The organism is Bradyrhizobium sp. DN3 (assembly GCF_041357655.1).
Lineage (GTDB): Bacteria > Pseudomonadota > Alphaproteobacteria > Rhizobiales > Xanthobacteraceae > Bradyrhizobium.
In genome coordinates this window covers 344,682-401,861 of the sequence record NZ_JAULLN010000001.1, presented here as the reverse complement: position 1 = coordinate 401,861, position 57,180 = coordinate 344,682, and the positions used below count along the sequence as shown (strand labels likewise).

General features: G+C 63.7%; 50 protein-coding genes. 35 read left to right on the top strand and 15 right to left on the bottom strand.

The features are described from left to right. Positions 1-29: 29 nt before the first annotated feature. Together AAE027_RS01750 and AAE027_RS01745 are read right to left on the bottom strand one after the other, a co-directional pair. Positions 30-1,226, bottom strand: coding sequence for a 3-hydroxybenzoate 6-monooxygenase (locus AAE027_RS01750; protein WP_370985054.1), 1,197 nt, complete (start codon positions 1,224-1,226; stop codon positions 30-32). A gap of 20 nt (positions 1,227-1,246) precedes the next feature. Further along, positions 1,247-1,804: a MarR family winged helix-turn-helix transcriptional regulator gene (locus tag AAE027_RS01745; RefSeq protein ID WP_370985055.1), complete on the bottom strand. Its 558-nt coding sequence runs from the start codon at positions 1,802-1,804 to the stop codon at positions 1,247-1,249. Between the two features lie 159 nt (positions 1,805-1,963). Between AAE027_RS01745 and AAE027_RS01740 the strand changes: the two genes are divergently transcribed. The 3 genes from AAE027_RS01740 (at position 1,964) to AAE027_RS01730 (ending at position 4,890) form a co-directional block, all read left to right on the top strand. After that, entirely contained in the window at positions 1,964-3,031 is a 1,068-nt protein-coding gene (locus AAE027_RS01740; RefSeq protein WP_370985056.1) for an amidohydrolase family protein, read from the top strand. After that, positions 3,000-4,358 carry an MFS transporter gene (locus tag AAE027_RS01735; protein WP_370985057.1) on the top strand — a complete coding sequence of 453 codons (1,359 nt, stop codon included), beginning with the start codon at positions 3,000-3,002 and terminating at the stop codon, positions 4,356-4,358. The genes AAE027_RS01740 and AAE027_RS01735 overlap by 32 nt, the downstream gene beginning before the upstream one ends. Positions 4,359-4,425: 67 nt before the next feature. Further along, on the top strand, positions 4,426-4,890 hold the full coding sequence (locus tag AAE027_RS01730) for a DoxX family protein (protein ID WP_370985058.1): 465 nt from the start codon (positions 4,426-4,428) through the stop codon (positions 4,888-4,890). Positions 4,891-5,329: 439 nt separating this feature from the next. On the opposite strand, the gene AAE027_RS01725 is transcribed toward AAE027_RS01730, so the two are convergent. Continuing rightward, a complete protein-coding gene (locus AAE027_RS01725) occupies positions 5,330-5,674 on the bottom strand; it encodes a DUF1236 domain-containing protein (protein WP_370985059.1) in 345 nt (114 codons plus the stop codon). Between the two features lie 168 nt (positions 5,675-5,842). On the opposite strand from AAE027_RS01725, the gene AAE027_RS01720 reads away from it, so the two are divergent. From AAE027_RS01720 to AAE027_RS01705, 4 genes are all read left to right on the top strand, one after another. Next, positions 5,843-6,046 (top strand): hypothetical protein, encoded by a 204-nt coding sequence (locus AAE027_RS01720; RefSeq protein WP_370985466.1) that lies wholly within the window; start codon positions 5,843-5,845, stop codon positions 6,044-6,046. 403 nt (positions 6,047-6,449) lie between these two features. After that, positions 6,450-7,448: a TRAP transporter substrate-binding protein gene (locus AAE027_RS01715; RefSeq protein WP_370985060.1), complete on the top strand. Its 999-nt coding sequence runs from the start codon at positions 6,450-6,452 to the stop codon at positions 7,446-7,448. Positions 7,449-7,529: 81 nt separating this feature from the next. Beyond that, positions 7,530-8,045 (top strand): TRAP transporter small permease, encoded by a 516-nt coding sequence (locus AAE027_RS01710; RefSeq protein ID WP_370985061.1) that lies wholly within the window; start codon positions 7,530-7,532, stop codon positions 8,043-8,045. Beyond that, positions 8,042-9,361, top strand: a complete 1,320-nt coding sequence (locus tag AAE027_RS01705) for a TRAP transporter large permease (protein ID WP_370985062.1) — start codon at positions 8,042-8,044, stop codon at positions 9,359-9,361. Before AAE027_RS01710 ends, AAE027_RS01705 begins: the two co-directional genes overlap by 4 nt. A gap of 64 nt (positions 9,362-9,425) precedes the next feature. Here AAE027_RS01705 and AAE027_RS01700 read toward each other — a convergent pair whose 3' ends face one another. Then, on the bottom strand, positions 9,426-10,700 hold the full coding sequence (locus AAE027_RS01700) for a serine hydrolase domain-containing protein (protein ID WP_370985063.1): 1,275 nt from the start codon (positions 10,698-10,700) through the stop codon (positions 9,426-9,428). Between the two features lie 177 nt (positions 10,701-10,877). Here AAE027_RS01700 and AAE027_RS01695 point away from each other — a divergent pair, with 177 nt between their 5' ends. Further along, positions 10,878-11,795, top strand: coding sequence for an intradiol ring-cleavage dioxygenase (locus tag AAE027_RS01695; protein ID WP_091892781.1), 918 nt, complete (start codon positions 10,878-10,880; stop codon positions 11,793-11,795). 126 nt (positions 11,796-11,921) lie between these two features. Here AAE027_RS01695 and AAE027_RS01690 read toward each other — a convergent pair whose 3' ends face one another. Together AAE027_RS01690 and AAE027_RS01685 are read right to left on the bottom strand one after the other, a co-directional pair. Next, entirely contained in the window at positions 11,922-13,658 is a 1,737-nt protein-coding gene (locus AAE027_RS01690) for a bifunctional protein-serine/threonine kinase/phosphatase (protein ID WP_370985467.1), read from the bottom strand. Positions 13,659-13,717: 59 nt separating this feature from the next. Further along, entirely contained in the window at positions 13,718-14,557 is an 840-nt protein-coding gene (locus tag AAE027_RS01685) for a formate/nitrite transporter family protein (RefSeq protein ID WP_370985064.1), read from the bottom strand. Between the two features lie 670 nt (positions 14,558-15,227). Between AAE027_RS01685 and AAE027_RS01680 the strand changes: the two genes are divergently transcribed. The 11 genes from AAE027_RS01680 to AAE027_RS01630 all read left to right on the top strand — a co-directional run bounded on the left by AAE027_RS01680 (position 15,228) and on the right by AAE027_RS01630 (position 28,924). Then, positions 15,228-16,547, top strand: coding sequence for a CmpA/NrtA family ABC transporter substrate-binding protein (locus AAE027_RS01680; RefSeq protein ID WP_370985065.1), 1,320 nt, complete (start codon positions 15,228-15,230; stop codon positions 16,545-16,547). Between the two features lie 60 nt (positions 16,548-16,607). Then, the gene (gene ntrB, locus AAE027_RS01675; protein WP_370985066.1) at positions 16,608-17,504 is read left to right on the top strand and encodes a nitrate ABC transporter permease; all 897 of its coding nucleotides are present in this window, start codon (positions 16,608-16,610) and stop codon (positions 17,502-17,504) included. Between the two features lie 12 nt (positions 17,505-17,516). After that, positions 17,517-18,311 (top strand): ABC transporter ATP-binding protein, encoded by a 795-nt coding sequence (locus AAE027_RS01670; RefSeq protein ID WP_091892791.1) that lies wholly within the window; start codon positions 17,517-17,519, stop codon positions 18,309-18,311. Positions 18,312-18,651: 340 nt separating this feature from the next. Next, positions 18,652-20,031: an MFS transporter gene (locus tag AAE027_RS01665; RefSeq protein WP_370985067.1), complete on the top strand. Its 1,380-nt coding sequence runs from the start codon at positions 18,652-18,654 to the stop codon at positions 20,029-20,031. 122 nt (positions 20,032-20,153) lie between these two features. Beyond that, a complete protein-coding gene (locus AAE027_RS01660) occupies positions 20,154-20,582 on the top strand; it encodes a globin family protein (protein ID WP_370985068.1) in 429 nt (142 codons plus the stop codon). Between the two features lie 10 nt (positions 20,583-20,592). Beyond that, on the top strand, positions 20,593-21,810 hold the full coding sequence (locus tag AAE027_RS01655) for an NAD(P)/FAD-dependent oxidoreductase (protein WP_370985069.1): 1,218 nt from the start codon (positions 20,593-20,595) through the stop codon (positions 21,808-21,810). 27 nt (positions 21,811-21,837) lie between these two features. Then, positions 21,838-24,543 (top strand): molybdopterin-dependent oxidoreductase, encoded by a 2,706-nt coding sequence (locus tag AAE027_RS01650; protein WP_370985070.1) that lies wholly within the window; start codon positions 21,838-21,840, stop codon positions 24,541-24,543. A 196-nt stretch (positions 24,544-24,739) separates the two neighbouring features. Then, complete coding sequence (locus AAE027_RS01645) at positions 24,740-25,636, top strand: SMP-30/gluconolactonase/LRE family protein (protein WP_370985469.1); 897 nt, start codon at positions 24,740-24,742, stop codon at positions 25,634-25,636. A gap of 178 nt (positions 25,637-25,814) precedes the next feature. Further along, positions 25,815-26,654, top strand: a complete 840-nt coding sequence (locus AAE027_RS01640; RefSeq protein WP_370985071.1) for an aldo/keto reductase — start codon at positions 25,815-25,817, stop codon at positions 26,652-26,654. A gap of 188 nt (positions 26,655-26,842) precedes the next feature. Next, positions 26,843-27,784, top strand: coding sequence for a DMT family transporter (locus AAE027_RS01635; RefSeq protein WP_370985470.1), 942 nt, complete (start codon positions 26,843-26,845; stop codon positions 27,782-27,784). 60 nt (positions 27,785-27,844) lie between these two features. Then, positions 27,845-28,924, top strand: coding sequence for a zinc-binding dehydrogenase (locus AAE027_RS01630; RefSeq protein ID WP_370985072.1), 1,080 nt, complete (start codon positions 27,845-27,847; stop codon positions 28,922-28,924). Between the two features lie 238 nt (positions 28,925-29,162). Here AAE027_RS01630 and AAE027_RS01625 read toward each other — a convergent pair whose 3' ends face one another. Next, entirely contained in the window at positions 29,163-29,624 is a 462-nt protein-coding gene (locus tag AAE027_RS01625) for an Lrp/AsnC family transcriptional regulator (protein WP_091891703.1), read from the bottom strand. Between the two features lie 133 nt (positions 29,625-29,757). Between AAE027_RS01625 and AAE027_RS01620 the strand changes: the two genes are divergently transcribed. Next, positions 29,758-32,121, top strand: coding sequence for a transketolase (locus AAE027_RS01620; RefSeq protein WP_370985073.1), 2,364 nt, complete (start codon positions 29,758-29,760; stop codon positions 32,119-32,121). Between the two features lie 280 nt (positions 32,122-32,401). Continuing rightward, positions 32,402-33,832 (top strand): aldehyde dehydrogenase family protein, encoded by a 1,431-nt coding sequence (locus AAE027_RS01615; protein ID WP_370985074.1) that lies wholly within the window; start codon positions 32,402-32,404, stop codon positions 33,830-33,832. A 237-nt stretch (positions 33,833-34,069) separates the two neighbouring features. Here AAE027_RS01615 and AAE027_RS01610 read toward each other — a convergent pair whose 3' ends face one another. Next, positions 34,070-35,050, bottom strand: a complete 981-nt coding sequence (locus tag AAE027_RS01610; protein WP_370985075.1) for an SMP-30/gluconolactonase/LRE family protein — start codon at positions 35,048-35,050, stop codon at positions 34,070-34,072. 90 nt (positions 35,051-35,140) lie between these two features. On the opposite strand from AAE027_RS01610, the gene AAE027_RS01605 reads away from it, so the two are divergent. Next, a complete protein-coding gene (locus AAE027_RS01605; RefSeq protein WP_370985076.1) occupies positions 35,141-35,965 on the top strand; it encodes an NAD-dependent epimerase/dehydratase family protein in 825 nt (274 codons plus the stop codon). Positions 35,966-36,008: 43 nt separating this feature from the next. Here AAE027_RS01605 and AAE027_RS01600 read toward each other — a convergent pair whose 3' ends face one another. Continuing rightward, positions 36,009-36,959 carry a LysR family transcriptional regulator gene (locus AAE027_RS01600; protein WP_370985077.1) on the bottom strand — a complete coding sequence of 317 codons (951 nt, stop codon included), beginning with the start codon at positions 36,957-36,959 and terminating at the stop codon, positions 36,009-36,011. Between the two features lie 242 nt (positions 36,960-37,201). Here AAE027_RS01600 and AAE027_RS01595 point away from each other — a divergent pair, with 242 nt between their 5' ends. The 3 genes from AAE027_RS01595 to AAE027_RS01585 are packed head-to-tail and all read left to right on the top strand — an operon-like array spanning position 37,202 to position 39,693. Then, complete coding sequence (locus tag AAE027_RS01595; protein WP_370985078.1) at positions 37,202-38,422, top strand: ABC transporter substrate-binding protein; 1,221 nt, start codon at positions 37,202-37,204, stop codon at positions 38,420-38,422. Continuing rightward, complete coding sequence (locus AAE027_RS01590) at positions 38,398-39,126, top strand: nitroreductase (RefSeq protein ID WP_370985079.1); 729 nt, start codon at positions 38,398-38,400, stop codon at positions 39,124-39,126. Before AAE027_RS01595 ends, AAE027_RS01590 begins: the two co-directional genes overlap by 25 nt. Before the next feature lie 24 nt (positions 39,127-39,150). After that, positions 39,151-39,693: a 4-hydroxylaminobenzoate lyase gene (locus tag AAE027_RS01585; RefSeq protein WP_128937504.1), complete on the top strand. Its 543-nt coding sequence runs from the start codon at positions 39,151-39,153 to the stop codon at positions 39,691-39,693. A gap of 175 nt (positions 39,694-39,868) precedes the next feature. Here AAE027_RS01585 and AAE027_RS01580 read toward each other — a convergent pair whose 3' ends face one another. From AAE027_RS01580 to AAE027_RS01570, 3 genes are all read right to left on the bottom strand, one after another. After that, positions 39,869-40,444: a hypothetical protein gene (locus AAE027_RS01580; protein ID WP_370985080.1), complete on the bottom strand. Its 576-nt coding sequence runs from the start codon at positions 40,442-40,444 to the stop codon at positions 39,869-39,871. A 35-nt stretch (positions 40,445-40,479) separates the two neighbouring features. Beyond that, entirely contained in the window at positions 40,480-41,652 is a 1,173-nt protein-coding gene (locus tag AAE027_RS01575) for a TAXI family TRAP transporter solute-binding subunit (RefSeq protein ID WP_370985081.1), read from the bottom strand. A 184-nt stretch (positions 41,653-41,836) separates the two neighbouring features. After that, entirely contained in the window at positions 41,837-42,523 is a 687-nt protein-coding gene (locus AAE027_RS01570) for a GntR family transcriptional regulator (protein WP_370985082.1), read from the bottom strand. A 176-nt stretch (positions 42,524-42,699) separates the two neighbouring features. Between AAE027_RS01570 and AAE027_RS01565 the strand changes: the two genes are divergently transcribed. The 4 genes from AAE027_RS01565 to AAE027_RS01550 all read left to right on the top strand — a co-directional run bounded on the left by AAE027_RS01565 (position 42,700) and on the right by AAE027_RS01550 (position 47,612). After that, positions 42,700-44,418 carry an IlvD/Edd family dehydratase gene (locus AAE027_RS01565; RefSeq protein WP_370985083.1) on the top strand — a complete coding sequence of 573 codons (1,719 nt, stop codon included), beginning with the start codon at positions 42,700-42,702 and terminating at the stop codon, positions 44,416-44,418. Positions 44,419-44,479: 61 nt separating this feature from the next. Then, entirely contained in the window at positions 44,480-45,487 is a 1,008-nt protein-coding gene (locus AAE027_RS01560) for a TRAP transporter substrate-binding protein (RefSeq protein ID WP_370985084.1), read from the top strand. A gap of 209 nt (positions 45,488-45,696) precedes the next feature. Then, positions 45,697-46,275, top strand: coding sequence for a TRAP transporter small permease (locus tag AAE027_RS01555; protein ID WP_370985085.1), 579 nt, complete (start codon positions 45,697-45,699; stop codon positions 46,273-46,275). Beyond that, entirely contained in the window at positions 46,272-47,612 is a 1,341-nt protein-coding gene (locus tag AAE027_RS01550) for a TRAP transporter large permease (RefSeq protein WP_370985086.1), read from the top strand. The genes AAE027_RS01555 and AAE027_RS01550 overlap by 4 nt, the downstream gene beginning before the upstream one ends. A gap of 17 nt (positions 47,613-47,629) precedes the next feature. Here the strand turns inward: AAE027_RS01550 and AAE027_RS01545 are convergent, their stop codons facing one another. Then, a complete protein-coding gene (locus AAE027_RS01545) occupies positions 47,630-48,424 on the bottom strand; it encodes an enoyl-CoA hydratase/isomerase family protein (protein WP_370985087.1) in 795 nt (264 codons plus the stop codon). Positions 48,425-48,652: 228 nt separating this feature from the next. Between AAE027_RS01545 and AAE027_RS01540 the strand changes: the two genes are divergently transcribed. Further along, positions 48,653-49,873 carry an NAD(P)/FAD-dependent oxidoreductase gene (locus AAE027_RS01540; protein ID WP_091891660.1) on the top strand — a complete coding sequence of 407 codons (1,221 nt, stop codon included), beginning with the start codon at positions 48,653-48,655 and terminating at the stop codon, positions 49,871-49,873. A gap of 166 nt (positions 49,874-50,039) precedes the next feature. On the opposite strand, the gene rbsK is transcribed toward AAE027_RS01540, so the two are convergent. Next, positions 50,040-50,948: a ribokinase gene (gene rbsK / locus AAE027_RS01535; protein ID WP_370985088.1), complete on the bottom strand. Its 909-nt coding sequence runs from the start codon at positions 50,946-50,948 to the stop codon at positions 50,040-50,042. Positions 50,949-50,962: 14 nt separating this feature from the next. After that, a complete protein-coding gene (locus AAE027_RS01530; RefSeq protein ID WP_091891655.1) occupies positions 50,963-51,856 on the bottom strand; it encodes a sugar kinase in 894 nt (297 codons plus the stop codon). A 220-nt stretch (positions 51,857-52,076) separates the two neighbouring features. Between AAE027_RS01530 and AAE027_RS01525 the strand changes: the two genes are divergently transcribed. The 5 genes from AAE027_RS01525 (at position 52,077) to AAE027_RS01505 (ending at position 57,046) form a co-directional block, all read left to right on the top strand. Further along, the gene (locus AAE027_RS01525) at positions 52,077-52,925 is read left to right on the top strand and encodes a VOC family protein (RefSeq protein ID WP_370985089.1); all 849 of its coding nucleotides are present in this window, start codon (positions 52,077-52,079) and stop codon (positions 52,923-52,925) included. A gap of 168 nt (positions 52,926-53,093) precedes the next feature. Continuing rightward, positions 53,094-53,801: a TetR family transcriptional regulator gene (locus AAE027_RS01520; protein ID WP_370985090.1), complete on the top strand. Its 708-nt coding sequence runs from the start codon at positions 53,094-53,096 to the stop codon at positions 53,799-53,801. 523 nt (positions 53,802-54,324) lie between these two features. Continuing rightward, entirely contained in the window at positions 54,325-55,134 is an 810-nt protein-coding gene (locus AAE027_RS01515; protein ID WP_370985091.1) for an ABC transporter permease, read from the top strand. A 74-nt stretch (positions 55,135-55,208) separates the two neighbouring features. Beyond that, positions 55,209-56,201, top strand: a complete 993-nt coding sequence (locus tag AAE027_RS01510) for an ABC transporter substrate-binding protein (RefSeq protein WP_370985092.1) — start codon at positions 55,209-55,211, stop codon at positions 56,199-56,201. A 14-nt stretch (positions 56,202-56,215) separates the two neighbouring features. Beyond that, positions 56,216-57,046: an ABC transporter ATP-binding protein gene (locus AAE027_RS01505; protein WP_370985471.1), complete on the top strand. Its 831-nt coding sequence runs from the start codon at positions 56,216-56,218 to the stop codon at positions 57,044-57,046. The last annotated feature ends 134 nt before the right edge of the window (positions 57,047-57,180 follow it).

The window sequence follows — 57,180 nt, the reverse complement described above, 5'->3', positions numbered from 1 at the left end:
TGCAACGGCTCAGGACCGCCCGCGTCTTCTCACGCAGCCGGCGCCCGTTCCGGGAACGGGGATTGATAAAGCCAGGCGAGATTCTCGCAGAAGCGCTCCAGGCTTGTCTCGCGTATCAGCTGATTGCGCAGCAGCGCGTGGACCCCGGCCGGATGATAGACGTGATCGCCGAGTTCCCGGGCCTGAAGCTGGACCCGCGCGGTGCGCAGCATCCGGGCATTCCTGTATCGGTCCAGCGCGTGGGCGACATCGCCTTCCGTCTCGTCGAGTTCGTCCGCGAGGCAGACGGCATCTTCCAGCGCCATGCAGGCCCCTTGCGCGAAATATTGCAGCATCGGATGCGCGGCATCGCCCAGGAGAACGACGCGCCGGTCGATCCAGCGATCGGTCGGATCGCGATCGCAGGTCACCCACGCCTTCCAGTCCCTTCCATGATGGATGATCGCCTTGGCGCGAGGGTGCACGTCCTGAAAACCTTCGAGCACCTCCTCGTGGGTCACGGGCCTTGCCGCAAACGCCTCGACGGGATCGTTATGGCAGGTGATTGCGAGATTGAACACCTTCCAGCCCGAGAGCGGGTAATGAACGAGATGGCACTTGGCGCCGGCCCACAATGTCGCGGCGTTCCAGCGCAGATCCTCCGGCATCTGCTCGGTCGGGATCACTGAACGATAGGTGGTGTGGCCGGCGACCCGCGGCGCGCCATCGGCGACCATCTGCTGGCGAATGCGGGAGCGAAGTCCGTCCGCGCCAACCACGAGGCACCCGGTGACACGCTCGCCAGACTTGAGCAGTGCCGTTGCCGAAGCATCGTTCTGCTCGTAGCCGACGACATCGCAATCGGACCGCAGCGTGACGTGGGGGTGCGCCTCGCAGGCGCGCAGGAAGATGCCGTGAAGATCGCCACGATGGACCACGGCATAGGGATTGCCAAAGCGTTGCCGGAAATAGCTGGTCAGATCGATGCTGGTGATCTCTTCCGCCGAGATCGCGTCCATCAGCCGCAGCTGGTCGATGAAGACGGCGATGGATCGTGCGGCATCACCGAGTGCGAGTCGGTCGAAGGCGTGGAATGCGTTGGGACCAAGCTGGATGCCGGCGCCGATCTCCTGATAGCGCGGTGCGCGTTCCAGGACGGTGACGTGAAAACCCTTCCGCGCCAGCGCGATCGCGGCCGCAAGTCCGCCGATGCCGCCGCCGACAATGATGATGGGGTCCTGTCGCATGTCCTCTCCTCGGTGGTTTGCTATTTTCTCGATGTCCTGGCACGCGGCTGCCTCGCCTTGCTGCTGCGTGCCTCCGGCTGCTCGTCAAGAACGTCCTTCGGCCGCGCCGGCGGAGGCACCTTGATCAATCCGGCTTCGACTTCCTGCTCGAGCCGATCGATATTCTTGTAGAGCTCGACCAGCACGCGCTTGAGCTCCGCCGCTTCCTTGGCGGACATGCTGCCGGTGGCGACTTCTTCATAATAGGCGGCGAGCGGCATGAGCCGCCCTGCCAGCTCAGCACCTTTGGGCGTCAGGACGACCTGGAGGCTGCGCTGATCGTTCTCAGGCCGGTCGCGTGTCAGGAGGCCGGCGCGGCTCATCTCCGCGACGATGCGCGACAGGGTAGACACGTCGGCCGACGTCAGTTCGGCGATCTCTCCAAGGCGCAACGGATGGCCCTGCTCTGACAGTGCGGCCAGCACGCGGTACATCGGAAGCGTCAACTTCTCGTGACGGATCACGCGCGCGAAAAGGTCGCCCATGCGAACGCCGAGCCGGGCGAGCAGATAGGGCAGCGAATTCGAAAATCGATACATGGACTTGGATCCTGGCGGGAGAACTCCGCCCGGAATAAGGGTCAACCTTCGCACGTGCAATATTTGCGTTTCAATCATTTGCATTTGCAACTTTATCATTGACAACTATTTGCGCCCGGTGCTTTGCTTTGTCAACGCCAGAGTTGAAGGGACGACGCCATGCAGGAAAAGATCGCGCTCGAGGAGCACTTCGCGCTTCGGGAAACTGTTCAGGACAGCGCGGGCTTCGCGCCGGCCGACGACTGGCGCGAGCTGGAAGCGCGGCTGCTCGACATTCACGACCGCCGGCTCGCGGAGATGGACGGTCACGGAATCGAGATGATGCTGCTGTCGCTGAACGCGCCGGCCGTCCAGGCCATTCCCGACCGCAGCCGTGCGCTGGAGCTGTCGCGCCGTGCCAACGACTTCCTCGCCGAGCAGGTCGCGAAGCGGCCGGACCGCTTCCAGGGCCTTGCAGCACTGCCGATGCAGGATCCCGACGCGGCCGCGCGCGAGCTCGATCGCAGCGTCGGCACGCTTGGATTTCGCGGGGCGCTCGTCAACGGCTTCAGCGAGCTCGGCGGCACCGATCATGCGATCTACTATGACCGCAAGGAGTTCTGGCCGTTCTGGTCGGAAGTCGAACGCCTCGGCGTTCCCTTCTATCTGCACCCACGCAATCCGCTGCCGAAAGACTCGGCGATCTATGAAGGGCATCGCTGGCTGCTGGGACCGACCTGGGCGTTTGGGCAGGAGACTGCGGTCCATGCCCTGCGCCTGATGGGCTCCGGACTGTTCGACGCGCATCCGCGGCTCCAGATCATTCTCGGGCACATGGGGGAGGGTCTGCCGTACTCGATGTGGCGGGTCGACAACCACAACAAGTGGATGCGGACCCAGAATGCATATCCCGCGCGGCGCAAGATCGCCGACTATTTCCGAGAGAATTTCTACATCACCACGTCGGGCAACTTCCGCACCCAGACGCTGATCGACGCAATCCTGGAGATCGGTGCCGACCGCATTCTCTTCTCGGCCGACTGGCCGTTCGAGAACATCGATCATGCCGCCGACTGGTTCGACAGCGCGGCGATTTCCGAAGGCGACCGCATCAAGATCGGCCGCGACAATGCGCGTGCCCTGTTCGGGCTCGGCAAAGCAACGACCCAATCTGCCGCAGAGCAGAACGTGTCAGCAATCCCAATGGAGGAAACCCGTGAGCATCTCGTCCGAAATCGACGTGCATGAGGAATTGTCCGGCGCTCCGATCGGCCCGTTCCACAAGCTGCTCGGCATCCTGATCACGCTCATCACGCTGTTCGACGGCTATGACACCTTCAATCCCGCCTATGTCATCCACTACGTGGTCCAGCCCTGGGGACTCCAGCCAAGCCAAGCGGGGTTTCTGGTGAGCTCGGGTCTCGTCGGCTTTCTGTTCGGTGCGATCGGTCACGGCAGCGTGGCCGACTGTTTCGGCCGGCGTGGCACGCTGCTCGCAGGATTGTGGGTCGTCAACGTCTTCACATTGCTGACGGCCGTGCTGGCGAACGACTTCTGGAGCTACTGCGCTCTTCGCTTCGTCACCGGGCTGGGTCTCGGCGTGCTGCTGCCGCTCGGCACGACCTTCATCAACGAGCTCGCGCCCAAGCGTGTCAGCAATACGTTTTCGCTGTGGGGCGTGACGCTGGGCTGGTCGCTCGGCGGCGTCTGCGCCGGTCTCGTCGGCGTATTCCTGACGCCGCAGCACGGTTGGCAGATCCTCTACTACGTTGGCGCGCTGTCGATCCCGCTGACTTTCGCGGCACACGCCATCCTGCCGGAAAGTCCGCAATTCCTGGCGACCCGATCGCGGGTCCCGGAGTTGCGTGCGCTGCTGGCACGGCTGCGGCCCGAGCGGGCGGCCGCCTACCAGAATGCGTCATTCGCATCGCATAACGGTACGCGGCCGCAGAGCACGATTGGGGCGTTGCTGAGCCCGCGCTATCGCCGCGTTTCGCTGACCATCTGGATCACCGCGTTTCTCAGCCTGTTCGCGATCTTCGGTCTCACTGGGTGGATTCCGACGGTCATGCTCAAGCGCGGCGAGACCTTCGCGGCATCATTCGGCTTCGGTGCCTTGATGCAGGCGATGTCGTTCATCGGCGGCCTCACGCTCGCAATGCTGGCTGATCGCAATTTCTCGCTGACGCCACGTTATCTCGCGACCTGGTGGCTGACCGGCGGCATTGCCGTGCTCGCGCTCGTCTTCGTCAGCGGTCACGGCGTCAATCTCGCCATCGTCGCCGTTGCGGGCTTCTGCATCATCGGCGCCCAGCACGTGCTCAACAATTTCACCGCCGGGTCATACGAGACCTGTTTCCGCGCCAGCGGCGTCGGAATGGAATTGGGCATCGGCCGGGTGGGAGCGATCCTCGGCCCCTATGTCATCGGTCTGTTGCAGCAGGCGACCGGAGGCCCCGACGCCGTGTTCTGGGCGATCGGCGGCGCGTCCATGGTCGGGGCGCTGGCGATCGGATCGCTCAGTGCTGCCGCAGCAAATCGTCTGCCGCGCGCCGATATCGCACCCGCGGAGTGATGAGGCGGGCCGATCGACAATCACCGGCCGCGCCTTGACTGGCCAGCTTCACCAAAGGAGATCCGAAATGCCCACATCCACTCGTTCCGTCGCGACCGCAGGGCAGCTCGACGCCTGGGTACTTCTGTTCGCACGCGTCGCGATTGCGCCGCTGTTCCTCTACAGCGGCATCGGAAAGGTGATGGCATTTGCCACGACCGCGGGCCGGCTTCCCGGCGGCGCCGAGGGATTCGGCGCGGTGCTGGCCGCTGGCGCGATTGCAGTCGAACTCGGAGGCGGCACGGCCCTGCTGCTAGGCCTGTTTGCGCGCCCGGCGGCGGCGGTCCTGATCCCGTTCACCATCGTCGCCACGCTGATGTTTCACAATTTTTGGGCCGCGCCCGAAGCGCAGGTCGTGATGCAGACCATCAACTTCCTGAAGAATCTCGGCCTGCTGGGCGCCCTTGCGCTCATCGCCTTTTACGGGCCGGGCATCCATGCCGTGCAAGCGGCCATCAAGCCCGGCTCCAAAGGTGCTCCCGAGCTCTCGTAATTCTTAGTTGCGCCGACGAGCCGACCGCGAAGCGCGCCAGCGCCTTGCGGTCCACATGAGTAATCTTCATCGCCGATATCCTTTTCGTCCGTTCAACGCGTCTCGTCCAGCACGCATGTCACCGTGCAGACGACGCCGCGCGGCAGGAAGCGCGGGCGTCCCGATTCCGGCGCAGCGGCGCCGGATTATGGTTTTGGCAAGACCATAAGGGCAGCACTTGCCCGGCGCCACGATTTTCGCGTCTGCGAGCAGGGAGAAGATTTTGCGACGCAGTCGGGGGCCGGGTCAGATCATCGCGATCGCGGTCAATAGCAGACACGTGGCGTAGACAGCCGCCAGACTGAGCCCGACGATCCGGGCCTCTCGATGCGATTTCATACGCTCAACTCCAGGTCGGCGGCCGCCGTTGGGGAGCAGCCGCCCGGAGGTCGCGTCGCGATCAATCGATTTCCTGAATGACCACGCGCGAGCCCGGATCCACCAGCATCACGCGATCGCTGGAATAAACGTAGCGATACTTCGTCAGTGACGGGCCCCAATCCGCCGGAACGGCCTCAAGCTCGACGTCGGTCGGCACCGTCGCACCGACGATGATCTTTTCCTTCGTCACCACCGGACGAACGCGGTGCTCGGTGATGTAGGATTTGATCTTGGTGCGGTACTCCGGCTCGATCTGAACTGCCGCCGCATGACCGGTTCCAGTGGTGGTCACCACGGTGGACTGCGCGAACGCGCCGGTCGAAATCAGGACGGCTGCGGCGGACAGCAGGAACAGCTTTTTCATCTTGTCCTCCTCACAGGAATATGCGCCGCAACAACATCTCACCATGCGCCGCGTTCCTCCCGCGTAGGAACAAATTGCTATTTTTTCCCGTTTCTGAATCGACCGGGCCCGGAAGCTCGGGAAATTGAGGAGAAGAAAGTGACGCTGAGAATAGCGAGTGCAGCGCTGATGGTTGCTGCATTGTCCTTGCCGGCGTTCGCGGCCGACGAGTTCTACGTGGTCCAGGACGTCAAGACCAAGAAGTGCACCATCGTCGACAAGAAGCCGACAGACGCCTCCATGACCGTGGTCAGCCCGTCGGGCACGATCTACAAGACGCTCACCGAGGCTGAGAGCGGCATGAAGACCATCAAGGTCTGCACATCCAATTAGGAAGACATCCAATTAGGAAGAATGTGATGCCCGTGATCCCCGTATTTATTCTCTGGGCCGTGCCAGCGATCATTGTGATCGGCGGCGGCATCTATCTGATTGGTCACATGCACTAGGCCTGTCGAGGGAGGCGAGCGGGCCTCTGCGTGCAGCGCACAGGTCCGCAAGTCTGCCGTTTCTACGAGAGCGGGAGGTCGCCCATGCGGCCCCGCACGCCAGCAGGAGTGCGAGTTGCAGTGCAACAGGTCGTGGAGGTGTCGCTCTGCGACGAAGAGTGCCTCCAGGTTACGCGAAATGACTTCCGTCCCGCCGTCGTTTTTCATACGCTCCCCGAACGCTGGCCGTTAACCGGCTGCGCTCACGCCCCGGCGACAGGGGCGGGGCATCAATGGGAGGGGAGACGATGAAGCGAAGATCATTTCTCGCCGGTATCGGTGCGACCACTGCGGCAGCTGCGATTGGCATGCCGTCGATCCTCAGGGCGCAAGCGCCGATCACGCTGAACGGCGCGGTCCAGTTCAACGACGACCATGCCTTCAACCGCGCGCTGATCCGGTTCGAGGAGCTGGTGAAGAAGTACTACGGCAAGCCCGTCAATTTCACGCTGCACAAGAACTCCTCGCTCGGCCTCGAAAAGCAGTATTTCGAGTACATGTCGCAGGGCAAGGCGGTCGATTACGGCATCGTCTCGCCGGCCCATATGTCAACCTTCGCCAAGGCGGCCCCGTTCATCGATGCGCCCTTCGTGTTCAAGGGCATCGAGCACATGAACAAGGTCGTCGAGGCCAATATCCTGGCGCCGATCGCCGACGAGGTCGCGGCGAAGGCCGAGGTCGTTCTGATCGGTTATGCCGGCGGTGGCATCCGCAACATCTTCGCGAACAAGCCGCTCAAGAATCTCGCCGATCTCAGGGGTCTCAAGGTTCGCGTGCAGGGAGCGCCGATCTGGTCGAAGACCTTTGCGGCAGTCGGCATGAGCCCGACGGTGATCGCCTATAACGAAATCTACAACGCGATCCAGAACGGGGTGATCTCGGCCGGCGAAAACGAGGCGGCCGGCGTCGAGGCGATGAAGTTCTACGAAGTGGCCCCGCATCTCAGCCTGACCCAGCACGCCGTGTCGATCCGGCCGATCTGCTTCTCGGTGAAGACGCTGAAGACCTTGCCGAAGGATTTGCAGGACGCGATCATGAAGGCCGGCAAGGAGTCAGGCGACTACGGCCGTCAGCTCGAATCGAGCGAAGAGGTCGTGAAGCTCGACACGCTCGAGAAAGCCGGCAAGCTCAAGCGCGTTCCCTTCGAGGAGCGGGACGCGATGAAGAAGCTCGCCGATCCCGTGATGGCCACCTACGCCAAGGAAATTGGCGCGGAAGGCATTTTCGAGAAGATCAACGTCGTCTGAGGTCGCTGCGTCCGCCGACAATAGTCCGGGCAGGCCCCGCTCCTTGCCCGGAAGGCGGATGAGCTGCCGCACGGAGCCCCAATGTCTGAAACGCCCGACTTGTCCACACGGTCGCTGTGGCGTCGCGTCACCGCGGCCTATGCGAAGTTGCTGGAGTTCCTGTTGGCCGCCTGCGTCGGCGTCCTGATCGTTCCGGTCACCTTGCAAATCATCTCGCGCTTCACGCCCTTCATTCCCTCCTACATCTGGACGGAGGAAATGGCGCGGTTCCTGTTCATCTGGACGATCATGATCGGTGCCATGGTCGGTGTGCGGGAAGCGCAGCATTTCGAGGTCGACGTGTGGCCCAATCTGTCGCGGCGATCGGAGGCCGCGGTGCGGATCCTTGCGCGTCTCGGCGTACTGGCTCTGGCGCTGGTGTTCGTATCGGCCGGCATGGAGTTCACCCGCTTTGGCTGGAACAGAACTTCGGAACTGGCAGATCTGCCGCTTTGGCTGATTCACGTTGCCTGGCCTGTGACAGGCGCGACGTGGATCGTCTTTGCCGGTGAACAGATCGTTGATGAGATGCGCGTTCTGGTTGGGGCAGGGCGATGAGTGGCAATGTGCTCTCTGCCGGACAGGCCGCGATGGTGCTGTTCGGGGTTTTCATCGGCCTGCTCATCGTGCGCGTGCCGGTCGCTTTCGCGCTCGGCCTTGCCTGCGTGCCGATCCTGCTGATCGAGCCGCGTCTGTCGCTGATGACGCTCGCGCAGGAGACCTTCAATGCGTACAATTCATTCATCCTGTTGGCGGTGCCGTTCTTCCTGCTGACGGCGAACCTGATGAGCATCGGCGGCATCACCGACCGCCTGGTGGCGCTGTCGCGCTCGATGGTCGGGCACTGGCCGGGATCGCTGGCGCAGATCAACGTCGTGCTGTCGGTGTTCTTTGCCGGCATCTCAGGCTCCTCCACGGCCGATGCGGCGAGCCAATCCAAGATCTTCATCGATGCGCAGACCAAGGAGGGCTACGATCTCTCATTTTCGATCGCCATCACGGCGGTGTCGGCCGTGCTAGCGGTCATCATCCCGCCGTCGATCCTCATGATCGTGTGGGGCGGGCTGATCTCGACCTCGATTGCGGCGATGTATCTGGCCGGCATCGTGCCGGGCCTGCTGATTGCCGGCGCGCAGATGGCGACGGTGCACGTCTATGCGGTGCGCCGCGGCTACCCGACCTATCCGAAGGCGACCTGGGTCGAGATGCGATGCGCCATTTGGCAGTCGTTACCGGCGCTGATGACGCCGCTCATCATCGTTGGCGGCATTCTGCTCGGGTGGTTCACCGCGACCGAGTCTGCCTGCGTCGCGGTGCTCTATTCTATCGCGCTCTCGGCGTTCTTCTACCGCGAGACAGGTCCACGCGAATTGTACAAGGCCTTGCTCGACACCGGGCGCCTTGCCGGCGTGGCGCTGTTTTGTGTCGGCACCGCAAGTGCGTTTGGCTGGCTGCTCGCTTACTACAGGATTCCGCAAGAGCTGCTGGCCAACGTCTCGACATGGGGCATGGGCGCCGTCACCGCCGGCTTTTTCATCTCCTTCTGCTTTCTGGTGGTGGGCTGCTTCCTCGACGCCATCCCGGCCATCATCATCGTCGGCACGGTGCTCGAGCCGCTGGCAAAGTCCGTCAATCTCCATCCGGTCCAGTTCGCGATCATTTCCATCGTATCGCTGGCCTTCGGACTGGTGACGCCCCCCTATGGCTTATGTCTGATGATCGCCTGTTCGATCGCCGGCGTGCGGCTGCGCTATGCTCTGAAGGACACGGTGATCATGCTGGTTCCGATGCTGCTCGTGCTGGCGGCAGTCATCATTTGGCCAAGCGTGTCGCTGTTCCTGCCACGCCTGATCGTGCCGGAGATGCTCAGATGAGCGTCTGCAAATGAGCTTCTGAGAGTGCGTCCCGCGGCCGACGGCCGCGGGATCGATTCAATGGTTACAGATTGCTCTCGGTGATCGCGGCGTAGACCATGCTCCGCAGCTCGCGCCGGATCGGGTAGGCGCTCGACGGCAACACCTGCGTCATGAAGATGGTGATCAGTTCTTCGGCCGGATCGATCCAGAACGAGGTCGTGGCCGCGCCGCCCCAATTATATTCGCCGGGGCTGCCGGCGATCAGCGTTTCCGCCGGGCGCATCGTCACGGCGAAACCGAGACCGAAGCCGATGCCGTTATAGGCGGCTTCCGAGAACAGCGAGCGTGACACCTCGGGCAGGAATCGTCCGCCCGGGATGTGATTGGTGGTCATCAGCGCCAGCGTCTTCGGCCCGATCAGCCTGACGCCGCCGAGCTCGCCACCATTGAGCAGCGCGCGGCAGAAGGTGAGATAATCGGCGACCGTCGAGCACAGTCCGCCGCCGCCGGAGATGAAGGAGGGCGGCGACAGGAACGAGCTGGTTGTCGGATCGTCCTGGAGCGTCAGGCCCTCGCGCCGCTGGCCGGCATGGAAGGTCATGCCGCCGCCGGGGTCTGCCGAGTAGCAGGCGGCGAAACGATGGGCCCTCGAGGCCGGCACATGGAAATCGGTGTCGCTCATGCCGAGCGGATCGAGGATGCGTGCCTTCAGAAACTGTTCGAACGGCATGCCTGAGATCTTGCCAACGAGATAGCCGAGCACGTCGGTCGCGACCGAGTAGTTCCAGGCCTCGCCCGGCGAGAACTCCAGCGGGATCTTTGCCAGGCCCTCGATCATGGTCTGGAGTGTGCCAGACTTCTCGACCTCGCCGATCTTCTCGGCGCGATAGGCGGCATCGACATTGGAGCGCTGCTGGAAGCCATAGGTGAGGCCGGAGGTATGACGCAGGAGGTCGACGATCAGCATCGGCCGGGACGGCGGCCGGGTCAGGAAGGCCGGATAGGTGCCGGCGACGAAGACGCCGAGATCCTTCCATTCCGGAATGTATTTGGCGACGGGCTCGTCGATCGCGACGAGGCCCGCCTCGACCAGCATCATGAAGGCGACGCTGGTGAGCGGCTTGGTCATGGAATAGATGCGGTAGATGGTGTCGTCCTTGACCGGCAGCTTGCGCTCGACATCGGCAAGGCCCTGAACCGAGCTGTGTGCGACCTTGCCACGGCGGAAGACGAGAAGATGCGCGCCGGGGAACCGGCCGGCATCGATGTACCGGCTCTTCAGATGCGCATCCACGCGGTCGAGTGCAGTCTTGGACATGCCGACGGATTCGGGCGAGGCAGGGGTGGGTGCGAGCATCAGTTCCTCCGGGGCAGTTTTGTCCGTCAGTTGATAGCCGAAATGCCGGCCTCATTCCAAGGGCGGCGCGCTTAACGGGAGCGGGCCTGCTGGTGTAGGCTGCAGCCTGGAACGCCTCCAGGGAGCCCCAAGGGCCTCTCAGGGGGCCAACGAGAAAAACTCAGGGCAAAACGTACCATGACCCAGTTCAACGAGACCGAACTCACCGAAGCCGTCGTCAGGAGCTTCGACAGCACACCGAACCCGCGTGCGAAATTCCTGCTCCAGGAATTGGTGAAGTCCCTGCACGATTACGTGAGCAAGACCGATCTCACCTTCGCGGAATGGGAATATGCCATCGACTTCCTGACCCGCACCGGCCAGAAGTGCACCGACACCCGCCAGGAGTTCATTCTCCTGTCCGACGTGCTCGGCGTCTCCATGCTGGTCGATGCCGTCAATCACCGTGACCGTGAGGGCGCGACGGAGACCACCGTGCTCGGTCCGTTCTATGTCGGCGAGCACAAGGTCACCGCGCACGGCACCGATATCTCCCCCAACAACCAGACCGGCGAGCGGATGTTCGTGCAGAGCCGAGTCACGGATCTGAAGGGCAAGCCGCTCGCGAACGTCCCCGTCGACGTCTGGCATGCCGATGATGACGGCTTCTACGATTCACAAAAGGCCAACTATGACGAGGTCGGCGCCTCGGCGCGGGCGCGCTTCATCACCGACGACGACGGCCGCTTCTTCTTCCGCACCATCCTGCCGTGCAGCTACCCGATTCCGACCGACGGCCCGGTCGGCGAGATGATTACGCAGACCAAGCGTCATCCGATGCGGCCGGCGCATGTGCATTTCCTGGTCAATGCGAAGGGTTATGAGCCGCTGATCACCCATGTTTTCATGGACGGCGACAAATATCTGGATACCGACGTCGTGTTCGGCGTGAAAGACGACCTCATCGCCAAGGTCGAGCCGCGCAACGATCCGGCAATGCCCGACGGCAGTAAGGCGAATGGGAAGTGGCACCTGATGAGCTACGAATTCCACCTCAAGCCCGGCGGCGGCATGGCGCCGAAGCCGCTGGGGACGAAGGCGGCCCAGCCGGCCTGACGACTAAAAGCGCGATGAGAATAGGATGAATCGTCATCGCGCTTTAGGTTATTGTTTGAGCATGATCTTTTCGGAAACCCGCTGCACACTTTGCGCTAACGCGGCCCTTCGGGTCCGGATCATGCTCTAACGCGCGTGTAGCAGTGCCAGCAGCACGACGACCGCGCAGGCGAGCGCCGCCGAGGTCAATTTCCAGAACATCAGCGGGCTGCGCTCCAACAGGGGCGTGATCCGCGTGTTGAGATAGGCCGGATTGGGCGTGCGAAGCTCGAAGACGAATTCGGACAGATCCTCGTGCCGCTTGTACGGATCGGGATGCAGCGCGCGCCTGAGCGCGCCGTCGACCCAGGCCGGCACGTTGCGATCGTCGTCGGCTGGGCGATACTGAAGTCTCCGCACGTCCGCCTTGCGCCGGATCTTGGCGACCTGAGCGCCATAGGGAAGCTTTCCCGTCAGCATCTGGTAGCAGATCACGGCCAGCGAAAACATGTCGGAGCGCGGCGAGCCGCCCTGCCCAAGAAAATACTCCGGTGCCGTGTACTGGACCGTTCCCAGGATTTCGTCGGCTTCGTCCGGCGGCGCGGCTTCCGCGACGCCGGCGACCCTGACTGACCCAAAGTCGATGATCTTCGCGGTGCCGGTCTTGTCGATCAGGACGTTGTCCGGCCTGAGGTCCTGATGCAGCATCTCCATGCGGTGGAAGGCGCGCAGGCCGGCGGCGATCTGCTCGATGAGGCCACGGACGGTTTCGAGATCGGGGCGCGGATTGTCGGTCATCCACTGCTTCAGGGTCTGGCCTTCGACGAATTCAGTCGCAACGTAGAGATAGCTGCGGCGTCTCGACTGTGACATCGGCTTCAGCACGTGCGGGCTGTCGATCCGGCGCGCGATCCATTCCTCCATCAGGAAGCGCTTGAGATAGGCAGCATTGTCGCGCAGGTCGACTGACGGCAGCTTGAGCGCGACCGGCTCCTCGGTCTCGGTGTCGACGGCAAGATAGATATGACTGCGGCTGCTGCCGTGAATCTCGCGGACGATCCTGTAGCCGTCGAAGAGCGCGCGTGGCTCCGGCAGCGGCGGCAGCGGCAGCTGTGAGGTCTGATTGAAGATGCCGGACGGCTCACGCTGGGGCACTGCGTCGATGCGCAGGATCTGAACCGTGATGTTGTCGTCGCTGCCGCGCCGGTAGGCTTCCTCGACGATGGCCTTCGCCGCCCCGTCGAGCTCGCCTGCATGCTCGTTCAGTGCGCTCGTGACGAAGCGCGCGTCGACGAACTCGTAGGCGCCGTCTGTCGCCAGCAGAAAGGTGTCGCCCGCTTCGATCTCGAAGGCCTGATAGTCAATCTCGAGCTGCGGATTGATGCCGAGCGCGCGGCCGAGATAGGTCTGCTCCGACGATACGATGATGCGGTGATCGTCGGTCAGCTGCTCGAGCGCCTTGCCGGCGACGCGGTAGACGCGACAATCGCCGACATGGAAGATGTGCGCGGTGGTCGCCTTGATGACAATTGCGCTCAGCGTGCAGACATAGCCCTTGTCGCGGTCATAGGCATATTGGCTCTTGCGCGTCTGCGCATGCAGCCAGGAATTGGTGGCGTCCAGCACGCGGCGGGCGGACGTCTTCACTGTCCAGGATTCCGACGTGCAGTAATAGTCCATCAGGAAGCTCTTGACCGCCGACTCGCTGGCGATCTGGCTCACCGTGCTGCTCGAGATGCCGTCGGCGAGGACGGCGGCGATGCCCTTCAGGCTGAGCAGCGGCTCCTCCGGAATGAGGACGCCGTGAAAATCCTGGTTGATGGGCTTGCGCCCCTTGTCGGAATGCTGGCCGACCGAAATCAGGAGACCGGGGGTCATCGTCATCACCGGAAGAGGGGAGCCTCACCCTGCGCGGGTGAGGCTCTCCTGTCGAGTCGCTTTGATCAGGCCGCGACGCGGGGCTTTATGGCCTTGTCGGCCTGGCACTTCGGCAGGGTCATGACGTGCGTGGCATAGAGGGTCATGCCGGTGAAGGCGAGGCCGCCGACGAGGTTGCCGAGCACGGTCGGGATCTCGTTCCAGATCAGATAGTCCAGGATCGAGAATTTTGCGCCGAGCAGCAGCCCGGACGGGAACAGGAACATGTTCACGACGGAATGTTCGAACACCATGTAGAAGAACACCAGGATCGGCATCCACATCGCGATGACCTTGCCCGGGACCGAGGTCGAGATCATGGCGCCGACGACGCCGGTCGAGACCATCCAGTTGCAGAGCATGCCGCGCATGAACAGCGTCGCCATGCCGGCCGCACCATGCGCGGCGTAGCCGAGCGTCCGGCTTTCGCCGATGATGCCGATGGCGGCGCCGACCTTGTCGGGGGCTTGCGTAAAGCCGAACGTTGTCACGAAGGCCATCATGAAGGCCACGGTGAAGGCGCCGGCGAAATTGCCGACGAAGACCAGGCCCCAGTTGCGGAGCACACCGCCAAGAGTGACGCCCGGGCGCTTGTCGATCAGCGCAAGGGGCGAGAGCACGAATACGCCGGTCAGGAGGTCGAAGCCCAGCAGATAGAGCATGACGAATCCGACCGGAAACAGCAGCGCACCGAGCAGCGGCTGGCCCGTGTTCACGTTGATCGTGACGGCGAACCATGCGGCGAGCGTGAGGATTGCGCCGGCCATGTAGGCGCGGATGATGGTATCCCGGGTGGACATGAAGATCTTGGACTCGCCTGCATCCACCATCTTGGTGACGAATTCCGAAGGCGCGAGATACGACATCAATGGTTCCTTTTGCTTCGTAAGTGAGATCGACACACCCTTTTGGAGAGCGTGGCTGAACGTCTTGGGCCGTGCGGGCTGGCCTGCCGCGCACGAGGGCTATGGAGATTGGAAGCCTTGGGAATCGCGTCACGACGGCCCAGAGGGCCGCAAAGCAGTTGAGCTTCCGGAATGCAGCCGCCAGAGGCTGCAATAATGCGGCAAGCCGCAGTCTTCGTTGACGCTTAGGGGTAAGCAAGTTGCGTGCCGTCTGGTGCGTCAGGAAAATGAAAGCAACATCAATACGATAGTCTGCTTCCTGATTCTCTCCAACCGCGCCGCCGGCATTGTGCTTGAGCTGTTGCACAAACTTTGTGCGGCGCTCAAGGATTGAGCAGCTCGCAAGTTTCACATGCGGAGCGGTCCTGCGGCGGCCTGCCGCAGCCTACATAACATATTGATTATTCAATTCTTTCTAAGTCGTCGGGCTTGGCATGAAGCTTGAATAGTTCCAGGCCGACGCCATTGAAGCCGTCCCGCGAGACTTCTCATCCGATTTGCTGACGCCACCAGACGGGGGTCTCCCCGTCGTGCGTTCGCACGCGCCAAAGACGGCGCCACCGGACGGACGGGCTGCTCGTGTGCACTGACGCCAATCAATTCTGCAACGACGCAAAGGACGACACTGCCTATGACGAAGCGCACCCGCCGGCCCTCGGATAACGGGCTCAGCCGCCGCCAATTGTTGAAGGCCGCAGGCTCTACCGCCGCACTCCTCGCCGCCGCAAAGCTGAATTTCCCCGCCGGCGCCTTCGCGCAGGAGGCGGGCCCCGAGGTCAAGGGCGCCAAGCTCGGCTTCATCGCGCTCAGCGACGCCGGGCCGCTCTTCGTCGCCAAGGACAAGGGCCTGTTCGCCAAATATGGCATGCCCGACACCGATGTACAGAAGCAGGCCTCCTGGGGCACGACGCGCGACAATCTCGTGCTCGGCTCCGAAGGCAACGGCATCGACGGCGCGCATATCCTCACCCCGATGCCGTATCTGATCTCGGCCGGCAAGGTGACGCAGAACAACCAGCCGACGCCGATGTACATCCTGGCTCGGCTCAATCTCGACAGTCAGTGCATCTCCGTCGCCAACGAATATGCCGATCTCAAGCTCGGCGTCGATGCATCGCCCTTCAAGGCGGCGCTGGAGAAGAAGAAGGCCTCCGGCAAGGCCGTGAAGGCCGCGATGACCTTCCCCGGCGGCACGCACGACCTCTGGATCCGCTATTGGCTCGCCGCCGGCGGCATTGATCCCGACAAGGACATCGAGACCATCGTGGTGCCGCCGCCGCAGATGGTGGCGAACATGAAGGTCGGTACCATGGACTGCTTCTGCGTTGGCGAGCCATGGAACCTGCAGCTCATCCACCAGAAGATTGGCTATACCGCTGTCACCACAGGCGAGCTCTGGAACAAGCATCCCGAAAAATCCTTCGGCATGCGCGCCGCCTTCGTCGACAAATATCCGAAGGCGGCAAAGGCGCTGCTGATGGCCGTGATGGAAGCCCAGCAGTGGTCGGACAAGGCCGAGAACAAGGCCGAGCTTGCCGCCATCATGGGCAAGCGGCAGTGGATGAATTGCCCGGTCGAGGACGTGCTCGACCGCACCGCCGGCAAGTTCGACTACGGCATCCCCGGCAAGGTGGTCGAGAATTCCCCACACATCATGAAGTACTGGCGCGACTTCGCCTCTTACCCCTTCCAGAGCCACGATCTCTGGTTCCTCACCGAGGACATCCGCTGGGGCAAATACGAGGCGAATTTCGACACCAAGGCGCTGGTCGCCAAGGTCAACCGCGAGGATCTGTGGCGCGACGCTGCCAAGACGCTCGGTGTCGCGGCCTCCGAGATCCCGGTCTCCAGCTCGCGCGGCAAGGAGACCTTCTTCGACGGCAAGGTGTTCGATCCGGACAATCCGGCTGCCTATCTGAAGTCGCTCGCGATCAAGCGTGTCGAAGTCTGATGGAGCCAGCGGCCGCCTTCGGGCGGCCGCATCGTCTTTTGAAGCCGGAGAGAGATTGCAATGAATATGTCTGCCGCCAAGATTGAGATTGAAACCGCGACGCCTGCGGCTACCGCCGCGCCCGTCGTCGCGATGACGCCAAAGCGTCCCCCGCGCACCGAAGCTTACGCACGCATGGCACGGGAGACGGCCGTGCGCGTGATCCCGCCGCTGGTCGTGATCGCGCTGCTGACGCTAGTGTGGGAGCTGGTCTGCCGCCGTGCCGGCTCGGCGCTGCCGCCACCGTCAAAAGTGTTCAATGACACAAAGGAGCTGATCCTCGATCCGTTCTTCGACCATGGCGGCATCGACAAAGGTCTGTTCTGGCATCTGTCCGCCAGTCTCCAGCGCGTTGCGTTCGGCTATTCGCTGTCCGCGGTCGCCGGCATCGCGCTCGGCGTTCTGGTCGGACAGTCGGTCTGGGCGATGCGCGGGCTCGATCCGCTGTTCCAGGTGCTGCGCACCATCCCGCCGCTGGCCTGGTTGCCGCTCTCGCTCGCCGCGTTTCGCGACGGCCAGCCCTCGGCGATCTTCGTCATCTTCATCACCTCGATCTGGCCGATCATCATCAACACCGCGGTCGGCATCCGCAACATCCCGCAGGACTATCGCAACGTCGCCGCGGTGGTGCAGCTCAATCCGCTCGAATTCTTCTCCAAGATCATGATCCCGGCTGCGGCGCCCTACATCTTTACGGGCTTGCGCATCGGCATCGGCCTGTCGTGGCTCGCGATCGTCGCCGCCGAAATGCTGATCGGCGGCGTCGGTATCGGCTTCTTCATCTGGGACGCCTGGAACTCCTCGCATATCAGCGAGATCATCCTGGCGCTGTTCTATGTCGGCATCGTCGGCTTCGTGCTGGACCGCCTGATCGCGGGCCTCGGCAAGTTCGTCACCCGCGGCACCGCGCAGAATTGAGAGGAGGGGCACATGACCGCCTATCTGAAGCTCGACCACATCGACAAGGTCTTCACCCGCGGCGCCGCCACCACCGAGGTGCTGAAGGACATCAATCTCACGATCGAGAAAGGCGAATACGTCTCGATCATCGGCCATTCCGGCTGCGGCAAGTCGACCTTGCTCAACATCATTGCAGGCCTGACCAATGCCACCATCGGCGGCGTGCTGCTGGAGAACCGCGAGGTCAACTCGCCGGGACCGGATCGCGCCGTGGTGTTCCAGAACCACAGCCTGCTGCCGTGGCTGACCGTGTACGAGAACGTCAGGCTCGGCGTCGACAAGGTCTTCTCCAGGACCAAGTCCCGCGCCGAGCGCGACGCCTGGGTGATGCACAATCTCAACCTCGTGCAGATGGCCCACGCCAGGGACAAGCGTCCTTCCGAAATCTCCGGCGGCATGAAGCAGCGCGTCGGCATCGCGCGGGCGCTGGCGATGGAGCCGAAGGTGCTGCTGCTGGATGAGCCGTTCGGCGCGCTCGACGCGCTGACCCGAGCGCATCTCCAGGATTCCGTGATGGCGCTGCATCAGAAGCTCGGCAACACCATTTTGATGATCACTCACGACGTCGACGAGGCCGTGCTCCTGTCCGACCGCATCGTGATGATGACCAACGGGCCCTCCGCGCGCATCGGCGAGGTGCTGGAGGTGCCGCTGGCGCGCCCGCGCAAGCGGCTCGAGCTTGCGACCAGCGCCACTTACTTGAAGTGCCGGCAGCGCGTGCTCGAATTCCTCTACGAGCGTCATCGCTTCGTAGAAGCCGCGTAAACCAAAGGTTAATGCCCGAAACGTTCACGCCTAAATAATCGACATCCCGCTCAATCCTTGTGCGCCGCACAAGGATTGAGCGAATCGCAAATTTAGCGTGCGAAAAAAGCCCTGCAAGTAATTCGGGCAATACGAATAACGGGCTGAAATTCCTGTATTTCCAGCATGCGCGCAATTGGCACGGAAATTGAAGTGTCTTTGCGCGACGCCAACGACGACGTCCCTCAACATCATCAATCAGCATCGTGAACTCGCCACCGGGGTGAAGCCTCGGAGCACGCCTCCATGCCTGGAGGCCAAGCCTGCAACGACGCAGCGGTGAGCCTGGAAGGGATACTCAATGACGAAGAATCCTACGTGGATTTCAGACTGGCGCCCCGAAGATGAGGCGTTCTGGAATGCGACTGGCAAGACTATCGCGCGACGCAACCTGATCTGGTCGATCGTGGCCGAGCATATCGGCTTCTCGGTCTGGCTGATCTGGAGCATCGTCACCACCAAGCTGCCGCAGGCAGGCTTCCACTACACCACCGATCAGCTGTTCCAGCTGATTGCCGTGCCGGGCCTGATCGGCGCTTTGATCCGTTTTCCCTACACCTTCGCAGTGACGACGTTTGGCGGCCGCAACTGGACCATCTTCAGTGCGGCGATCCTGTTCATCCCGACGCTGTCGCTTGCCTATTTCGTGAGCCATCCCGACACGCCGTTCTGGCTGATGCTGCTGGTCGCCTCGACCGCGGGTCTCGGCGGCGGCAATTTCGCCTCCAGCATGACCAACATCTCCTTCTTCTTCCCCGATCGGATGAAGGGATGGGCGCTGGGGTTGAACGCCGCCGGCGGCAATATCGGCGTCTCCAGCGTGCAGCTCTTGACCCCGATCCTGATGACGCTCGCAGTCTTCAACCTGTTCCAGGCCACGGCCGTCGACGGCATCTTCCTGCAGAATGCCGGCTTGATGTGGGTGCTGCCGATCGCGATCGCGGTGTTCGGCGCGGTGTTCTTCATGAATAACCTCACCTCGGCGAAATCGTCGGTGAAGAACCAGCTCGCGATCGTCAAGCGCAAGCACACCTGGATCATGGCGTACCTCTATATCGGCACGTTCGGATCTTTCATCGGCTACTCCGCCGCGTTTCCGCTGCTGATCAAGACGCAATTCCCGGCCGTGACGATCTCGATCGCGTTCCTGGGACCGCTGGTCGGCTCGCTCTCGCGTCCGCTCGGCGGCTGGCTGGCCGACAGGCTCGGCGGCTCGATCATCACCTTCTGGAATTTCATCGCGATGGCGGGCGCCACGGTTGGCGTGCTCTACTTCGTCGGACAGAAGGATTTCATCGGCTTCCTGTCGATGTTCCTGATCCTGTTCGTGACGACGGGCATCGGCAACGGCTCGACCTATCGCATGATCCCCTCGATCTTCCGCGAGGAGAACCTGTTCAAGGTGCGAGGCAAGGGCGATGCGGCGCGCGCGCTCGCGTTGAAGACGGCGAGCATCGAGAGCGGCGCGGCGGTCGGCTTCATCGGCGCGATCGGCGCTGTCGGCGGCTATCTGATCCCGACCGGCTTCGGCAAGTCGATTGCCATGACCGGTGGGCCGCAGCTCGCGCTCGCGATCTATCTCGCCTTCTACGCCTCCTGCCTCGCTTTGACCTGGTGGTTCTACCTGCGTCGCAGCCCGCAGGGCGAAGGCGCGGCAAGTCTGGCTGAAGCAAGAGTGTGACACTTGGTACGAATCTCGCTTCTCCCCGTACGCGGGGAGAAGACTCTCTGATGACGTTTGACCCATGAACCTTGTTCGCAACGGCGCGCACCAAGGCAAACTGAAACAGACAGGAGAACCACATGACGCCCGAACAGATCACTCTCATCCAACAGAGCTTCGCCAAGGTCGCGCCGATATCGGAGCAGGCCGCAGTGCTGTTCTACGATCGTCTGTTCGAGGTGGCGCCGTCCGTGCGCGCGATGTTTCCCGAGGACATGACCGAGCAGCGCAAGAAGCTGATGGGCATGCTCGCTGCCGTCGTCGGCGGCCTGTCGAACCTGGACTCGATTCTTCCCGCGGCCTCCGCGCTCGCCAAGCGTCACGTCGCTTACGGTGCGATGGCCGAGCACTATCCCGTGGTCGGCGCGACCCTGCTGTGGACCCTGGAGAAGGGTCTTGGCGAAGCATGGACGCCCGAACTGGCAAAAGCCTGGACCGACGCCTATGGCGTGCTGTCCGGCTACATGATGTCCGAAGCCTACGGCGCCCGGCCGCAGGCCGCTGAATAGGAGATGCCTCGTGAGTGAACCGCTGGTCATCGTCGGTAACGGTATGGCGGCCGCGCGTCTGGTCGACGAGCTCGCCAAGACCGCGCTCGGCCGCTACGCGGTCGCCGTGATCGGCGAAGAGCCGCGGCTCGCTTACAACCGCGTGCTGCTCTCATCCGTGCTGGCCGGCGAGACCGGCTCGCACGAGATCGAGCTCCGGCCGGCCGACTGGTGGCGCCATCGCGGCGTCACCGTGCGCTATGGCTATCGCGTCACCGAGATCGACACCGGCCGCCGCGAGCTCAAGATCGCCGGCGAAGAGAGCATGGAATATTCCAAGCTGGTGCTCGCCACCGGCTCGACGCCGCTGCGGCTCAACGTGCCGGGCGCCGATCTCGCCGGCGTGCACACCTTCCGCGACACCCGCGACGTCGATCTGCTGCTGACGCTGGCTGCGGCGAAGAAGCGCGTCGTCGTCGTCGGCGGCGGCCTGCTCGGTCTCGAAGCGGCGTATGGACTCGCCAAGGCCGGCGCGCCGGTGACGCTGCTGCATCTGATGGACCGACTGATGGAGCGTCAGCTCGACGGACCGGCCGCCGATCTGCTCAAGATGCTGGTCGAGCGCAAGGGCATCCGCATCCTGCTCAACGCCTCCACCACCCGCATTCATGGCGAGGGTCACGTCGAGGCCGTCGAGCTTGCCGACGGCAGCCGCATCGAGGCCGACGCCGTGATTTTCGCCGCCGGCATCAAGCCCAATGTGACGCTGGCGAAAGAGGCGGGGATCGCGGTCAACCGCGGCATCGTCGTCAACGACGTGATGCAGACGGCTTCGCCCGACATCTTCGCCCTCGGCGAATGCGCCGAGCATCGCGGCACCTGCTATGGCCTGGTCGAGCCGGCCTATGAGCAGGCGCGGGTGCTGGCGCGGCATCTGGCCGGCCGTCCCGCCGCCTATCAGGGCAGCGTGGTCTCGACCAATCTGAAGGTCTCCGGCGTCAGCGTGTTCTCGGCCGGCGACTTCATGGGCGGCGAGGGCAGCGAGAGCCTCGTTCTCACCGACCGCAGGCGCGGCACCTACAAGAAGCTCGTGATCGCCGACGGCCGGCTCACCGGCGCCGTGCTGATCGGCGATACCGTCGATGCGCTCTGGTACCTCGAGCTGATCCGCAATGGCGACAAGGTGGCGGCGATCCGCACCGACATGATGTTCGGCCGCGCGCTGGCGTATCCCTCCAAGGCGGCTTGACCAGACAGCTTGATAAGGCAGCTCGATATGACGGCGATCGACCCCACGCTCCGCGCCACCAAGACGACCTGTCCCTATTGCGGCGTCGGCTGCGGCGTGCTGGCGACACCCGACGGCAAGGGTGGCGCGGCGATCGCGGGCGACCCTGATCATCCCGCCAATTTCGGCCGGCTGTGCTCGAAAGGCTCGGCGCTCGGCGAGACCGTCGGGCTCGAAGGCCGTCTGCTCTATCCGATGATCCGCTGCAAGGGCGTGCTGGAGCGCGTCGCCTGGAGCGATGCGCTCGATCATGTCGCCCATCGCATGCAGCATATCGTGGCACGCGATGGCGCCGACGCGGTGGCGTTCTATCTCTCCGGCCAGCTCCTCACCGAGGACTATTACGTCGCCAACAAGCTGATGAAGGGTTTTGTCGGCACCGCCAACGTCGACACCAATTCGCGGCTCTGCATGTCGTCCTCGGTCGCCGGCCACCGCCGCGCCTTCGGCGCCGACACCGTGCCCGGCTGCTACGAGGATCTCGACCAGGCGGATCTGCTGGTCTTCGTCGGCTCGAACGCGGCCTGGTGCCACCCCATTCTGTTCCAGCGCATGCTGAAGAACCGGCAGGAGCGTGGCGCGCGCATGATCGTGATCGATCCGCGCCGCACCGACACCGCTGACGATGTCGATCTGTTCCTTGGCCTCAAGCCCGGCACCGACACCGCGCTGTTCTCCGGGCTCTTCGTTGATCTCGTCGATAGCGGAGCGTTGGACAAGGACTACGTCGCGAACAACACGTCCGGCTTCGACGACGCGCTGGCTCGCGCGCGCAACATTGCCGGCAGCGTCACCGCGACCGCTCTGGCCACGGGGCTGTCCGAGCGGGACGTTGCGACCTTCTTCCAGATGTTCCGCGACACGCCGCGCGTCGTCACCCTCTATTCGCAGGGCGTCAACCAGTCGGCGCAGGGCACCGACAAGGTCAATGCGATCCTGAACTGCCATCTCGCCACCGGGCGCATTGGCAAGCCGGGCGCTTCGCCGTTCTCGCTCACCGGCCAGCCCAACGCGATGGGCGGCCGCGAGGTCGGCGGCCTCGCCAATATGCTCGCCGCCCACATGGGCTTCACGCCGCCCGACATCGATCGCGTCAAGCGGTTCTGGAAGGCACCGCGCATCGCCACCCATGAGGGATTGAAGGCGGTGAAGTTGTTCGAGGCGATCAACCGCGGTGAGGTCAAAGCGCTCTGGGTGATGGGGACCAACCCGGCGGTGTCGCTGCCCGATGCCGACTTGGTGCGCGAGGCGCTGAAGAAGCTCGAGCTGTTCGTGGTATCCGAGAACGTGCTCTCCAACGACACGGTCGCGGCCGGGCCGCATGTGCTGCTGCCGGCCCTCGCCTGGGGCGAGAAGTCGGGCACGGTGACCAACTCCGAACGCCGCATCTCGCGCCAGCGCTCGTTCCTGCCGGCGCCGGGCGAGGCGCGCCCCGACTGGTGGATCCTGAGCGAGACCGCAAAACGTCTCGGCTTCGGCGACAGCTTCAACTACAAATCGGCCGCCGAGATTTTTCGCGAGCACGCGGCGCTCTCGGCCTTCGAGAACGACGGCAGTCGCGACTTCGACATCGGCGCGCTGACCTCGCTGTCGAACGAAGCCTTCGATGCCTTGAAGCCGGTGCAGTGGCCGGCGCGCCAAGGCGAGGCGCCTCGCGCGCGCTTCTTTGCGGAAGGCGGCTTCTTCACCAATGACGGCAAGGGCCGCTTCGTCGCGCCGGAAGTGCCGTCGTTGCGCAGCGAGACCGGCGCCTCGCGCCCCCTCAGGCTCAATACCGGACGCATCCGCGACCAGTGGCACACCATGACGCGCACGGGCCTTAGCCAGCGGCTCGGCGCACATCTGCCCGAGCCTTTCGTCGAGATCCATCCCGATGACGCCAGCAAATACGGCGTCGCCCACGACGGCTACGCCCGCATCACCACCGATTACGGCCAGTGCATCCTGAAAGTCGTCGTCAGCGAGCGCCAGCAGCGCGGCACGCTGTTCGCGCCAATCCACTGGAGCGCGATGAACGCCTCGCATGGCCGCGTCGGCGCGCTGGTGCAGTCGTTTACCGATCCGTTCTCGGGCCAGCCCGAGTCCAAGGCGACGCCGGCTGCGATCGCGCCTTACGAATTCGTCTTCCGCGGTTTCGCGCTGTCGCGACAGCAGCTCGATCTGCCGCCGAACCTGTTGTGGACCCGCGTCACGGTTGCCGGCGGTTTCGGCTATCTGTTCGCCGACAACGCGGATCTGTCGCGCTGGCCGGTTTGGCTCGACGGCGTTGCCGGCGAGGACATCGCCGAATATCGCGATTTCGGCGGCGGCATCTATCGAGCTGCCTCGTTCGCTGGCGATCGCATCGAGGCCTGTCTGTTCGTCGGCCCCGGGCATGACGCCGGCGATTGGGAAGTGGTCAAAACTGCCTTTGCGGCCGATCACGTCACCGACGAGCAGCGTCGCATGCTGCTATCAGGCAAGTCGACGGAGGGAACGGCCTCGACCGGGCCAATCGTCTGCGCCTGCTTCGGCGTTGGCCGCGGCACCATCTGCGACACCATCGCCACTGGCGCACGCACGGCGGCCGAGATCGGCGCCAAGCTCAAGGCCGGCACCAATTGCGGCTCCTGCATCCCCGAGCTGAAGCGGCTGATCGCGACGACGGACGTGGCGCCGGCAAGGCACGCGAAGGTGGCGGGAGCTGCGGGGTAAGTCTCGTAGGGTGGGTTAGCGCAGCGTAACCCACCACTCTTCGTCAATGCGGAAGCGAAAGAGGTGGGTTACGCCTTCGGCTAACCCACCCTACGCAGCGCGCGCACCATTGCCATGTCCTCACGCCAATCGACGCGCCCTCGATTGTGCCCTATGTTGCGGCGGCTTCCCCCCCTCAACAATCATAACAACAATGATGTACCTGGAAACGCCGCCGCGCCTGATCGAGACCAGGCTCTTCTCCGCGATGCCCGACAGATTCCGCCGCAAGGGCGTGCGGACGGATTGGGCCGACGCGAACCGCCCGGGCGTGCCGACGGACTCCTTCATCGAGGGGCCGTCATTCGACAAGGACGGCAATCTCTACATCGTCGATATTCCCTTCGGCCGCATCTTCCGTATTGCGCCTGACGGCGCGTGGTCGCAGGTCGCCGAATATGAGGGCTGGCCGAACGGGCTGAAGATCGCATCCGACGGCCGCATCCTGATTGCCGATTACATGCATGGCATCATGGAGCTCGATGCCAAAGCCGGCCGCGTCACGCCGGTCCTGACCGCGCGCAATTCGGAATCGTTCCGCGGCTGCAACGATCTGCATCTCGCCTCCAGCGGTGACATCTATTTCACCGATCAGGGCCAGACCGGCCTGCACGATCCGAGTGGTCGGGTCTATCGGCTGGCATCGAATGGCCGGCTCGATTGCCTGATCAGCACCGGCATCAGCCCGAACGGCCTCGTGCTCGACCCGACCGAGACCGTCCTGTTCGTCGCCATGACGCGCGACAATGCGGTGTGGCGGCTGCCGTTCATGAAGGATGGCAGCGTGTCGAAGGTTGGCCGCTTCTGCTCGCTGTTCGGCACCAGCGGCCCTGATGGCGTGACCATGGATGCCAAAGGTCGCCTGTTCGTCGGCCACGCCTCGCTCGGTCACGTCTTCGTATTCGCGCCCAACGGCGAATTGATTGCGCGGATCAAGTCGTGCGCGGGGCCGAATTGCACGAATGTGGCGATCGGTGGCGAAAGGAAGGATCGTCTCTATATCACGGAGTCCTCGACCGGGAGCGTGCTAGTCGCTGACATCAGCGGTCTGTAGCGCGTGGCTCTTCGCCTCGCCTTGCTTGCGGGGAGAGGCCGACGCGCGAAGCGCGGCGGGTGAGGGGGAGTCTCGCGAGTCCAACTGCTAGCGAATTGGCGGAGGCAGCCCCTCACCCCAACCCTCTCCCCGTAAGAACGGGGAGAGGGAGAGAACAGAGCGGAGATCGGAAAAGAACATGAACACAAACCCTTTCGGCAAGACCGGCGCCAACGTCTCCGTCATCGGGCAGGGCACCTGGTACCTCGACCACGGCGACCGCAAGCGCGCCATTGCCGCGCTTCAGCGCGGGCTCGATCTCGGCATGACCCACATCGACACCGCCGAGATGTACGGTGACGCCGAGCTCGTCATTGCGGACGCGATTGCGGGCCGTCGCGATGAGGTATTTCTCGTTTCAAAAGTGCTGCCGAGCAACGCCTCGCGCCGCGGCACGATCACGGCGTGTGAGCGTTCGCTGAAGCGGCTGAAGACCGATCGGCTCGACTGCTATCTGTTGCACTGGCGCGGCTCCTATCCGCTCGAGGACACCGTCGCTGCGTTCGAGGAGTTGGTGAAAGCGGGCAAGATCAAGTCCTGGGGCGTCTCCAACTTCGATGCCGACGATCTCGACGACATTCTCGACGTTGCGGGCGAGGGACGGATCGCATGCAATCAGGTGCTCTATCATCTCAAGGAACGCGCGATCGAGCATGCCGTGATTCCCTGGTGCGAGCGGCATGGTGTCGCCGTGGTCGCCTATTCGCCGTTCGGTCACGATGATTTTCCGGATGTGCGCAGCAAGGGCGGCGCCGTGCTGGTGAAGATCGCGGAGACGCGTCGCGCGACACCGCGTCAGGTCGCGCTGAGCTTCTTCACCCGTGCAACTACGGTGTTCGCGATTCCGAAAGCCTCATCCGCGGAACATGCCGCCGAAAATGCGGCCGCCGGCGATCTCGTGCTGACGAAAGAGGAGATTGCGGCGCTCGATGCGGCGTTTCCGCGCGGGCCGAAGCCGCGCAGCCTGCCCATGTTGTAGTGCAAAAACGCCCATTATTAATGGAATATTGACGCGCGCGGACGTCAGCGCATATCGGCATCCTGTTTTCGGAAGTTGTGAACGCGGCGCATTTGTCGTTTTTTGCGAGCGTTCTCGATTCGCATTATTTCCGGGTTCCAGCCGTGACACCGCCGCCCGCCGCAGCCGCAAGGCTCGACAGTATTCCCATGCCCGTGCCGGAGAAGAAGCCGGCGGCTCGCCGTGCGCCCGCGCGCGTCGATCATCCCTTCAAGGGCATTGCGCTGGTGCTGCTGTCGACGGTGTTTCTCGGCGCCTCCGACGTGACCGCGAAATATCTCTCGACCAGCCTGCCGTCGATCGAGATCACCTGGATCCGCTTCGTCACCTTCGCGCTGATGTTCACGCCGGTGATGCTGCCGGGCTCACCGCTGCATGCGATGCGCACCGAGCGGATCGGCCTGCAGCTAATGCGCGGCGCCGCGCTGCTCGGCTCCTCGCTGTTCTTCATCACCGGTCTGCGGTTCCTCCCCATTGCGGAAGCCTCCGCCACCGGCTTCGTGTCGCCGCTGTTCGTCACCGCGCTGTCGATTATCTTCCTGAGCGAGAAGGTCGGCCTGCGCCGCTGGATCGCCACCGCGATCGGCCTGACCGGCGTGATGATCATCCTGCGCCCGGGCTCCAGCGCGTTTCATGCCGCCGCGTTTTTCCCGATCATCTCGGCGTTCTGCTGGGCTGCCGCGCTGATCCTGACGCGCATGATGAGCGGCCGCGAGGCCGTGCTCACCACCATGGCCTATTCCGCGCTGACGGGCGTTGCGATCCTTTCCGTGATGGTGCCGTTCGTCTGGGTCACGCCGAGCTGGACCGCGATCGGGCTCGGCATCGTGATCGGTGTTGCCTCGACCGTCGGCCAGTGGATCATCGTGCTGGCCTATCGCTATGGCGATGCCTCGGTGCTGGCGCCGTTCTCCTACACGCAGCTGCTCTGGGTCAGCTTTTTGGGCTTCTTCATCTTCGGTGAGGTGCCTGATCTCTGGACCATCATCGGCGCGGCCTTCATCGTCGCGAGCGGCCTCTACATCGCCCATCGCGAGCGGGTGCGCCGCGCCCAACTCCTGGTGCTGGAAGAGCGTTCCCCGAACCCCTGACGCAAGATCGGGCGTCCCGCGTCGTGCTATCAACGGCCCCAACACCAGGGGAGGAGCCGGATGCGCGCTGCGATTTTCAGGAACGGTGAGATTGTCGTCGACCGGATGGCGGAGCCGACGCCGGGTCCCGGTCAGGTTCTGGTCAAGACGCTCGCCTGCGGCATTTGCGGTTCCGATCTGCACGCGCGCCAGCACGCCCACCGCATGGTGGAGATGGCGCGGAAGACCGGGCGCAAGCCGATGGACCTCAGCCGCGACGTGGTGTTCGGTCACGAGTTCTGCTGCGAGATCGTCGACTACGGTCCAGGCACCGCGCGCAAGCTCAAGCCGGGCACGCGCGTCTGCTCGCTGCCGGCGCTGGTGACGCCTGCGGGCATCGAAGGCATCGGCTATTCCAACGACAATATCGGCGGCTATGCCGAGGCGATGCTGCTGAGCGAAGCGCTGCTGCTCGAAGTGCCCAACGGTCTTGCGCCGGAACATGCCGCGCTGACCGAACCGCTCGCGGTCGGGGTTCACGCCGTCGCAAAAGCCAATATCCGTGGTGGCGAGGTGCCGCTCGTGATCGGCTGCGGCCCGGTCGGGCTCGCGGTCATCGCCGCGCTGAAGCTCAAGGGCTTGCATCCGATTATCGCTGCCGACTATTCGCCGGCGCGGCGCGCGCTTGCGGCCAGGCTCGGCGCCGATATCGTCATCGATCCCAGGGTGTCGCAGCCTTATGCGACATGGGCCGAGCACGCGCAGATGTCGGATGCGGAGAAGGCGGCGCGACCGCCGTTCCAGGCCATGCTGCCGGCGCTGAAGCCTGCGATCATCTTCGAATGTGTCGGCGTGCCCGGCCTGCTCCAGCAGGTGTTCGAAGGCGCGCCGCGTGACGCGCGCATTGTCGTGGTCGGCGTCTGCATGGAAACCGACACAAGCGAGCCGATGCTGGGCATCATGAAGGAGCTCAATGTCCAGTATGTGCTCGGCTACACGCCAGACGAATTCGCAGCGTCACTGCGCCTGATCGCGGAAGGGCAGGTGGATGCGGCGGCGATGGTGACGGCGGAGGTAGGTATCGACGGCGTCGCAAAGGCGTTCGCCGATCTCGCCAATCCGGAGGCCCACACCAAGATCATCGTGCAGCCATGGCGGTGACCATCTAGCCGCGACGGCAGTGCGCTCCCTCCCCCGCTTGCGGGGGAGGGTTGGGGAGAGGGCGCTTCCACAGCGGGAGTCCCTGTGTGGACGGAGCCCTCACCCGGCGCTGCGCCATAGCCGAGGCTTTGCCTCGGCGTCTTTTGAGATGACGGTCGCCGGAGGCGGCCTACGCCTCTCCCGCATCCGCCTTCGCCGAGGCTTCGGCGGACAGGAGCGGGAGAGGTGGCCACAACCGTCACACCGGCAGCGCGATCGAATACTTCACCTGGCTCAGCGCGAAGCTCGACTCGATCGAGGCGATGCCGTCGAGCCGGGTCAGCTTGGTCTTCAGGAAGGTCTCATAGGAGGCGAGGTCGGCCGCCACGACGCGCAGTAGATAGTCGCGGTTGCCGGTCATCAGATAGCACTCCAGCACCTCGTCCCATTTCGAGATCGCACGCGCGAAGCGGTTGAGATCCTCCTCCTTCTGCCGCGCCAGCTTGATCGAGATGAAGACGCTGACATGCAGCCCCAGCGCCTTCTGGTCGACGGTCGCAACGTAGCGCGAGATAACGCCGCGCTCCTCCAGGAGCTTGACGCGGCGATGGCAGGGCGAGACCGAGAGCCCGACCTTGTCGGCGAGTTCCTGCATGGTCATGCGGCTGTCGGTCTGGAGCAGAGCGAGGATCTTGCGGTCGATGGCGTCAAGCTCGGGCATTGGGATGGAACCTGTCTTAGTCGGACTATATTGGTAAAATATCCCAATATCTGGGGGTATGGCGCGAAAAATTGAGAAGTTTGGCGCCGCCCGCAGGCGTATCATCGCAGCGTCTGTTTCCGGGAGCATTGCCATGCCCGTTGATTCCGCTCGTCTCGACACATTGACCGCTCTTAGCCGCAAGGCGCTGTGGCTGTCGTCCTGGACCATCCACCACGCCAACCACATCCGCGCCAATGCGGACGGGCTCAAGGTCGGCGGCCACCAGGCCTCGTCCGCCTCGCTCGCCACCATCATGTCGGCGCTGTATTTTCACGTGCTGAGGCCTGAGGATCGCGTCGCGGTGAAGCCGCATGCGAGCCCGGTGTTCCACGCCATCCAATATCTGTTCGGCCGGCAGACCCGCGAGAAGCTGGAGAATTTTCGCGGCTTCAAGGGCGCGCAGTCCTATCCCTCGCGCACCAAGGACGTCGACGACGTCGATTTCTCCACCGGCTCGGTCGGCCTCGGCGTCGCGCAGACGCTGTTCTCTTCGCTCGTGCAGGACTACGTCAAGGCGCATGGCTGGATGAAGGATCGCCGCGAGGGGCGGATGATTGCACTCGTCGGCGACGCCGAGATGGACGAGGGCAACATCTTCGAAGCCCTTGCAGAAGGCTGGAAGCACGGCCTGCGCAACACCTGGTGGGTAGTCGACTACAACCGCCAGTCGCTCGATGCCGTCGTGCGCGAAGGGCTCTGGGAGAAGTTCGAGACCATGTTCCGCAATTTCGGCTGGGACGTGGTGATCGTGAAATACGGCCGGCTGATGCGCGAGGCCTTTGCCGAGCCCGGCGGCGAGGCGCTGAAGCGCTGGATCGACAATTGTCCGAACGCGCTCTACGCCGCGCTGTGTTTTCAGGGCGGTGCCGCGTTTCGCAAGCATCTGCATGACGAGATCGGCGATCAGGGCCCGATCACCAAACTGATCGACAAGCGCAACGACGACGAGCTGCTGGCGCTGATGTCGAACCTCGGCGGCCACGACACGGCGAGCATGCTGGAGGCGTTCGAGTCCATCGACCACGATCGCCCGGTCTGCTTCATCGCCTACACCATCAAAGGCGTCGGCCTGCCGTTCCAGGGCCACAAGGACAACCACGCCGGCCTGATGACGGTCGCGCAGATGGAGAAATATCGCGACAGCCAGAACATCCGCCCCGGGCACGAATGGGACAAGTTCGAAGGGCTGACGCAGGATTCGGCCGAGTTGGAGGCTTTCCTCGCGCGCGTGCCGTTCAACCAGGACGGTCGCCGGTTGAGCGCGCCTGTCGTCGAGGTGCCGCAGCAGCTCGCCTTCAAGCCGTCGCCGCAGATGTCGACCCAGCAGGGCTTTGGCCTCGTGCTGAACGAAATCGCACGCAGCGACAGCGAGCTCGCAAAGCGCATCGTCACGACCTCGCCCGACGTCACCGTCTCGACCAATCTCGGCCCCTGGGTCAATCGCCGCGGCCTGTTCGCGCGCGCCGAGAAGGCAGACTTATTCCGCAGCGAGAAAATTCCCTCGACCTTCAATTGGGATGCTTCCCCCAAGGGGCAGCATCTCGAGCTCGGCATTGCCGAGATGAACCTGTTCATCATGCTCTCGGCGCTCGGCCTGTCGCACCAGATCAACGGCGAGCGGCTGCTGCCGGTCGGCACGCTCTACGATCCCTTCATCGAGCGCGGGCTCGATGCGCTGAACTATGCCTGTTACCAGGATGCGCGCTTCATGGTGGCGGCGACGCCATCGGGCATCACGCTCGCGCCCGAAGGCGGCGCGCACCAGTCGATCGCAACGCCGTTGATCGGCATGGCGCAGGACGGCCTGGCCTCATTCGAGCCGGCCTTCGTCGACGAGCTTGCCGTGATCATGGCTTTCGGTTTCGAGCACATGCAGCGAGATCCGGGCGAGGGCGGCTCGGTCTATTTGCGGCTCTCGACGCGCAGCATCGAGCAGGCGCAGCGCATCATGACGCCGGAGCTGAGGCAGGGCATCACTGATGGCGCTTATTGGCTGCGCAAGCCGGGGCCGAATGCCGAAGTCGTGATCGCCTATACCGGCGCGGTCGCGCCGGAGGCGATCGAGGCGACCGGCTTCATCGGCGAGAGCCGGCGCGACGTCGGCCTGCTCGCGATCACCTCGGCCGACCGCCTCCACGCAGGCTGGACTGCCGCGCGAAAATTGCGGCGCGACCGCCGCGGCGTGCAGCATCTCAGCCCCATCGAAAAACTGCTGGCGCCGTTGCCGCGCGACTGCGGCATCGTGACCGTGATCGACGGTCATCCCTCCGCGCTCGGCTGGCTCGGCAGCGTCCGCGGCCACCGCGTCGAGGCGCTCGGCGTCGAGCAGTTCGGCCAGACCGGCACCATCGCGGACCTCTACCGCCACCACGGCCTGGATGCGAACGCCATCATCGATGCGGCCGAAAGCCTCACCACCGGCGCGCCGGTGCTGCATCGGAAGATGGCGGTGTGAACTCGTCGCCCCGGCGAAGGCCGGGGCCCGTACGCGGCGGCGTTCGTTGTCGGCTGCAAAGTGGTAGACGCCGGCGCAAACCAACTGCGTGAGGTGGTAATGGGTCCCGGCCTTCGCCGGGACGACGGCAGTTGAGACCTTGCCTCGCTCCCGCCATCGGCTCATATAACCTCCGTCCGCCGCAACGCTGGCCCCGCATATGGCGGGTTCAATTGCTGGCGCTTTCGTGCAAGGATGCCTGCCGAAACGCCCCCTCCAAGCCCCCAAGAAGAGGTTAACGATGGTCAATCGCATGCAATTCTACATCGACGGCGCCTGGGTCGATCCCGCCGTCAAGAAGTCCACCGCCGTGGTCAATCCGGCGACGGAAGAGGCGATGTACGAGGTTGCGTTGGGCTCCAAGGCCGACGTGGACAAGGCCGTGGCCGCCGCCAAGCGCGCCTTCGCGACGTTCTCCCAGACCAGCCGCGAGGAGCGCGTCGCGCTGTTCTCCAAGATCATCGAGATCTACAAGGGCCGGCTCAAGGAGATCGGCGCTGCCGTCTCCGATGAGATGGGCGCGCCGCTGCCGATGGCGGAGAAGCTCCAGGCCGGCGCCGGCCTCGGCCATCTCATGACCACGCTCGACGTGCTCAAGAACTATCATTTCGAGGAGCCGGTTGGCACCGCCATGGTGCTGCGCGAGCCGATCGGGGTGGTCGGCATGATCACGCCCTGGAACTGGCCGCTCAACCAGATCGCCTGCAAGGTCGCGCCCGCGCTCGCCGCCGGCTGCACCATGATCCTGAAGCCATCGGAGTTCACGCCGACCTCGGCGCTGATCTTCGCGGAAATCCTCCATGAGGCCGGCGTGCCGAAGGGCGTGTTCAATCTCGTCAACGGCCTCGGCCCCGAGGTCGGCGCCGCCATGAGCGAGCACCCCGATATCGACATGATCTCCTTCACCGGCTCGACCCGCGCCGGCATCGACGTGGCCAAGCGCGCGGCTCCGACCGTGAAGCGCGTCAGCCAGGAGCTCGGCGGCAAGTCGCCGAACGTCATCCTCGAAGGCGCCGACCTCACGAAGGCGGTGACCGGCGGCGTGATGCACATGTTCAACAACTCCGGCCAGTCCTGCAACGCGCCCTCGCGCATGATCGTGCCGGCCTCGAAGATGAAGGAAGTCGCCGCGATCGCGAAGGCCGTCGCCGACAAGACCAAGGCCGGTGATCCCCGCGCCGAAGGCACCACCATCGGCCCGGTCGTCAACCGCGGCCAGTGGGACAAGATCCAGGGGCTGATCAAGAAGGGCATCGACGAGGGCGCAACGCTCGTCGCCGGCGGCCCGGGCCTGCCCGAGGGCGTCAACAAGGGCTTCTATGTCCGCCCGACCATCTTCGCCGACGTCACCCCCGACATGACGATCGCCCGTGAAGAGATCTTCGGACCGGTGCTGACCATCATCGGCGCCAAGGACGAAGCCGACGCGGTGAAGATCGCCAACGACACGCCGTATGGTCTTGCCGGTTACGTCTCGGCCGACACGGTGGAAAGCGCCAAGCGCGTTGCTCGCCAGATCCGCGCCGGCAACGTCAACCTCCAGGGCGTGCCCAACGACCGCACCGCGCCGTTCGGCGGCTACAAGCAGTCCGGCAACGGCCGTGAGTGGGGCAAGTACGGCCTCGAGGACTTCCTCGAAGTGAAGGCCGTCGCCGGCTTCAACGCGGCGTAAGCTTTATCGTGTGAATGAACGCGACGCCGGGGCGGGAAACCGCTCCGGCGTTTTTTGTTTTGCTCCGCCGTCATTGCGAGCAAGCTGCCGTAGGGTGGGCAAAGGCGCGCTCTTCGCGCGACGTGCCCACCATCGCGAGCCGAGCGAGAACTGGTGGGCACGCTTCCGCCTTCGCTCTTCGAGCTACGGCGGACAAGTCGCTTTGCCCACCCTACGAGACGGTCGCTTGTGGAGCGATCATCCCCCAACCGCGCCTTGCGTATTCACATACAGCGCGTAGATCGACTGGCTCGCTGCCATGAACAGGCGGTTGCGCTTGACGCCGCCGAAGCAGAGATTGGCGCAGCGCTCGGGCAGCGCGATGCGGCCGATCATGACGCCGTCGGGCGCGAACACGACGACGCCGTCGAGCTCGGGATCGCCCATGCCCCAGCCGCACCAGAGATTGCCGTCGATGTCGCAGCGCATGCCATCAGGCGTGCCGGGACCTGCATCGATGTGGACGCGCTTGCCCGAGATCGTGGTGCCGTCCGCCGAGACATCATAGGCGAGGATCTTTCGGTTCGGTTGACCGCGCGATTCCACGACGTACAGAATCTTCTCGTCCGGCGAGAAGCACAGCCCGTTCGGCCCTAACACGCCTTCTGCGACGATCGTCGCCTTGCCGGTCGCGGGATCGAGCCGGTAGACGTTCGGCTCGATCTCGGGCTCGGCCTTGTAGCCCTCGTAATTGCCGAGCAGGCCGAAGGTCGGATCGGTGAACCAGATCGAGCCGTCCGATTTAACAACGACATCGTTCGGTGAGTTCAACCTCTTGCCGTTGAATTGATCCATCAGCACGGTGATGCTGCCGTCATACTCGGTGCGCACCACGCGGCGGCCGCCATGCTCGCAGGTGACGAGCCGGCCCTGACGATCCCTGGTGTTGCCGTTGGCGAAATTCGAGGGTTTTCGGAACACGCTGACGGCGCCGGTTTCCTCCTCCCACTTGATGATGCGCTGGTTCGGGATGTCGCTGCACAGCAGATAGCGCCCGTCGCCGAACCACACCGGCCCCTCGGCCCAGCGCAGGCCGGTCGCGAGTCGCTCCACCGCCGAAAGCTTCAGCCAGTATTTTTCGAAGCGGGGATCGAGTGCACGTATCGCCGGATCGGGGTAATAGGTCGCCGGCCGCCAGCCTTGCGGCCGTTCTTGGGTGTGGGACGATGCATCGTTCATGTGCAGTCTCGTTGTTGCGTTCCCTCTGTGCAAGTCTGCTAGCATCAGATATCTACGGCCGCAAATCGGTCGCTACTTATGAGGAAAGACATGCCGCGCATCTTGATGACGGGAGCTTCGGGCGGAATTGGAACGCGCCTGCGGAAACTGCTGCCTCCGATCTATCCGGACCTGCTGCTGAGCGACATCCGCAAGCCGGCCGATCTCGGCCCCGACGAGCAGTTCAAAGCGGCGGACCTGTCCGACATGGCGCAGGTCGAGGCGATCTGCGAGGGCGTCGACGGTATCATCCATTTCGGCGGCTATTCGGTCGAAGGCCCCTGGGACGACATCCTTCAGGCCAACATCATCGGCTGCTACAATCTGTTCGAGGCCGCGTACCGCAAGGGCGTCAAGCGCGTGGTGTTCGCCTCGTCGAACCACGCCGTCGGCTTCTACCCGCGCCACCACAAGATCGGCACCGACGTCACCCCGCGCCCCGACGGCCGCTATGGCGTCAGCAAGGTGTTCGGCGAGGCCGTCGGCGCGCTCTACGCCGACAAGCATGGGCTGAAGGTGACTTGCCTGCGCATCGGCAATTTCGGCGACATGCCGCTCGACCAGCGCCGGCTCGCGATCTGGCTCAAGCCCGACGACCTCGTGCAGCTCTGCCGGATCGGTCTCGAGCATCCCGACATCCATTTCGAGATCTTCTACGGCGTGTCCCTGAACGAGCGCGCCTGGTGGGACAACCATCGCGCCTACGAGTTCGGCTACCGCCCCACCGGCCGCTCCGAGGATCATGTGGCGCACGCCATGGCCGAGCAGGCCAAGCTCAAGCCCGATCCGATCGGCGACCACTATCAGGGCGGCGCCTTCTGCAGCAGCGAGTTCGACGGTGATGCGAGCCGCATCATCGACTGGAATAAGCGGTAGGGATGTTGATAATCTTGTTCAGTACTTCCGTAAGCTCGCCGTCCTAGCCTCCGCGTCTGAGGTTCTCGGCAGCGCGTCTAAGGACGTCATGGAGCCATTCGTGCGAGGGCTCGCCGTCGACACGCTCGTGCCATAGCAGCCGGACCTCCAGCGGAGTCGCCGTGTAGGGAAGCTCGTACGTCGCGATCGGATAGTTTTGTTCCAGTGCTTGCGCAAGCGGGCGCGGAACGATGGCCGCCAGTTCGGAATCCCGAAGCAGCCCGGGGACGGCGAGAAAATGCGGCAATGACACCGCCATTCGTGGCGGCCGGTCGCTCTCGGCGAGTGCCCGCTCGAGCGCATCGCGGTCGTACATCTCCGAGCGCCGCGCCAGGCCGCGCTCGGAGATGAAGCCGCCGATCGCGCCCTCCTGCTCTCCACCGAAGGAGACCACCACCAGCGGCAGCCGTGCAAGCATCGCCTTGTCCAGCCGGCCAAGCTTGCGCTTTTTGCCGACAATCAGCACGTCGTCATATTCGAATAGCAGCGACGTGCGGAAACGACTCGGCGGGAGCGAGAAGACGCCGATCGCAACGTCGATGCGACCGAGGTCGATCTGCTCGGCAAGGTCGATCCGCGTGACCGGCTTGATCGTCAGGTCAATGTGGGGCGCCTCGCGCCCGAGTATCTTCAAGAGAGGCGACGCCAGCACCATCGTGGCGAAGTCATTGGCAGCCAGCGTAAACTGCTTGGTTGACGTCGCAGGAACGAAGGTCGGCAGTTCCACAGCTGCCTCGAGCACGCGTAGCGCCTCGCGAATTTGGGGGGCCATCGTCAAGGCCCGCGCCGTCGGTTGCATGCCCGCGGCCGTGCGCACGAACAGTTCGTCTTCCAGCATCTCGCGAAGCCGGGCGAGCGAGTGGCTTACGGCGGACTGGCTGAGCGCGACTTTCTGGCTGGCGCGCAATACGCTCCTTTCCTCCATGACGGCGTCGAACACCTTGAGCAGGTTCAAGTCCAATGTCTTGAATGAAACCGACACGATGAGGATCCAGTTGATGGCTGACGGCGCGCCGCGACGACGGCCAGTTAAGGTCAGGGGCGTCGCAGATGCAACCGACGCAAACGACCGAACCAAGCCTTGAGCGGCGCGCCCGAGCAAACTGAAGGCGGTTCAGGATCAATCTGCAAGAGTTTCACTTCCGCAAGAGACCGATTCCAGCATTGTTCAGTCGCTGTGTTCGGAGGAGGTGAGCCATGAGATCGACCGCGACGACAGGTACCGGCAAGACGGTCGTTGCGACGTTGATTTCGCTGATGCTCACGACCGCCGCGATTGCCGAGGATGCACCGGTCAAGCTCGGGGTGCTGACCGACATGTCCTCGCTTTATGCCGACAATGGCGGGCAAGGGTCAGTGGTCGCGGCGCAAATGGCCGTTGACGATTTCAAGGGCAGGGTTTTGGGGCGTCCCGTCCAGATCATTGCCGGCGACCACCAGAACAAGGCTGACGTAGGATCGGTGATTGTACGGCGCTGGATCGAGAACGAGGGTGTCGAGGTGATTCTCGATGTCCCCAATTCGGCCGTCGCGTTGGCTGTACAAGGCATTGCCCGTGACAAGAAGAAGCTGTTTCTCGCCACTGGCGCCGCCACTTCGCGTCTCACCGGCGACGAATGCTCGCTGACCGGCATTCACTGGACCTACGATACCTTTGCTTTGTCGCAGGGCACAACCAAAGCGATCGCGCGCCTTGGCGCAAAGACTTGGTTCTTCCTCTCCGCTGATTATTCGCTCGGCGCACAGCTCGAGGCCGATAGCCGCCGGGTCATCGGCGCGACCGGTGGCAAGGTCGTGGGCGCGGTCAAGCATCCGATCAACACGCCGGACTTCTCCTCCTTCCTGCTGCAAGCGCAATCTTCGAAGGCGGATGTGATCGCACTGGCCGATGCTGGCGGTGATTTCATCAACGCGGTCAAGCAGGCCGGCGAGTTCGGGATCACGCGCGGGCAAAAGCTTGCCGGTCTGATCGTTTTCATCGCGGACATTCACAGTCTGGGATTGCAGAGTGCTCAAGGCTTGATGCTCAGCTCGGCATTCTACTGGGATATGAACGACGACACGCGTGCATGGGCGAAGCGCTTCATCGAGAAGACCCAGAAGGTCCCGACCATGATCCATGCCGGCACTTACGGCGCGGTGATGCACTATCTCAAGGCGGCCGAAGCGGCGGGCACGCTCGATGGACCTGCCGTTGCCGCCAAGATGCGCGAGATGCCGGTGAATGATTTCATGACGAAGAATGGCCGGATCCGCCAAGACGGCAGATTGATCCGGGACATGTATCTGTTCCGGGTCAAGTCACCGCAGGAATCGAAACATAAGTTCGACTACTATGAGCTGCTCGCGACCATTCCCGGAGAAGAGGCCTTCAGGCCGATGGAGGACGGAGGATGTCCGCTCCTGAAGAAGCCGTGATGGCTGGAGATGAGGCGCGTGTCGTGGCGCCGAGCCCGATCGACGCGATCCTGACCGGCCGGTTTGCATGCCGCGAGTTCTGCAACGCTCCCGTCGCCCGACGAACGATCGAGCATATCCTCCGTGTCGCGCGATTCGCGCCCAGCGGTGCGAACATCCAGCCCTGGCACGTCTACGTGCTGACAGGCGAGGTCAAGGGCAAGGTGTCGGCGGCGCTGCTGGAGGCGCACGAGACCTCTCGTGACGAACACGTCTCAGAGTACAAATACTACGCCAGCGATTTACCCGGTCTGTATCTCAAACGGCGGCAGGAATTCGGCCGACTGTTCTATGGCTCGCTCGGCATTCATCAAGCCGATTCCGAGGGGAGGAGCAGACAGACCGCGAAGAACTACACATTCTTCGGCGCGCCCGTGGGATTGATCGTGACCATCGACCGTCGCCTGGAAGTCGGTAGCTGGCTCGACCTCGGCATGTTCGTGCAGAACATAATGCTCGCGGCGGCAGGACACGGGCTTCAATCGTGCCCGCAAGAAACGTTCGCAAAATACCACCGGGTGTTGCGCCCGCTGCTGTCGATTCCGGCGGAGCAGATGGTGGTGTGCGGCATCTCGGTCGGCAAGGCCAAGCTTCAGGGGCAGGACAGATTGATGCCTCGGGCGGACATCGATGAGTTCGCGACGTTCCTTGGTTTCGAAGATTGAAGGTTGGTCGAAGAGGAGATCACGATGCAAAGCCGAGAAGAACTGATCCAGTGCAGCATTCCGTTTCTTCGGGAGGTCAAGGACATGACTCCAGGAGCTGAGATGGAGCGTTGGCTCAACGAGACATATGGGGAAGAGAGCGCGCTCTATCAGGATCTCGCTCGCCTGATCAAGGTTGGGGTCGAGGAAGGATGGGCCGCAAACCAGGAGGTGGACGGCCCAAACTACCGGCGCAGCCGCATCCTGGAGCCGACGGCCGACACGTTCCAGTTCAGCATCACTGCTGTGTACATGAACAGCGCCGATCCGCGCCGCTTCAAGGACGAGGACGATCACGACGTGTTGCGGGGACAATATCACGGCCATCCCTACGGCGAGCTCAACCTTGTGGTGCCCTTGAACAAGGGCGCGGAGTTGAGGGGATTACAGGGTTGGCAGGGAGCCGGCTGGACGGCGCCTGATCCAGGTAGCAGGCACTATCCTGAAGTCAGGGGCGGCGCGGTCATTGCACTGTTCTATCTGCCAGCTGGGCGCATCTCATACGATTTCAAGGCGCCGGCCGGATGATTGCGCGACGCGAAGCGCGCGGGTGTGCTCTCGTCAATTCCTGACAATTGCTGCGGCCGGGCAAGCGCCCGGCTTGCGGCTCAAGCCGGGCAATTGTCGTCGATCACCGCATGTCCGCGAGCGCCGCGCGCAGATCGTCAGCGACCGCCCGTGCGATCGCACGAGCTGTCGCACGTCATTTTGCAACGCGCGCTTCCTGCTTCTTGGTCACATGCCACAGCACCACATGGTAATGCGGTACATCCACGCCGGGGTGACCCGCGTTGAAGTATAGGCTGACATGATCAACTGGTGCCGCGGACCCAGCCCCCTCCAATGACTTGTGATCGTCGATGTCCTTGTTCGGGACCATGTACACGGTCGCCACCAATCGATCCCTGCGATCGAAGCACAGGAACGGCCCCAGCGGCAAAGTGTCGGGTTTGACGAAGATGACGCCGAGACCCGGAAAGAATTTCGGGAAGTTCACGAGATCGCTGACCCGCTTGTATCCGTTTTTTTCGGCGACCTTCCGCTTATTTGGCGGCCGACGAACGACTTCGGGCTTCTCTTCGTGCTTCCTGTGCGCCTTGCTGCCTCGGTGAGGGGCTGTCCTGGTTTGCTCGACCTGGGCGGCCGGCGGCGCGGTGGCTGGCGCGAGCGTCTGCGGCGCTGGCGGAAAGAAGGGAGCAAATTGGGCGGCAGGACGCCTCACGTCGGCGATCAAGGCGAGCAACGCAACCAGGGCTGCCTTCATAAGCGCGTTGCGCATCGACACCTCCCCGGGATTTGCCTGCCAAGTTTTGCTCACTTGTCCGGATTGCGTTCTCGCCAGCGCAGGAAGTCCCGGAACAATTCTTCGCGGTCTCGCGGATTGGCGGTTGGCTTTCCCTCGAGGAACCGGCCGAACGCTTTGCGAAGCGCGGCCTCGCCCCCGGATTGCTGCTGGAGCCAGCGCTCTGCCGGTCGGAATCGTTGCCATCCCGGGAGCAGCGCGGCCAGGTTCACCTCGCGCCATTTGGGGTGATGTGCGTCGCCGAGAAATTCGGGAAAGCGCGCGAACAATGTCTGGACGAAGAATTCCAGCAACCGAAATCGCTCGTTGCCGCTTGGCCAGTTGTAGGCGAAGAGAGCGGATTTGATCGCGATCGTGTCGACACTTGCTTCGGCCGCGATGATGTTCGGGTAGTCCTGATGGCGAAGCGTCGATGGTAGATAGTCTTGTTGCAGCAGCTCTTTGGAGTAGGGGATGGGCAGGAGGTGAATATCATCGAGCTGCGAGACCTGCGTCAGGAAGTTGACCGGTTTTCCTGAGACCAACAGAGCGGCGGAGAGATCTCCCTTCCTCAGACCATCCAGCGCGGCCTCCGGTCCCAAGTTCGACTCGCTGACCTTGACGCCCAGACGGTTCAACACTTCGCGGCCGAGGATGGCGCCGGCACTGCCGTCGTCCCCGAGATTGACCTTCTTTCCCGACAGCTCCGACAGACTTCTGATCTCCAGCCGCGCGAGAAGATGGAACTCTTCGATATGGAGCGGGGCAATGTAGGTCAGCTTGTCAGAGATATCTCCGAAGGTCCTTGTCTCCCGGAGCCGGTCAACCAGGACGACGGGCGCGATCGCCACGTCGGCACCTGCGAGGGTGAGCACATCAAGGACGTTGCGGATACCGCCGTTTCCCACGATGGGCAGGACCCGCAAGGCGACCTCGCCACGAGGGCCGGTCTCTTGGCCGCCGGCGAGCGTGGTTGCAATGTCCTGAGCGATCGCGAATTCAGTGCATTGCGGTGTACCGGTTACGAATCCCACCGTATACGGGTCCGCAGATCGTCCCGTTTCCTTCCGCGGGGTGCTTTCTTTTCGCAGAGCTTTCCCGGTTTCACTCGCAGACGCGGGCAGCCGCTTTTGTGCGAGGGACTCCTGGACCTGTCCGCCGAGCCAGGCCGCTGCAATCAACGCGATGAACAAACCGGCCCGCATCGCTCCGCAGACCCTCATTGTTCAAATAGCCGGCCCTCCCTTGGGCCGACATGCTGATCGATCGTCACCCGGCCACGTCCAAAGCATGACGGGCGAATGAAGCTCGCTCGAGCCTTCCAACGCGCCGGGGCTTGCGACGTTCCGGGGAGCGAATAAGGCTCGTTTCGTGGCGGGAAGCCCCCACCTAGAGCCCGGCCTTATCCTCAGCGATGCGCTTGAGATAATCCGACTTGCTGAATTGCATGTGATCGACACACAGCTGCGCCAGCGCCCAGCTGTCGCGGCCCTTCAAGAGCTCGATCATCAGCTCGTGCTGGCGCCGCGATTGTGCAAGACCGTCGCGGTCGGCGAGATTCTTTGCGCGCATCGGCAGCGTCAGGTTCATGTAGTCCTGGAGTGAGCGCACCAGATACGGATTGCCGCAGGCCGAGAACAGCGCAAGGTGGAAGGCGTCATTGGCTTCGTGAATGCCGCGCAGATCCTGCACATCCGCCTTCGCGCAATATTGCCGTTGCAGCGCGGACAGTTCGTCGATCAGGGCTTGCGGCGCGGGCAGGGAGATCATCAGCGCGGCCTGCCGCGTCAGCATCTCCCGCACCTCGTAGATCTGCCGGACTTCCTCCGCCGAGTAGAACCTTACGGTGGCGCCGACGTTCTTCTCGCGGCGGACGATGCCGCGCCGCTCGGCATCCACCAGCGCCTGACGCACGAAGTGCCTGGAGGTGCCGTAGCGCGACATCAGCGCGTCCTCGGTGAGGCGTGCGCCCGGTGCGAGGCGGCCGAAGATGATGTCCTCTTCCAGGCGAGCGACGACGTCGTCCGGATCGTCGCGCCGGACCGGCATGCTGTCTGCAGTGCGAATGTCGGACATGCCCTCAGCCTCCCGGCGGTTGGCCGGTTCGTCCTGTGGAGCAGGGGAAGCCTGGATTGTCAATAATTTGTGCCGCAAGCGATGCGAAAAGCCAGAAAGTGCGACAATATTGGCCAATCTTATTGACAATCGAGGGGCAGCCTGTACCACAATGGCAAGGTGAATGGAGTGGCACGATGACGAGTGGTTTGCGCAAGGGTCTGACGAGCTATGGCGATGCCGGCTTCTCGCTGTTCCTGCGCAAGGCGTTCATCAAGGCCATGGGCTATTCCGACGACGCGCTGGAGCGCCCGATCGTCGGCATCACCAACACCTATAGCGACTACAATCCCTGCCACGGCAACGTCCCGCAGATCATCGAAGCCGCCAAGCGCGGCGTGATGCTGTCGGGCGCCATGCCATTCGTGTTCCCCACTATCTCGATTGCCGAGAGCTTTGCGCATCCGACCTCGATGTACCTACGCAATCTGATGGCGATGGACACCGAGGAGATGATCCGCGCCCAGCCGATGGATGCGGTCATCGTGATCGGCGGCTGCGACAAGACGCTGCCGGCGCAGGTGATGGCGGCGATCAGCGCTGATTTGCCGACGGTGGTCATTCCGGTCGGCCCCATGGTGGTCGGCCATCACAGGGGTGAAGTGCTGGGCGCCTGCACCGACTGCCGCCGGCTGTGGGCAAAATATCGCGCCGGCGACATGGACGATGCCGAGATCGAGGCGGTGAACGGGCGCCTCGCGCCGTCGGTCGGCACCTGCATGGTGATGGGCACGGCTTCGACCATGGCCTGCATGATCGAGGCGATGGGCCTGTCACTGCCGATGAGCGCGACGATCCCGGCGCCGCATGCCGAGCGTTTCCGTCTGGCGGAGGCGAGCGGCAAGGTTGCCGCCGAGATGGCGAAGACCAAGGGACCGAAGCCGAGCGAACTGTTGACGCCGGCGTCCTTCAGGAATGCGCAGGTCGTGCTTCAGGCGATCGGCGGCTCGACCAACGGCCTGATCCATCTGACCGCGATGGCGCATCGCTCGCCGCACCGGCTCGATCTCGAAGTGTTCGACCAGATCGGCCGCGAGGTGCCGGTGCTGGTCGATCTCAAGCCGTCCGGCGAACATTACATGGAGCATTTCCATCACGCCGGTGGCGTGCCGAAATTGCTGGCGCAGCTCGGTGATCTCGTCGACCTCGACGCCAGGACCATCACCGGCCAGACGCTGCGCGATATCGCGGCGAATGCAGAGGACGTGCCCGGCCAGGACGCGATCCGTCCACGCGACAATCCGATCAAGACGGAAGGCGGCCTTGCCGTCCTGCATGGCAATCTCGCGCCGCGCGGTGCGGTGATCAAGCAGTCGGCCGCGAGTCCAAAACTGCTGCAGCATACCGGGCGTGCGGTGGTGTTCGAATCCGTCGAGGATATGACCCTGCGGGTCGACGATCCCGATCTCGACGTGAATTCCGACGACGTGCTGGTGTTGCGCAATGCCGGCCCGAAGGGCGCGCCGGGCATGCCCGAGGCAGGCTATCTGCCGATCCCGAAGAAGCTGGCGCGCGGCGGCACCAAGGACATGGTGCGCATTTCGGATGCGCGCATGAGCGGCACCGCGTTCGGCACCATCGTGCTGCACATCACACCGGAATCCGCCGTCGGCGGGCCGCTCGCGCTGGTGCAGAACGGCGACATGATCCGCCTCGATGTGGCCAAGCGCAGCATCGAGCTGCTGGTCGATGCGGCCGAGCTGGAGCGGCGGCGCGCCACGTTGAAGCCGGCCGCAGCGCCCGAGGAGGCCAGGCGCGGCTACGCCTGGCTGTTCAACGAGACCATCATGCAAGCCGACGAGGGCTGCGACTTCGATTTCATGCAAGGGACTGGGAAGAAGACCGAGAAGGGCTGATCAAGACTCGAACGAGCGCTCAGACCGCACAAGCGGCGGGCGATAAAACAGGGGGGAAACGATGATTGCGCGATCCATGCCAAGATTCTTACATGGGTTGGCGGCCATGGCCGCCGTGCTGTTCGTCACGGGGGCCGGGGCACAGGAGGTGAAGCACTATCGCTTCGCCTATGACCAGCCCCGCAACACCGGCTATTCCATCGCGGGCGACCTCTTTGCCGAGAAGCTCAAGGAATTGAGCAAAGGCACCATGATCATCGACCAGTATCCGGGCGCCCAGCTCGGGCAGGAGCCGCAGGTGCTCCAGCTCGTGAAGGCCGGAGACGTCGAGTTCTCGATCATCTCCTCGGCCAACACCGCGACGATCTCGCCGCAGGCCGGTGTGATGTCGCTGCATTATTTGTTCCGCGACGAGAAGCACGTGATCAAGGGGTTGGCCGATCCCCGCGTGTTCGAAGCACTCAGGGCCATGATCGATGAGACCACGCAGGGCCTGCACGTCATCGCGACCGGATCGCAGGGCGTGCGCCATATGTACTCCAAGAAAGAGATCCACAACGTCGGCGACGTCAAGAACCTGAAGGTCCGGGTGCAGGCGACCGCGACCGAGGACACCATGTTCCCCGCCTATGGCGCCCAGACCGTGCACATGCCGTTCGGCAGCGTCTACACAAGCTTGCAAACCGGCGTGGTCGACGCCGCCGAGAACAGCATCAATGTCTACCTCGTCAACAAGCATTACGAGGTCGCGCCCGTACTCAACATCACCGAGCACGAGGCCAACAACGCGCTGGTGTTCGTCTCCGACAAGCTCTGGCAGAGCCTGTCGGCCGAGCAGAAGGGGTGGGTGCAGACGGCGGCCAACGAGATCAGCACCAAGGAGCCGGCGAAAGCGTTCGAGCTTGAGCGAACCACGGCTGAGAAGCTGAAGAAGATGGGCGTCAAGCTCGTCCAGGACGTCGACAAGAAGAGCTTTACTGCGATCGCCGATCCCAATCTCGACAAGCTCGCCAAAGAGCTCGGCCCGCATGCCGAGAAGATCAAGGATTTGATCCGGTCGATTAATTGACGTGGTGCCGGAAGTCGGTGCGCTCCCCTCCCGCTTGCGGGAGAGGGTGGGGGAGAGGGTGTCTCCTCGGAGAGACTTCCAATGAGGCGAGAGCCCTCACCCGGCGCTCCGCGCCGACCTCTCCCGCAAGCGGGAGAGGTTCAGACAACCCACAGCTACCGACTCAACTAAATCATTCCGCACCACGTCGGAACGACGGGGGACATTGAATGGCCATCGCCGACAAACTGCTCGTTCAACGCCAACGCCACCTGAAATGGCGCGCGCTCGACTGGCTCGAACTTGCGCTGATGATCCTCTGCGGCTTGCTCTGCTTCGGCTTCTCACTGTCGGTGACCGCCGACATCGTCACCCGCACCATCGGACATCCCTGGCTGTGGCTGCAGGAGGTGACGTCGACGCTGTTCATCTACGCGATCTTCATCGGCACGGCGGCTGCGACCCGGCGCAACGACCACCTCTATCTCACTGTGATCTCCGAGGCGATGCACGGCACCTCGCGGCTCATCGTCGAGGTGATCATCCGCCTCGTCGTGCTCGGCGTCGCCTGCTGCCTGATCTGGTACGGCTACCAGAATTATCTGCGCGGCTTCGGCAGCTTTCGTCTGCCGTCGGGCACGCCGATCGCCTCGCTCTATGCGATCATTCCGCTGTCGGGCGTGCTGATCGGCCTGTTCACCATCGAGCAGCTCGTCAATGGTCTCCGCAACGGCTTTGACCATCCGGAGCCTCCCGAGGAGGATGGAACGCCCGTCGTCACCGACGCACAGATGAGGGCGCAGCCGTGAGCGCACCCATCGTCCTGGCCTTGATGACGGTCTGCTTTCTGTCCTTCGGCTATCTCGGCGTGCCGGTGCCGTTCTCGCTGATGGCCGGCGTCTTCATCGGCGCGCTCCTGTCGGACGTGTCGCTCGCCGCGATCATCCAGAAGATCTTTGACGGCGTCGATTCCGAGGCGCTGCTGGCGATCCCGTTCTTCCTCCTGGTCGGCGAGCTCATGAGCTCGGCCAATGTGGTGGTGCGAATAGCCAATCTCTCAGTGTCGCTGGTCGGACATATCAGGGGCGGGCTGTCGCAAGTCGTGGTGGTCTTCAGCATGTTCTTCTCGGAGATGTCGGGCTCGACCACCGCCGACGTCGCCGTGATGAGCCGCGCGCTGGGTGGGCCGATGAAACGCGAGGGCTATGAGCCCGCCTTCATCGCCGCCATCATTGCCTCTGCCTCGACTATCGCCGCCTTAGTGCCGCCGAGCATCACCGCGGTGGTCTATGGCGCGGTTGGCAACGTCTCGATCGCCGGCCTGTTCATGGCGGGCGTGGTGCCGGGCCTGATGATCGGCTTTGGCCTGATGATCTACTGCTACTTCTTCGGCCCCTCCGGCTTGCGCAAGCCGCGCGCGCCGCTGCGACAGGTGGTGTTCGCCGCCGGCGATGCCGCCCTGCCGCTGATGATCCCCGTGATCCTGCTCGGCGGCATCCTGACCGGCTGGTTCACGCCGACGGAAGCCGGCGTCGTCGCCGTGGTCTGGATCGTCCTGGTCGTGATCCCCGCGCTCAATCGCGGGCACTTCAGGAAAATCCCTTATGATTTCTGCCTCGCGGGCCTGATCTTCTCGCTGCCGCTGATCACGATCGGCGCTGCCAACGCCTTCGGCTGGATGCTGGCCTATTTGCGCGGGGCGACCTACATCGCCGAGTGGATCAGCTCGATTGCCGGGAACGACCCGCATTTGATCATGCTGTTGATGGTGCTACTTTTCACCATCGTCGGCGACTTCATCGAGCCGGTGCCGACCATCATCATCTTCATGCCGCTGGTCAATGCGCTGACGGAGGCCGGCGAGATCAACGCCGTGCATATGGGGGTGGTGCTGATCGCGACGCTCGCCTTCGGCCTGATCACGCCGCCTTACGGGCTGGTGCTGCTGATGGCGTCGAAATTCGTCGGCATCAGTTTTGCCAAGGCCTTGCGGGCGGCGTTGCCGATCTATCTGGTATTCCTGGCGACCATCGCGTTTGCGATCTATTTCCCGAGCGTGGTGCTGTGGCTGCCGCGGCACGTGCTCCCCGAGTCGGTCGGCTGCTTCAAGTCGCCGGCCGGCACGGGCTATATCTGTCCGCAATAGGCCTGCTCGAGTGAACGCTACTTGCCCTTGCTGGTGAACTTCTTCACGGCGGTGCGGAACGCCTCCGTGTTCATCGCCATGATGATCTTGTGCTCCTCGGCATCTAACTGCTGTTTCACCGGCGTGGTCGCGGCCTGGTAGACCAGGGACTTTGTGCCAGCGATCGCCGCCGGTGGGTTCTGCGCCAGCCGCTCGGCGAGTTTTCGCGTCGCCGCCTTCAGCTCCGCGGCAGGAACGACTTTAGCGACCAGACCCCAGTCGTGGGCCTGCTGCGCGGTAAAATTATCCTCGGACAGGAAGATTTGCAGCGCCCGGCGGGAGCCGACCGTGCCGACGATCCCGACCGTGGAGCCGCCGTCCGGCGACACGCCGATCTTGGCATAGGCCGGCGTGAACTTGGCGTCGTCTGCGGCAATACAGAGATCGGTGACGAAAGCGAGGCCCATGCCGGCGCCGGCGGCCGAGCCGTGGACGCTGGACAGCGAGATCTTCGGCATATGGCGGAGGATCTCGATGAAGGCGTGATAATGCTTGAGCAGTTCGCCGACGACGGGTGTCACCGTGCCCGCTTCGGCGGCAGCACCGATCGTCTGCAAATCGCCGCCGGCGCTGAAGGCACGGCCTTCACCTTCGAGGACGACGACGCGGATGCTGGCGTCGTCTTCGATTTGGGACGCGAGCTGTTCGAGCCTCTGCGCGATGGCGAGGTTGATGGAATTGAACGCGGCGGGGCGGTTGAGTGTGATGGTCGCGATCGGGCCATCGATCCGCAGCAGGGCAGGATCATCGGGCTGGGAGACGGGAGCTGGCATCTTGAAATCCCCGGCAAGAGGTTCGTTGCTGCAACTAAATCGCAGAAGGCGAGGGGTGACAATCCCCGTCCGCCGCTCTTGCGCTGGGCGGAACGATAGGCTCAAATGGGCCCGCCTTCGCCAAGGGACGGACACGAGCGCCGGCTCCTCGTAAGGCCAGCAAATCAAAATCAGCGAGAGAGGAGACGACATGGGTCACGCTCGTGTCTCCGGAAGTGGGCTGTTGCAATGACGGATGGTCCGGTGATCATTGTCGGTGCCGGCCATGGCGGCTACCAGGTTGCGGCATCCCTGCGCCAGGCGGGCTTTTCGCAGCGCATCTGCCTGATCAATGACGAGGCGCATCTGCCGTATCAGCGGCCGCCGCTGTCCAAGGCCTACATCAAGGGCTCGGCCGGGCCGGAGAGCCTGATGTTCCGCCCCGAGAAGTTTTACCACGACCAGACCATCGAGCTGATCGCTGGCCGCGCGGTGTCGATCGACCGCGCCGGCCGCAAGCTGCATCTCGCCTCGGGCGAGACACTGCCTTACGGCCACCTCGTGCTGGCCACGGGCGCGCGCAACCGCCTGCTCGACCTGCCCAACGCCAATCTGCCCGACGTGAAATACTTGCGCATCCTCGACGAGAGCGAGGCGCTGCGCCAGATCATCCCTTCGAAGACGCGCGTCGTGGTGATCGGCGCCGGCTTCATCGGCCTCGAATTCGCCGCCACCGCGCGGATCAAGGGCCTCGAGGTCGACGTGCTCGAGCTCGCCCCGCGCGTCATGGCGCGCGCGGTGACGGCGGAGGTCTCGGAGTATTTTCAGGCGCGGCATCGCGAGGCCGGCATCCGCATTCACCTCGGTGTGCAGGCAACCAGCATCGAGGCGGAGGGCGGCAAGGTCACCGGCGTCTCCTTGAGCGACGGACGGCATCTGCCCGCCGATCTCGTCGTGGTCGGCGTCGGCGTGCTGCCGAACATCGAGCTTGCCGCGGAAGCGGGGCTGCCGGTTGCCGCCGGCATCATTGTCGACGAATATCTTGTGACGGCTGATCCCAATATCTCCGCGATCGGTGATTGCGCGCTGTTCGCAAGCCCGCGCTTCGGCGGCTCGCTGCGGCTGGAATCGGTGCAAAACGCCACCGATCACGCCCGCTGCCTCGCGGCGCGGTTGACCGGCGACCGAAAGCCCTATGACGGCCATCCCTGGTTCTGGAGCGACCAGGGCGAGGACAAGCTCCAGATTGCCGGCCTCACCACCGGCTACGACCGCGTCGTGCTGCGCGGCGATCCCGCCAAGAAGGCGTTCTCGGCGTTCTGCTACCACGGCGACAAGCTGCTCGGCATCGAATCGATCAACCGCGCCGGCGACCACATGTTCGGCCGCCGCTTGCAGGCGATGGATCGCTCGATCACGCCGGAGCAGGCCGCCGACGAGAGCTTTGACCTGAAGAGCGCGCTGGCTTGAGTCTCCTCCCTCGCCCCGCTTGCGGGGAGAGGGTCGGGGTGAGGGGGACTCTCCGCGGGGACGGTGATAGCTGGGGCTCGCGGAGACTCCCCCTCACCCGGATTGCATCTTCGATGCAATCCGACCTCTCCCCGCAAGCGGGGCGAGGTGAAGAAAGCGCTCCGTCTTACAAGACCGCAGCCACTTCCTTTGCCGTCGGCATCGACGGCCCGGCGCCCATGCGCTGCACGCTGATCGAAGCGGCGGCGTTGGCAAAGGTGAGCGCGTCGTGCAAGGCCGTGCCATCGGCGAGGCGCGCCGCGAGCGCGCCGACGAAGCAGTCGCCGGCGCCGGTGGTGTCGACCGCCTGCACCGCGCGCCCCGGCACCGAAATCTCCTCGCGCCCTGCCAGCGCGAGCACGCCGCGCCTGCCGAGCGTGACGCAGATGGTCTGATCCGGCCGCGCCTGAAGCTGCCGTGCCACCTCGATGATCCGCGCGGCCTCGTCGCCGTCGGAGAGCTCGGTGCCGGCGAGGAAGCCGAGCTCGGTCTCGTTCAGCACGAGGATGTCGACCAGCGCGAGCAGCTCGCCGGGCATGCTTTGCGCCGGCGCCGGGTTGAGCAGCGTCGTGGCTCCGGCGGCGCGTGCGCGCTGGAAGAACGCGGCAATCGCCGGCAGCGGAATTTCGAACTGGCTGACCGCGATGTCGCCCTCCAGCAGCGGCACGACGCTGACGTCATCGGCGTCGACCAATGCATTGGCGCCGGGGATGACGACGATGGTGTTGTCGGCCTCCGCCACCGTGATGATGGCCGTGCCGGTATGCGCGTCAGTCGTCTCCTGGAGATAGCCGAGATCGATGCCCTGACTGCGCAGGAAAACCTTAAGCTCAGCTCCGAAGGAATCCTTCCCCAACCGCCCGATCAGCGTGGTCCTGGCGCCGAGCCGCGACGCGGCCACCGCCTGGTTCGCGCCCTTGCCGCCCGGGAAATACAGCACCTGGCGACCGGCGACGGTCTCGCCGACCTTGGGATGGCGATCGGCCGTCGCCACCACATCCATGTTGATGCTGCCGGCGACGAAGACGCGCCCCATGACACACCCTTCCGCTAAACCCTGACCTCGAATTCGTGCCTGACCTTGGCGATGTCGACCAGCGTCGGCAGGCCGGCCTCGTTGCCGAGGCGCTGGATCTTGTAGGTCGAGGCGGCGCGGGCAAAATCAAAATGCTCGCGCCAGCTTTTGCCGGGATGGGCGAGGTAGGAATAGACATAGGCGCCGTGGAAGACGTCGCCGGCGCCGTTGGTGTCGATCACGCGCTCGCGCGGGATCGGCATCGCCGGCATCACCTGCACCGTCCCGGTCTCGTCATACCAGAGCAGGCCCTTCTCGCCCATGGTGATGCCGCCGATCTTGCAGCCGCGGCTCTTGAGGTAATCGAGCATTTTCTCCGGCGTCAGATCCATCTGCTCGCACAGCCGCTCGGCGACGATGGCGACGTCGATATATTCCAGCAGCTCGTGAGTGTTGGTGCGCAGGCCGCCGCCGTCGAGCGAGGTCAAAATGCCGGCCTCGCGGCAGACCTTGGCATAGTGGATCGCCGCATCCGGCTGGTGGCCGTCGACGTGCAGCGCGCGGCAGCCGCCGAGATTGAGCATCGGGAACGGATGAATGTGCTCGTCGTCGCGGCAACGGACGATGGCACGCTTGCCGTCCTTCGGCATGATGAAGGAGAGCGAGGATTGCTTCACCTTCCGCGCATGCAGCGAGATCGCGTATTTTGCACACATGTCCTGGAACATCCGCCCCAGCCAGTCATTGGCGGCGGTGGCGATGAGGTCGGGCACGATGCCGAGCTTGGCGCAGCAGAACGCCGCCGTCACCGCGTTGCCGCCGAAGGAAACCGCGTAGTCCGAAGCCACGTGCTTCTCGTCGCCGGTCGGCATGTGGTCGGTGATGAAGACGACGTCGATATAGGTCTGTCCGATGAAGAGAGCCTGCATTGCTTGTCCGTGATGCGCTTGTGGTCCCGGCCGGCACGCCTACTCTAACACCGGTTCCGCCGAGGGATCGCTGAAAATATTCGCAAGACTGCCGCCCGAAGCGCTTGAGGTCAGCATGGTGGGGGAATACGACCATGACAGGGAAATGCCAAGCCCGGACAAACGCCGTTTTTCGGCCCTTGGTTCCGGGTCGACAAGGGGCGGTCAAAAAGGGGGGAAGATGATCACCGGCCTCGATCATGTCGTCGCTCTGGTCAGAGATATCGGTGCGGCCAAGGCGGCCTATCAGACGCTCTTGGGACGCGCGCCGGCCTGGCAGAATTCCGGCGAGGGCGCTGACCGGGTGCTGTTCACCCTCGACAACATGACGATCGAATTGATGGCGCCGAGCGGCTTCAGCGTCAGCGCCGACCGCATGCGCGCGCTGCTCGATGACCAGGAGGGCATGCTCGCCAGCCTGTGCTTTCGTGTCGCAGACATGGGCAAGATGCGCCGCCGGCTGGAGCGGGTGGCGTTGAGGCCGGATCCGGTCGCGGAGGTCGAAAGCAGCGATGCCGCATCCGATGCGGTGCTGCACTGGAAGCGCACGCGTGCCGCCACGGAGCTCACGCGCGGCGTGCGCATGTTCTTCCTCGAGCTCGCCGACGAGCGTCCCAAGTCGATTGCGACCGACATCGCACCGATCGACGCGCTCGATCACGTCGTGATCACGACGGAGGATTCCGAGCGCGCCGCCGCGCTCTATGGCGCGCGGCTCGGGCTCGATCTGGCGCTCGACCGCTCCCACCAGGATTGGGGCCAGCTGATGTTCTTCCGCTGCGGCGATCTCATCGTCGAGGTGGTGCGCCGCCCGGTGGCGGGTGGCGATCCCACGCATGACCGGCTCTGGGGCCTGAGCTGGCGCGTCGCCGACATCGACGCCACCCGCGCCCGCCTGATCGCTGGCGGCCTCGACGTCTCCGAGGTCCGCAACGGCCGCAAGCCGGGCACGAGGGTGATGACGGTGCGGAACGGCACCTGCGGAATCCAGACCGTGCTGCTGGAGCGCTCGCCGAAGCCGGTGGAGTAGGGAGCCGGTCTCTCCACTCGTCATTGCGAGGAGCCCTTGCGACGAAGCAATCCAGTCTGTCTCCGTGACGCCAGTCTGGATTGCTTCGCTGCGCTCGCAATGACGAAACTATGCGGCGGGCCGCCCGCGTGTTACATGCATACCTTCAGCACCCAGCGAGCAACCGGTTTGGCGAAGGCGAAACGAACTCTGAAATGGCAGCGCGACCCCGAGGGGATGCGGCTGCGCATTCTCGAAGCCGCCAAGCAGGAATTCTCCGCCCATGGGCTCGCCGGCGCGCGCGTCGACCGCATCGCCGCCAAGGCCGGCGCCAACAAGCGCATGCTGTACTACCACGTCGGCAACAAGGACGAGCTCTATCTCACCGTGCTCGAAGGCGCCTACGACAAGATCCGCAGCGAGGAGCGGGGGCTCGACCTCGAACATCTCGATCCGCCCGAGGCGATCCGCCGCCTGATCGAGTTCACCTGGAATTACTTCCTGCGCAATCCAGAATTCCTGTCGCTGCTGCAGACCGAGAACCTCGCGCGTGCAAAGCACCTGAAGAAGTCGACCAAGGTCAAGTCGATGCACTCGCCCTTCGTCGAGATGATCCGCACCGTGGTGCGCCGCGGCGTCGACAGCGGCGACTTCCAGGTCGCGGTCGATCCGGTGCAGCTCTACATCTCGATCGCGGGGCTCTGCTTCTTCTACCTCTCCAACTCGGCGACGCTCAGCGTGATCTTCGGCCGCGATCTGCTCGCCAAGGACGCCAAGGACGAGCGCCTCGCGCACATGGTCGGCCTCGTGCTCGCCGCCCTGACGGGGCAGTCCGCCGCCCTGTTCGAGCTCGCCAAGGCGCCGAAGTCGCGCGCGAGCGTGGTGCAGCCGGTTTAGCGCTGCGGTTCGCGCGCTGGTCGACGTCGCGCCCGCTGTTTCCTCAATCTCCGCCGTCATTGCCCGCCTTGTGCGCTGTTGCGCACTGGGGCGGGCAATCCAGTATTCCAGAGACGCTGGTGGGATACGGAGGGGCCGCGGCGTACTGGATTCCCCGCCGGAGCCTGTCATCGGGCTCACCGAAGGCGAGACCCGGTGGCGGGGAATGACACCGAGAGTGCGGCGCGAATGTGCCTCCTCATCGTCGTCCCGGCGAAGGCCGGGACCCATACCGCGTGAACTCTCGGCTGTGTTTAGTGCCAATCCCGAAGGACCAGCTTTCGCCAAATTTCCCCCTGTGGCTATGGGTCCCGGCCCCCGTGCGCAATTGCGCACTAGGCCGGGACGACACTGCTGGTTTGGCGAGCTGCACGATCCCAAACGCCCGGAACCCGCCGCAAAACGTCACAGGGAAAGGGCTGGACAGTATTTATCCAACGGGTTAATTTCTCCCCGCAACGAAGAAGAATGCCGGGAGTGAGACGTGGCTGAGTTGAAGCCGCAGAGTGCGGTGTCCAAGATGCTGGATGCGGCGTGGGTTCGGCCGTTTTTGTTCCTGGTCTTCATCGTGGTTGCCTGGGATCTCGCCATCCGGCTGTTCAAGATTCCCGCCTACCAGATCCCGTCGCCGGCCGATGTCGTCGCGGTGCTGCGCACCGAATGGCCGGAACTGCTGCGCCAGTCATGGCCGACCACTTATGCGACCGTCTGCGGCTTCCTGCTGTCGGCGCTGTTCGGGATTCCCGTCGCGATGCTGATCGCGGGCTCGAAGACGGTGGAGAGCTATGTCTATCCGCTGCTGGTGTTCTCGCAATCCGTGCCGAAGATCGCGATCGCGCCGCTGTTCGTGGTGTGGTTCGGCTTCGGCATCATCCCGAAGGTGATCTCGGCCTTCCTGCTCGGCTTCTTTCCTGTGGTGGTCTCGGCCGTGCAGGGCTTCAAGTCGGTCGATCCTGATATGGTCGATCTCGCCCGCGCCATGCAGGGCAGCCGCTTTCAGGTGTTCCGCGCGGTGAACCTGCCGCATGCGCTGCCGGCGATCTTCTCCGGCCTCAAAGTCTCGGTGACCCTTGCCGTGGTCGGCGCCGTCGTTGGCGAGTTCGTCGGCTCCAATTCCGGCATCGGCTACGTGATGCAGCGCTCGATCGGCACGTTCGACTTGCCGACGATGTTCGCAGCCCTCGTGATCCTGGCGCTGCTCGGCGTGGTCCTGTTCTGGGTCGTGGACCGCATCGAGAAGCTGATCATCCCCTGGCATGTCAGCCAGCGCGAAGACGTGATTTTCGCCTCTTAAGTATTTTCAGGTTCTGAAGTGAAGCAACGAGCGGCCGCCAACGGTCGACGCAATAAGGGCAAGGGAGAGTGGCAATGAAGCGGTGGATGGGAGTCGTCTCGGCGGCGCTGATGGTGTTTGCGGCGATGCCGGCGCAGGCGGCCGACAAGGTCGTGCTGATGCTGAACTGGTACGTCTATGGCGAGCACGCGCCGTTCTATTACGGCAAGGCCAAGGGCATCTACGCAACCGAGGGCATCGACCTCGAGATCCAGGAAGGCCGCGGCTCGGCTGCGACCACGCAGGCCGTCGCCGCCAAGACTGCGGATTTCGGCTATGTCGACGTTCCCACCATGATGCGCGCCGCGATCAAGGGCGCGCCTGTGGTTGCGACCGGCGTGCTGCTCCAGACCAGCCCGATGTCCGCGATGGGCTTCGTCGACAAGAACATTAGGAAGCCCGAGGACATCAAGGGCAAGACGGTGGCGATCACGCCGGCCGATTCCATGACCCAGATCTGGCCGCTGTTCCTGAAGAAGACCGGCCTGAAGGAGAGCGACTTCAAAACCGTTGCCGGCGACGGCCAGACCAAGCTCAACGCCGTCATCAACGGCCAGGCGGATCTCCTGCTCGGCTACGTCATGGACCAGTCGATGAAGATCAAGGACGCCACCGGCAAGGACGTCTATCCGATCAAGTTCGCCGACTACGGCATCAACATGGTTTCGTCAGGCATCATCGCCAACACCGACTATGTGAAGGCCAATGCCGATCTGGTCCGCCGCTTCATGTCGGCGACGACCAAGGCGGTCGAAGCCGCCGAGAAGGAGCCGAAGGCCGCGGCGCAGTCGATCCTCGATGCCAACCCGAAGGGCGGCAAGATCGATACGCTGACCCAGGGTTTCGAGCTGACCATCCCGCTCTACCGGACCGCAGAGACCAAGAGCAAGCGGCCGTTCCAGGTTGCCGACCAGAACATGACCGAGACCGTCAATCTGCTGGTCGAATATGGCGGCCTCGACGCCAAGGCCAAGGAGAACCCGAAGGCCTTCTACACCAACGACTATCTGCCGAAGAGTGGCTCGTGAAATCAGCGACCGTCATGAGCGAAACCGTGCAGCCGGCCGCGCATCTGAGACTGGTGAGCGACCGGGCTGCCGGCGATGCGTTGGGCATCAAGCTGTCCGGCGTGTCCAAGACCTACCGGACGCGCGACGGCGATGTGCCGTCGCTGCGGCCGCTCGACTTCCATATCAACGACGGCGAGTTCTTCGTCGTGGTCGGTCCAAGCGGCTGCGGCAAGTCCACGCTGCTCAAGCTGATCTCGGGATTGCTGCCGCCGACCACGGGCGAGGTCCTGGTCGAGGGCGAGAAGGTGACGAAGCCGCATGGCAATGTCGGCATCGTGTTCCAGAACGCGTTGCTGCTGCCCTGGCGCAACATCCTCAACAATGTGATGCTGCCGATCGACATGAAGCGGCTGCCGCGGCAGCAATATCTCGATCGCGCCAAGTCGCTGCTGAAGCTGGTCGGGCTTGAAGGTTTTGAGAAGAAACTGCCTTGGCAGCTTTCCGGCGGTATGCAGCAGCGCGCCTCGATCTGCCGAGCGCTGGTGCACGATCCCAAGATCATGCTGATGGACGAGCCGTTCGGCGCACTCGATGCGCTGACGCGCGAACGCATGAACGTCGAACTGATGCGGATCCAGCGCGAGACCAAGAAGACGGTGCTGCTGATCACGCACTCGATTCCGGAGGCCGTGTTCCTCGCCGACCGCGTGCTGGTCATGACCGAGCGCCCTGGTGCGGTCGCCGCGATCTACGACGTGCCACTGCCCCGCCCGCGCTCGCTCGACGTGATGGCCGATCCTGTCTTCACCGAGCTCGTGCAACGCATCCGCAAGCATTTCTTTTCGCAAGGTGCATTGGACTAAGGGCAATGCGATTGAGTCCGGCTGCAACCGCGGCGACGGTGCGCTCCCTCCCCCGCCTGCGGGGGAGGGTTGGGGAGAGGGTGTCTCCGCAATGGGAAACCCCCAAGAGGAGGGAACCCTCACCCGTCGCTTCG

Bases quoted from the DNA above. Each gene is read 5' to 3' on its own strand.
- AAE027_RS01710 (WP_370985061.1), top strand. From the start codon at position 7,530: ATGTCTGAAACGCCCGACTTGTCCACACGGTCGCTGTGGCGTCGCGTC.
- AAE027_RS01605 (WP_370985076.1), top strand. From the start codon at position 35,141: ATGCCGCGCATCTTGATGACGGGAGCTTCGGGCGGAATTGGAACGCGC.
- AAE027_RS01725 (WP_370985059.1), bottom strand. From the start codon at position 5,674: ATGAAAAAGCTGTTCCTGCTGTCCGCCGCAGCCGTCCTGATTTCGACC.
- AAE027_RS01575 (WP_370985081.1), bottom strand. From the start codon at position 41,652: ATGCGGGCCGGTTTGTTCATCGCGTTGATTGCAGCGGCCTGGCTCGGC.
- AAE027_RS01750 (WP_370985054.1), bottom strand. From the start codon at position 1,226: ATGCGACAGGACCCCATCATCATTGTCGGCGGCGGCATCGGCGGACTT.
- AAE027_RS01740 (WP_370985056.1), top strand. From the start codon at position 1,964: ATGCAGGAAAAGATCGCGCTCGAGGAGCACTTCGCGCTTCGGGAAACT.
- AAE027_RS01670 (WP_091892791.1), top strand. From the start codon at position 17,517: ATGACCGCCTATCTGAAGCTCGACCACATCGACAAGGTCTTCACCCGC.
- AAE027_RS01545 (WP_370985087.1), bottom strand. From the start codon at position 48,424: ATGCCAGCTCCCGTCTCCCAGCCCGATGATCCTGCCCTGCTGCGGATC.
- AAE027_RS01715 (WP_370985060.1), top strand. From the start codon at position 6,450: ATGAAGCGAAGATCATTTCTCGCCGGTATCGGTGCGACCACTGCGGCA.
- AAE027_RS01680 (WP_370985065.1), top strand. From the start codon at position 15,228: ATGACGAAGCGCACCCGCCGGCCCTCGGATAACGGGCTCAGCCGCCGC.
- AAE027_RS01510 (WP_370985092.1), top strand. From the start codon at position 55,209: ATGAAGCGGTGGATGGGAGTCGTCTCGGCGGCGCTGATGGTGTTTGCG.
- AAE027_RS01570 (WP_370985082.1), bottom strand. From the start codon at position 42,523: ATGTCCGACATTCGCACTGCAGACAGCATGCCGGTCCGGCGCGACGAT.
- AAE027_RS01540 (WP_091891660.1), top strand. From the start codon at position 48,653: ATGACGGATGGTCCGGTGATCATTGTCGGTGCCGGCCATGGCGGCTAC.
- AAE027_RS01700 (WP_370985063.1), bottom strand. From the start codon at position 10,700: ATGCTCGCACCCACCCCTGCCTCGCCCGAATCCGTCGGCATGTCCAAG.
- AAE027_RS01660 (WP_370985068.1), top strand. From the start codon at position 20,154: ATGACGCCCGAACAGATCACTCTCATCCAACAGAGCTTCGCCAAGGTC.
- AAE027_RS01690 (WP_370985467.1), bottom strand. From the start codon at position 13,658: ATGACGATGACCCCCGGTCTCCTGATTTCGGTCGGCCAGCATTCCGAC.
- AAE027_RS01620 (WP_370985073.1), top strand. From the start codon at position 29,758: ATGCCCGTTGATTCCGCTCGTCTCGACACATTGACCGCTCTTAGCCGC.
- AAE027_RS01705 (WP_370985062.1), top strand. From the start codon at position 8,042: ATGAGTGGCAATGTGCTCTCTGCCGGACAGGCCGCGATGGTGCTGTTC.
- AAE027_RS01625 (WP_091891703.1), bottom strand. From the start codon at position 29,624: ATGCCCGAGCTTGACGCCATCGACCGCAAGATCCTCGCTCTGCTCCAG.
- AAE027_RS01505 (WP_370985471.1), top strand. From the start codon at position 56,216: ATGAGCGAAACCGTGCAGCCGGCCGCGCATCTGAGACTGGTGAGCGAC.
- AAE027_RS01720 (WP_370985466.1), top strand. From the start codon at position 5,843: ATGGTTGCTGCATTGTCCTTGCCGGCGTTCGCGGCCGACGAGTTCTAC.
- AAE027_RS01525 (WP_370985089.1), top strand. From the start codon at position 52,077: ATGATCACCGGCCTCGATCATGTCGTCGCTCTGGTCAGAGATATCGGT.
- ntrB (WP_370985066.1), top strand. From the start codon at position 16,608: ATGAATATGTCTGCCGCCAAGATTGAGATTGAAACCGCGACGCCTGCG.
- AAE027_RS01650 (WP_370985070.1), top strand. From the start codon at position 21,838: ATGACGGCGATCGACCCCACGCTCCGCGCCACCAAGACGACCTGTCCC.
- AAE027_RS01590 (WP_370985079.1), top strand. From the start codon at position 38,398: ATGTCCGCTCCTGAAGAAGCCGTGATGGCTGGAGATGAGGCGCGTGTC.
- AAE027_RS01695 (WP_091892781.1), top strand. From the start codon at position 10,878: ATGACCCAGTTCAACGAGACCGAACTCACCGAAGCCGTCGTCAGGAGC.
- AAE027_RS01555 (WP_370985085.1), top strand. From the start codon at position 45,697: ATGGCCATCGCCGACAAACTGCTCGTTCAACGCCAACGCCACCTGAAA.
- AAE027_RS01640 (WP_370985071.1), top strand. From the start codon at position 25,815: ATGAACACAAACCCTTTCGGCAAGACCGGCGCCAACGTCTCCGTCATC.
- AAE027_RS01645 (WP_370985469.1), top strand. From the start codon at position 24,740: ATGTACCTGGAAACGCCGCCGCGCCTGATCGAGACCAGGCTCTTCTCC.
- AAE027_RS01745 (WP_370985055.1), bottom strand. From the start codon at position 1,804: ATGTATCGATTTTCGAATTCGCTGCCCTATCTGCTCGCCCGGCTCGGC.
- AAE027_RS01685 (WP_370985064.1), bottom strand. From the start codon at position 14,557: ATGTCGTATCTCGCGCCTTCGGAATTCGTCACCAAGATGGTGGATGCA.
- AAE027_RS01585 (WP_128937504.1), top strand. From the start codon at position 39,151: ATGCAAAGCCGAGAAGAACTGATCCAGTGCAGCATTCCGTTTCTTCGG.
- AAE027_RS01560 (WP_370985084.1), top strand. From the start codon at position 44,480: ATGATTGCGCGATCCATGCCAAGATTCTTACATGGGTTGGCGGCCATG.
- AAE027_RS01580 (WP_370985080.1), bottom strand. From the start codon at position 40,444: ATGCGCAACGCGCTTATGAAGGCAGCCCTGGTTGCGTTGCTCGCCTTG.
- AAE027_RS01565 (WP_370985083.1), top strand. From the start codon at position 42,700: ATGACGAGTGGTTTGCGCAAGGGTCTGACGAGCTATGGCGATGCCGGC.
- AAE027_RS01635 (WP_370985470.1), top strand. From the start codon at position 26,843: ATGCCCGTGCCGGAGAAGAAGCCGGCGGCTCGCCGTGCGCCCGCGCGC.
- AAE027_RS01730 (WP_370985058.1), top strand. From the start codon at position 4,426: ATGCCCACATCCACTCGTTCCGTCGCGACCGCAGGGCAGCTCGACGCC.
- AAE027_RS01615 (WP_370985074.1), top strand. From the start codon at position 32,402: ATGGTCAATCGCATGCAATTCTACATCGACGGCGCCTGGGTCGATCCC.
- AAE027_RS01530 (WP_091891655.1), bottom strand. From the start codon at position 51,856: ATGCAGGCTCTCTTCATCGGACAGACCTATATCGACGTCGTCTTCATC.
- rbsK (WP_370985088.1), bottom strand. From the start codon at position 50,948: ATGGGGCGCGTCTTCGTCGCCGGCAGCATCAACATGGATGTGGTGGCG.
- AAE027_RS01665 (WP_370985067.1), top strand. From the start codon at position 18,652: ATGACGAAGAATCCTACGTGGATTTCAGACTGGCGCCCCGAAGATGAG.
- AAE027_RS01630 (WP_370985072.1), top strand. From the start codon at position 27,845: ATGCGCGCTGCGATTTTCAGGAACGGTGAGATTGTCGTCGACCGGATG.
- AAE027_RS01595 (WP_370985078.1), top strand. From the start codon at position 37,202: ATGAGATCGACCGCGACGACAGGTACCGGCAAGACGGTCGTTGCGACG.
- AAE027_RS01610 (WP_370985075.1), bottom strand. From the start codon at position 35,050: ATGAACGATGCATCGTCCCACACCCAAGAACGGCCGCAAGGCTGGCGG.